Here is a 56,347-nt window from a genome sequence, read left to right as displayed (position 1 = left end):
GCACCGGCGTCGTCGCCTGGAACCTCGATGACGGCACGATCCACCGTTTCGCCGCCAAGATGGTGGTGCTGGCGACCGGCGGCTACGGTCGCGCCTATTTCTCGGCCACCTCGGCGCACACCTGCACGGGTGACGGCGGCGGCATGATCGCCCGCGCCGGCCTGCCGCTCCAGGACATGGAATTCGTCCAGTTCCACCCGACCGGCATCTATGGCGCCGGCTGCCTTATCACCGAGGGCGCGCGCGGCGAAGGCGGCTATCTCGTCAATTCGGAAGGCGAGCGCTTCATGGAGCGCTATGCGCCGTCGGCCAAGGACCTGGCGTCTCGCGACGTCGTCTCGCGCTGCATGACGATGGAGATCCGCGAAGGCCGCGGCGTCGGCAAGAACAAGGACCACATCTTCCTGCATCTCGACCATCTCGACCCCGCCGTGCTGCACGAGCGCCTGCCGGGCATTTCCGAGAGCGCGAAGATCTTTGCCGGCGTCGATGTGACGCGCGAGCCGATCCCGGTCCTGCCGACCGTGCACTACAACATGGGCGGCATTCCCACGAACTACTGGGGCGAAGTGCTGAACGCCGACAGCCAGAACCCGGAGCGCCTGGCGCCCGGCCTGATGGCGGTAGGCGAGGCCGGCTGCGCCTCGGTGCACGGCGCCAACCGCCTCGGCTCCAATTCGCTGATCGACCTCGTGGTCTTCGGCAGAGCCGCCGCGATCCGCGCCGGTCAGGTGATCGACCGCGCCGCTCCTGTTCCGGCACTCGACATCGCTGCCTGCGACAAGATCATGGACCGCTTCGATCGCCTCCGGAACGCCAATGGCGGCACGCCGACCGCAATCCTGCGCGACAAGATGCAGCGCACCATGCAGGACGACGCGGCCGTGTTCCGCACCCAGGAATCGCTCGAAAGCGGCTGCCGCCGCATGAGCGAGATCTGGAAGGAAATGCCCGACATCAAGGTCACCGACCGCTCGATGATCTGGAACTCCGATCTCGTCGAGACGCTGGAACTGGAAAACCTGATGGCCAACGCCATCACGACCGTCTACGGCGCCGAGGCCCGCAAGGAAAGCCGCGGCTCGCATGCCCGTGAAGACTATGTCGACGGCCCCTTTGCCGGCCGCGACGACGTCAACTGGCGCAAGCACACCCTGGCCTGGGTAAGCGAGGCGGGCGACGTCAAGCTCGACTATCGCCCTGTTCACACCGACCTTATCGCCGACGGCATCGATCCCCAGAAGATCGCGCCCAAGGCCCGCGTCTACTGATCCCGAGGAGAACAGGACATGGTTGAACTCGCTCTCCCGAAAAACTCGCAGATGACCGAAGGCAAGGTCTGGCCGAAGCCGGCCGGCGCCGCGAACACCCGCGAGTTCCGCATCTATCGCTGGAACCCCGACGACGGCAAGAACCCGTCGATCGACACGTTCTACATCGACGTCGACGATTGCGGCCCGATGGTGCTGGACGCGCTGCTCTACATCAAGAACAAGATCGACCCGACGCTGACGCTGCGCCGCTCCTGCCGCGAGGGTATCTGCGGTTCCTGCGCCATGAACATCGACGGCACCAACACGCTCGCCTGCACCAAGGGCATGGACGAGGTGAAGGGTGCGGTGAAGGTCTATCCGCTGCCGCATATGCCGGTCGTAAAAGATCTCGTTCCCGATCTCACCAACTTCTACGCCCAGCACCGTTCGATCGAGCCCTGGCTGAAAACCGTCTCGCCGACGCCGGCCAAGGAATGGAAGCAGAGCCATGAGGACCGTCTCAAGCTCGACGGCCTCTATGAGTGCATTCTCTGCGCCTGCTGCTCGACCTCCTGTCCGAGCTATTGGTGGAACGGCGACCGCTATCTCGGCCCGGCCGTCCTCCTCCAGGCCTATCGCTGGCTGATCGACAGCCGCGACGAAGCCACCGGCGAGCGCCTCGACAATCTGGAAGACCCCTTCCGTCTCTACCGCTGCCACACGATCATGAACTGCGCCCAGGCTTGCCCGAAGGGGTTGAACCCGGCGAAAGCGATCGGCGAAATCAAGAAGATGCTGGTCGAGCGCCGGCTCTGATTGATGCTCGACGGTTTTGCGCCTGACGTTGTGGCGGAGATCCGCCGGCGCCTGGAAAGTGTCCGGGCGCAGGTAATTCGGATTGGTTTTGCCATTGAAAGCGGTAGTCGCGCCTGGGGCTTTCCGTCTCCCGACAGCGACTACGACTGCCGCTTCGTGTATGTGCGGCCCGTTGGTGACCATGTTGGTTTGGGCGTTGTTCGAGATGTCATCGAATTTCCGATAGTCGGCCTTGTCGATACTGGTGGCTGGGACCTTCGCAAGGCGCTTCTTTTGGCGCTTTCCGGCAATGCTGTTGTCGTGGAGTGGCTGAAATCGCCACTCGTTTATGAGGAAGAGCCCGGTTTTCGATCGAGGCTGTCTGTTCTTCTTGACGAGATTGTTGAGCCGTCGAATGTTGCGAAGCACTATGTCGGTCTTTTACACAAGCACGCTGGGAACGATGAATTCGAAACAGCTAAGCTGAAGAAGTTTCTCTATGCGCTTCGCCCCGCAATTGCACTTGCCTGGATGTCAGGACGAGACTTCACATCCCTCCCGCCGATGAACATGTTGGAGTGTATGGCGGGTGCGACGATTTCGGACGCGGTCCGCGGGGAAACGTTGGCGCTTGTCGAGGCCAAGAAGCACACTCGTGAATTGGGCGAAGGGGTGCCACACCCGGTGTTGCGAGCCTTCGTCGCAGAAACGCATGCCCGTTTTTCCGGTGTCGGCGCGAGCATATTTAAAACGATGCCTGATTCAGGCTGGCGAAAAGAAAAGGCCGATACCTTCTATCGAAACGAAGTCCTTGGTGTTTCGTAACAGGTGTCCGGGTAGCTTACTGCACCTGTCGTGAACGTATGTCAGACTCCGTGAACTCGAAACCTGCTTGCCAAGACTTGATTTAGACGAACGATTCACGCTAATTCGCCATGGTTGTCGCGTATGCACGGCGTCGCACAAAGGCAGGAGTAACGACATGCGGATTCACCATGTGGCAGGCGGGCTGATGATGGCGCTTGCTCTGGCCGGTTGCCAGCGCACGTCGATGGACAGCGTCAACACGCAGCAGAATATTACGCCGCTGCAGGCCCAGCCGATCGGCAGCGTTTCCTCCAGCCAGCTGCCCGATCCGACGACGGACACGTCGCAGTTCCCGGAAAAGCCGACGACCGACACGGCCATGGCGACCGGAACGGGTGTTGCCGGCGGCGCGGCGGATACGGCAGCTGCGACGGCGCTCGACGTCACCAAGGAATCCATGGTCGGCAACTGGCGTGTGGCAAGCGGCCCGTCTTCCTGCGACATGTTCCTGACGCTCACCAATCTCGGCAGCGGCTCGCGCGGTGGTACGCGTGGTTGCGCCGGCGAGCTGACGACGATGGGCTCCTGGGAAGTTGCCGGCAAGCAGGTCGTGTTGAAGGACCGCAACGGCAATTCCATTGCCCGCCTCTACAAGTCTGCAGACGCTCGCTTTGACGGCACGACCAATTCCGGCCAACCCGTCAGCCTTTCGCGCTGATCCCGTCCTTCCGACACCGACACGGATAAAACCCGCCCATGGGCAAGGACTGGGACAGCGGATCGACACATCCGGACCATGGTGTTTCGGATAGGCTGCAGGCCCTTGTCCAGAGCGGCGAGCTGAAGCCGGACCCGGCGCAGAAGGCCATGGCCGCGCGCTTCGACCGGCTGCTTCTCGACCTGCACGCCCAGCGCCCGGCGCGCAAATCCAGTGCGCTCGGCTGGCTCTTCGCCTCCCGCAAACCCGAAACCGTCAGCGCCCCCAAGGGCCTTTACATCTATGGCGGCGTCGGGCGCGGCAAGACCATGCTGATGGACATGTTCTTCGAGCTGGCGCGGGTGAAGCGCAAGCGTCGGGCGCATTTCCATGAGTTTATGGCCGACGTGCACGATCGCATCCACAAGCACCGCCAGAAGCTGAAGGCCGGGGAGACCAAGCAGGCCGATCCCGTACCGCCGGTGGCCGCAAGCCTCGTCGAGGAGGCGCGGCTGCTCTGCTTCGACGAGTTTTCCGTGACGGATATCGCCGATGCGATGATCCTCTCGCGCCTGTTCGGCGAGCTCTTTCAGCGCGGCTGCATCTTGGTGACGACATCGAACGTCGAGCCCGACAATCTCTACAAGGATGGCCTCAATCGCGGCTTGTTCCTGCCCTTCGTCGATCTCCTGAAACAATATGTCGAGATCGTTCCGCTGGATTCGCTGACGGATTACCGGCTGGAAAAGGACAGCGGCCTGCCGGTCTTCCGCTATCCGCTGACGCCGGAAGCCGACATGGCGATGGATGCGGCCTGGCGGCGCGAGGTGGCGGGCAAGCCGGTGGGTGCCGAGACGATCGCCTTCCGTGGCCGCAGCATAACGGTGCCGCAGGCGTCAGCCCGGGCGGCGCGCTTTTCCTTCGCCGATCTCTGCCAGCGTCCGCTGGGGGCCGCCGACTATCTCGAAATCCTGTCGCGCTACGACACGCTGTTCGTCGACCACATCCCCTTGCTCGGCGCCGATAAGCGCAACGAGACCAAGCGCTTCATCAATCTCGTGGACACGGTCTACGACCATCGCGTCCGGCTGTTCGCCTCCGCGGCCGCCGCCCCGGAAGAGCTTCTGGTGACCCGCAAAGGCACCGAAGGTTTCGAATTCGATCGCACCGTCTCGCGCCTCATCGAGATCCGCAGTACGGAATATCTTGCAGATCATACGGCCCGATATGGCGATGACGTGACGAAAGCGTGACAGGAATTCTTACGTTTACGTAAGAATTTTTGCATCTAACCGATTGAAAAATTTCGATACAAAAGTATGTGTTGAATTTTTAACCCGAGGGGCGTAAGCCCTTGCGCCGAAAGGTCCCGCAATTGCGACATTGGGGGCCTGTTGATCGGAGCAAGAGGAAGCTTTTCATGGCCCGCAAGAAGATCGCACTTATTGGTTCTGGAATGATCGGTGGCACGCTGGCGCATCTCGCCGGCCTGAAGGAGCTGGGCGACATCGTCCTCTTCGACATCGCCGACGGCATTCCGCAGGGTAAGGGCCTCGACATTGCCCAGTCCTCGCCGGTCGAAGGCTTCAATGCCTCGCTGACGGGCGCCAGCGACTACGCCGCCATCGAAGGCGCTGATGTCTGCATCGTCACCGCCGGTGTTGCCCGTAAGCCCGGCATGAGCCGCGATGACCTGCTCGGCATCAACCTCAAGGTCATGGAACAGGTCGGCGCGGGCATCAAGAAGTACGCGCCGAACGCCTTCGTCATCTGCATCACCAACCCGCTCGACGCGATGGTCTGGGCGCTGCAGAAGTTTTCGGGCCTGCCGAAGAACATGGTCGTCGGCATGGCCGGCGTGCTGGACTCGGCGCGCTTCCGTCTTTTCCTCTCGGAAGAATTCAAGGTTTCCGTGCAGGACGTCACCGCCTTCGTTCTCGGTGGCCATGGCGACACGATGGTGCCGCTCGCCCGTTACTCCACCGTTGCCGGCATCCCTCTGACCGACCTCGTCAAGATGGGCTGGGTCACCAAGGAGCGCCTCGAAGAGATCATCCAGCGCACCCGTGACGGCGGCGCCGAAATCGTCGGCCTGCTCAAGACCGGCTCGGCCTACTATGCTCCGGCCGCTTCGGCGATCGAGATGGCCGAATCCTTCCTCAAGGACAAGAAGCGTGTCCTGCCCGTCGCCGCCCATCTCTCGGGCCAGTACGGCGTCAAGGACATGTATGTCGGCGTTCCCACGGTCATCGGTGCCGGCGGCGTCGAGCGCATCGTCGAAATCGACCTCAACAAGGCCGAACAGGAAGCCTTCGACAAGTCGGTCGCAGCCGTTGCCGGCCTGTGCGAAGCCTGCATCAACATCGCGCCCGCGCTGAAGTAATCCCGGCTCTTTTGTTTCACGCAATTCCAGCAGGTCCTGCTGGAATTGCTCAGACAGGATCTATCCCATGAACATTCATGAATATCAGGCCAAGGCTCTGCTCAAGAGCTTTGGCGCACCGGTCGCCGAAGGCGTCGCGATCTTCTCCGCCGACGAGGCGGAAGCGGCTGCCAAGTCGCTCCCCGGCCCGCTCTACGTGGTCAAGAGCCAGATCCATGCCGGCGGCCGTGGTAAGGGCAAGTTCAAGGAGCTTGGCCCGGACGCCAAGGGTGGCGTTCGCCTCGCTTTCTCGATCGACGAAGCCAAGGCCCACGCCAAGGACATGCTCGGCAACACGCTCGTCACCGCGCAGACCGGCGAAGCCGGCAAGCAGGTGAACCGCCTCTACATCGAGGACGGCGCCGACATCGACCGCGAACTCTATCTCTCGCTGCTCGTCGATCGCTCGGTCGGCCAGGTTGCCTTCGTCGTTTCGACGGAAGGCGGCATGGACATTGAAGCCGTCGCGCATGACACGCCGGAGAAGATCCTTACCGTCGCGATCAACCCGGAAGCCGGTGTCACCGCCGACGATCTGGCGAAGCTCACCTCGGCGCTGAAGCTCGAAGGCGAAGCCAAGGCGGATGCCGAAAAACTCTTCCCGATCCTCTACAAGGCCTTTGTCGAGAAGGACATGAGCCTGCTCGAGATCAACCCGTTAATCGTCATGAAGAACGGCCGCGTGCGCGTTCTCGACGCCAAGGTGTCCTTCGACGGCAACGCGCTGTTCCGCCACGACGACATCAAGGCGCTGCGCGACGAGACTGAAGAAGACGCCAAGGAAATCGAAGCCTCCAAGTGGGACCTCGCTTACGTGGCGCTCGACGGCAACATCGGCTGCATGGTCAACGGTGCGGGTCTTGCCATGGCGACGATGGACATCATCAAGCTCTACGGCAAGGAGCCGGCGAACTTCTGCGACGTCGGCGGCGGCGCCGGCAAGGAGAAGGTCGCGGCCGCCTTCAAGATCATCACGGCCGACCCGAAGGTCGAGGGCATCCTCGTCAACATCTTCGGTGGCATCATGAAGTGCGACGTCATCGCTGAAGGCGTGGTCGCAGCCGTGCAGGAAGTGGGCCTCAAGGTTCCGCTGGTCGTTCGTCTCGAAGGCACGAATGTCGAGCTTGGCAAGAAGATCCTGAACGAATCCGGCCTGGCGATCACCGCCGCCGACGATCTGGACGATGCTGCCAAGAAGATCGTCGCCGCGATCAACGGCTAACCTGAAGGACCAGACCTCATGTCGATTCTCGTCAACAAGAACACCAAGGTCCTCGTTCAGGGCCTGACCGGCAAGACCGGGACCTTCCACACCGAACAGGCGCTCGCCTATTACGGCACGCAGATGGTCGGCGGCATCCACCCGAAGAAGGGTGGCGAAACCTGGACCGGCTCGAAGGGCGAAAGCCTGCCGATCTTCGCTTCCGTCGCCGAAGGCCGCGAGAAGACCGGTGCCGACGCATCCGTGATCTACGTTCCGCCGGCAGGCGCCGCGGACGCGATCATCGAGGCGATCGAAGCGGAAATCCCGTTCATCACCTGCATCACCGAAGGTATCCCGGTTGCCGACATGGTGCGCGTCAAGGCTCGCCTCGAGCGCTCCTCCTCACGTCTGCTCGGCCCGAACTGCCCCGGCATCCTGACGCCGGAAGAATGCAAGATCGGCATCATGCCGGGCTCGATCTTCCGCAAGGGCTCCGTCGGTATCGTCTCGCGCTCCGGCACGCTGACCTATGAAGCGGTCTTCCAGACCTCCAACGAAGGCCTCGGCCAGACCACGGCCGTCGGCATCGGCGGCGACCCGGTCAAGGGCACGGAATTCATCGATGTGCTGGAGATGTTCCTGGCGGACGACGCCACGACCTCGATCATCATGATCGGCGAAATCGGCGGTTCGGCCGAAGAAGATGCGGCACAGTTCCTCATCGACGAAGCCAAGAAGGGCCGCAAGAAGCCGATGGCCGGCTTCATCGCGGGCCGTACCGCTCCGAAGGGCCGCACCATGGGTCATGCCGGCGCTGTCGTTTCCGGCGGCAAGGGTGACGCGGAATCCAAGATCGCGGCAATGGAAGCTGCAGGCATCCGCGTTTCGCCTTCGCCGGCGCGTCTCGGCAAGACGCTGGTCGAAGTCCTCAAGGGCTGAGAAACGAAACTGGGATTGGCCGGCTGAAAACGCCGGCCGATCCATCTCTTCCTGGCGCTGGATAGAGCGCTGGGCGGCAAGCCGGGAAAGCCCGGTCAACACGATCGTTCGGGAGGCGGGCGCGGCGCCCGCAAAACACCATGGCACGACTAGACGCCAACGAACAATTTCTGGCCACGTCCTTCCTCGATGGAGCGAACGCGGCCTATATCGAACAGCTCTACGCCAAGTATGAAGCGAACCCCGCCTCTGTCGGTGAGGAATGGCAGGCCTTTTTCAAGGCCCTCGAAGACCAGCCCTCCGACATCGTGAAGGCCGCCAGGGGCGCCTCGTGGCAGCGCGCCAACTGGCCGATCGCCGCCAATGGCGAACTGGTCTCGGCGCTTGATGGCAACTGGGGCGTCGTCGAGAAGGTTCTTGAAAAGAAGGTGCAGGCGAAGGCCGAGGCCGTTGCCGTGCAGACCGGCACGCCCGTCAACCAGGCGGACGTCAATCAGGCGACGCGCGATTCTGTTCGCGCCATCATGATGATCCGTGCCTACCGCGCCCGTGGTCACCTGCATGCCAAGCTCGACCCGCTCGGCCTTGCGGCGCCGGTTGAGGATTACAACGAGCTCTCGCCGTCGAACTACGGTTTCGAGGAGAAGGATCTCGACCGAAAGATCTTCATCGACAACGTGCTTGGCCTCGAATACGCGACCGTGCGCGAAATGGTCGAAATCCTCGAGCGCACCTATTGCTCGACGATCGGCGTCGAATTCATGCACATCTCCAACCCGGAAGAGAAGGGCTGGATCCAGGAGCGCATCGAAGGTCCGGACAAGGGCGTCGATTTCACGCCGGAAGGCAAGAAGGCGATCCTGCAGAAGCTGATCGAGGCTGAGGGCTTCGAGCAGTTCATCGACGTCAAGTACAAGGGCACCAAGCGCTTCGGCCTCGACGGCGGTGAAGCGCTGATCCCGGCGCTGGAGCAGATCATCAAGCGGGGCGGTCAGCTCGGCTTGAAGGAAATCGTTCTCGGCATGGCGCACCGCGGCCGCCTCAACGTTCTGACGAACGTGATGGCCAAACCCCACCGCGCCGTCTTCCACGAGTTCAAGGGCGGCTCCTACGCGCCCGACGAAGTGGAAGGCTCGGGCGACGTGAAGTACCACCTCGGTGCTTCTTCGGACCGCGAGTTCGACGGCAACAAGGTGCACCTGTCGCTGACCGCCAACCCCTCGCATCTCGAGATCGTCAACCCTGTCGTCATGGGCAAGGCCCGTGCCAAGCAGGACCAGATGGCGAAGGTCTTCGAGGGTGACATCATCCCGCTCTCCGAGCGCGTCCAGGTCATGCCGCTGCTGCTGCACGGCGATGCGGCCTTTGCGGGCCAGGGTGTGACGGCCGAAATCCTCGGCCTGTCGGGCCTGCGCGGCCACCGCGTTGCCGGCACGGTGCACGTCATCATCAACAACCAGATCGGCTTCACCACGAACCCGGCCTTCTCGCGCTCCTCGCCCTATCCGTCGGATGTGGCGAAGATGATCGAGGCGCCGATCTTCCATGTGAACGGCGACGATCCGGAAGCGGTGACCTATGCTGCCAAGATCGCGACCGAATTCCGCATGAAGTTCCACAAGCCGGTCGTGCTGGACATGTTCTGCTACCGTCGCTTCGGCCACAATGAAGGCGACGAGCCGGCGTTCACGCAGCCGAAGATGTACAAGGCGATCCGCGCCCACAAGACCGTGGTCAACCTCTATGGTTCGCGTCTCATTGGCGAAGGCGTGATCAGCGAGGGCGAATTCGAGAAGATGAAGGCGGATTGGCGCGCCAATCTCGAGCAGGAATTCGAGGCTGGCCAGTCCTACAAGCCGAACAAGGCCGACTGGCTGGACGGCGCCTGGTCGGGCCTGCGCTCGGCCGACAACCAGGACGAACAGCGTCGCGGCAAGACCTCCGTGCCGATGAAGCAGCTCAAGGAGATCGGTCGCAAGATCGCGACGATCCCGGAAGGCTTCAAGGCCCACAAGACCATTCAGCGGTTCATGGACAACCGCATGCAGATGGTCGAGACGGGCGAGGGTATCGACTGGGCGATGGCGGAAGCGCTTGCCTATGGCACGCTCTGCGTCGAGGGCACGAAGATCCGTCTCTCCGGCCAGGATTGCGAACGCGGCACGTTCTCGCAGCGCCATTCGGTTATCTACGATCAGGAGACCGAAGACCGCTACATCCCGCTTGCCAACCTTTCGCCCACGCAGGCGCGCTACGAGGTCATCAACTCGATGCTCTCGGAAGAGGCCGTGCTCGGCTTCGAATACGGCTATTCGCTGGCCCGTCCCAACGCGCTGACGCTCTGGGAGGCCCAGTTCGGTGACTTCGCCAACGGTGCGCAGGTCGTCTTCGACCAGTTCATCTCGTCGGGTGAGCGCAAGTGGCTGCGCATGTCGGGCCTCGTCTGCCTGCTGCCGCACGGCTATGAGGGCCAGGGTCCGGAGCACTCCTCCGCCCGCCTCGAACGCTGGCTGCAGATGTGCGCCGAAGACAACATGCAGGTCGCCAACGTCACGACGCCGGCGAACTACTTCCACATCCTGCGCCGCCAGGTGAAGCGCGACTTCCGCAAGCCGCTGATCATGATGACGCCGAAATCCCTGCTGCGCCACAAGCGTGCCGTTTCCTCGCTGTCGGAAATGGCGGGCGAGAGCTCGTTCCACCGTCTGCTGTGGGACGACGCCGAGGTGATCAAGGACGGCCCGATCAAGCTGCAGAAGGACGCCAAGATCCGCCGCGTCGTGATGTGCTCGGGCAAGGTCTACTACGACCTTCTGGAAGAGCGCGAAAAGCGCGGCATCGACGACGTTTATCTCCTGCGCCTGGAACAGCTCTATCCGTTCCCGGCCAAGGCGCTGATCAACGAGCTGTCGCGCTTCCGCAATGCCGAGATGGTCTGGTGCCAGGAAGAGCCCAAGAACATGGGGGGCTGGGCCTTCATCGATCCCTATCTCGAATGGGTGCTCGCCCATATCGACGCCAAGTACCAGCGCGTGCGCTACACTGGTCGTCCGGCCGCAGCCTCGCCGGCGACGGGCCTGATGTCGAAGCACATGGCGCAGCTCGCTGCTTTCCTCGAGGACGCGCTGGGCGGTTGATCCGCCCGGCTTCCCAGTAACCACGATAAGAATCACGAACGGAACACACTCATGGCTACCGAAATCCGCGTCCCGACTCTGGGCGAATCCGTCAGCGAAGCGACCGTCGGCACCTGGTTCAAGAAGGTCGGCGACGTCATCAAGGCCGACGAGCCGCTCTGTGAGCTCGAAACCGACAAGGTGACGATCGAAGTGCCGGCGCCGGCCGCCGGCGTCCTGTCGGAAATCACGGCCGCCGCCGGCGAGACCGTCGCCCCGGGTGGTCTGCTTGGCCAGATTTCTGCCAGCGGTTCCGCCGGTGCGAGCGCGCCTGCTGCTGCCGAAAAGGTCGAGAAGGTTGCGGCGGCTCCCGCTGCCGAAACCAAGCCCGCCGCGGCTGCGTCTTCCATGCCGGCTGCACCCTCGGCCGCCAAGCTGCTTGTGGAAAACAACATTTCTGCCGACCAGGTCGATGGTTCCGGCAAGCGTGGCCAGGTGCTGAAGGGCGACGTCATCGCAGCCGTTGCCAAGGGCATTACGGCGTCTACCGCTGCTGCCGCCGAACCGGTCAAGATTGCAGCCCGCGTTCCGTCCTCCGAGGCAGATGCGCCGCGCGAAGAACGCGTGAAGATGACGCGTCTGCGCCAGACGATCGCCAAGCGCCTCAAGGATGCGCAGAACACCGCCGCCATGCTGACCACCTACAATGAGGTGGACATGAAGGCCGTGATGGACCTGCGTAATCGCTACAAGGACATTTTCGAGAAGAAGCATGGTGTGAAGCTCGGCTTCATGGGCTTCTTCACGAAGGCCGTCACGCATGCGCTGAAGGAACTGCCGGCCGTCAACGCCGAGATCGACGGCACCGACATCATCTACAAGAACTACTGCCATGTCGGCGTCGCCGTCGGCACGGACAAGGGTCTTGTCGTACCGGTCGTGCGTGATGCCGACCAGATGTCGATCGCCGAGATCGAGAAGGAAATCGGTCGCCTCGGCAAGGCCGCCCGTGACGGTGCGCTTTCCATGGCCGACATGCAGGGTGGTACCTTCACCATCTCGAACGGCGGCGTCTACGGCTCGCTGATGTCCTCGCCGATCCTCAACGCCCCTCAGTCCGGCATTCTCGGCATGCACAAGATCCAGGATCGCCCGGTCGTCGTCGGTGGCCAGATCGTCATCCGTCCGATGATGTATCTCGCGCTCTCCTACGACCACCGCATCGTCGACGGCAAGGAAGCCGTGACCTTCCTGGTGCGCGTCAAGGAAAGCCTGGAAGATCCGGAACGCCTCGTTCTCGATCTGTAATGAGACTGGCGGCGGGTGCTCTCTTCGGGCACCCGCTCCGTGCTCGTCGCCGACCGGCGGCGGGCTTCCCGTGATCGAGCCTGCGCCGGGATGTGCGAGGGGTGATGGAAGCAGCAGCAGCGTCGACGGAAATCTGGGTGCTCGGCTGGAGTGTCGTGCTTCTTATCGTGCACATCCTTGTTCAGGCATTGTCGCTCGATCTCGCCGGTGATCTCAGCGTCAAGTACCTGCTCGGCCCGCGCGACGAACAGCGCACGACGAAGAGCATCATGGCAGGGCGCCTGCTGCGCTCGCTGAACAACATGCTGGAGACCTATCCGGCCTTCATCGCGCTGGCGCTTGCGCTGGCCGTGACGGGCAAGACCGGAGGGCTCGGTGCGGCGGGAGCCGTGACCTGGATCCTGGCGCGCCTGGTCTTCACCTTCTTCTATGTCGCGGGCATTCCGATCCTGCGCACGGCTGCCTGGTTCGTCTCGATCATCGGGCTCGTCCTGATGGTCCTGCGCCTGATGCTGTGACAAGCGCGGCCCGATGGCTTTCTCTCCTTCCACTATTCGGATGTCCGGCCGCATGCGTGACGGCGTGCCTGGTTCCTTGCCGCAGGGTGGAAGATCGACAGCGGCCGAACCGCAGGATACCCTCCGGCCAGCGCCCCTGATGCGCATGCAGCAACCCGCGGGTGCCGATAGGGCCCTCAACGCACCGGTGACGATCGTATGAGCCAATATCTCCTGGAACTTGCCTCGCTGATGGCGATCTTCGCCTTCGCCATCGTCTCGCCGGGTGCGGATCTCGCCATGGTCATGCGCCAGTCGATCGTGCATGGCCGGCGTGCGGCTGTCGTCACGTCCTTCGGCATCGGCACGTCGCTGATGTTCCACGTCACCTATACGATCCTCGGCCTCGGCCTTATCATTTCCCAGTCGATCTACCTCTTCTACATCGTGAAGTGGTGCGGCGTCGCTTACCTTGTCTATATCGGCATCAAGGCGTTGAGGGCCGGCAAGGCCGACCTTTCCGTGGAAGCGGTGAAGGGTCATGAAGAGGGCAGGGGCGGGCAATCGGCCGTCCGCGCCTTCGGCCTCGGTTTCCTTGCCAATGCGCTGAACCCCAAGCCGGTCTTCTTCTTCCTGTCGATCTTCTCGACGGTCGTCAGCGCCCATACGCCGATCGTGGTAAAATTCGGCTATGGCGTCGTCATGGCCGCCTGCCTCATTGCCTGGTTCGTCGGCGTCTCGCTGTTCATGACGACGCCAAGGATGCGCGCCGCCTTCGCGCGCATGAGCCAATGGATCGACCGGGCGAGCGGCCTCGTCTTCATCGCGCTCGGCATCAAGCTCGCCACGGAAAAGGCTCACTGAGCCATGCGCGCCGTCCTCGTTGTTGCCGGATTGCTTGCCGCGACCGCCGCTTCTGCGGCGGAGTGCCGGCAGGACCGCGCGCTCTATGCGGATCGCGACGGGGGCTATGAGCTGGCATTCGAACCTGTCGGCTCGAATGCGGCGGCGACGAGCCATCATTTCAAGCTGAAGGTTCTGGCAAGCGGCGTGGTGCTTGACGGTGTCGTCATGCCGGGCGAACCCGCCCGCTCGAACGGCATGGCCATGTACAACTGCCCGGAAGGGGACGTCACCGGCGAGGAGATCGCCGCCTGCACCGTGTGGGAAGGCGTGATCTACGCGCTTGACGGCGCGGGCGATGCCGGCCTCCTGCCGGAGGAGGGGACTGTGGCAGCCGAAACCCTGCTTCTTTCCGGCTTCGGGCCGTCGGTCCGCTATTCGAAGCTGTGGGATGACGGCAAGGCGAGCGTTGCGCCCTGGGACGTCTTCATACGGAAGGGGTGCGCGGCATGACGGAGGCCCCTGTTCTTCTCGTTACCGGCGGCAGCCGCGGCATCGGTGCCAGTGTCTGCCGCATGGCGGGCGCCGCGGGCTGGCAAGTGGCGGTGAACTATGCCGCCAATCTCGAGGCAGCCGAGGCCGTGGTCGCCGATATCCGGGCGCTTGGCGGCTCGGCGATCCCGGTACAGGGGGATGTCGGCACGGAACTTGGCCTTGCCTCCATCTTCTCCACCATCGACGGCACCTTCGGTCGGCTCGATGGGCTGGTCAACAATGCGGGTATCGTTGCGCTGCCGCAGCGCGTCGACGAGATGTCCTCCGAGCGGCTGGAGCGTATGTTCGCCGTCAATGTGATGGGCTCGATCCGTTGCGCGCAGGAGGCTGTGCGCCGCATGTCGACCCGTCACGGCGGCAAGGGCGGCTCGATCGTCAACATCTCCTCCGTCGCCGCGCTGCTCGGCGCGGCCGGGCAATATGTCGATTATGCCGCCAGCAAGGGCGCCATCGAGAGTTTCACCGTCGGCCTCGCGCGCGAGGTCGCGGCGGAGGGCGTACGCGTCAATCTCGTGCGACCCGGCATCATCGACACCGACATCCACGCCTCCGGCGGCCTGCCGGACCGGGCGCGTGACATGGCATCGCTGATCCCGATGCAGCGGCCGGGCACGGCCGATGAAGTCGCTCATTCCATTCTCTATCTTCTCTCCGATGCGGCATCCTATGTGACGGGTGCCGCCCTCAACGTCAGCGGCGGGCGCTAGGCCCCCGCGCAGGAAGGACTTGTCATGGCATATGATCTCATCGTTATCGGTTCCGGCCCCGGCGGCTACGTGTGCGCCATCAAGGCGGCCCAGCTCGGCCTGAAGGTCGCCGTCGTCGAAAAGCGCGCCACCTATGGCGGCACCTGCCTCAATGTCGGCTGCATCCCCTCCAAGGCGATGCTGCATGCGTCCGAAACCTACAGCCATGCCGCCCACGGCATGGACGCGCTCGGCATCGAGGGCGTCACGCCCACGCTGAACCTCGGCAAGATGATGGCGCACAAGGATGCGACGGTGAAGTCGAATGTCGATGGCGTCGCCTTCCTGTTCAAGAAGAACAAGATCGACGGCATCCAGGGCACCGGCAAGGTGCTGGGTGCGGGCAAGGTCTCCGTCACCAGCGACAAGGGCGAGGAGCAGGTCCTGGAGACGAAGAACATCGTCATCGCCACGGGCTCCGATGTCGCCGGTATTCCGGGCGTTCCGGTCGAGATCGACGAGAAGGTCATCGTCTCCTCCACCGGCGGTATCGCCCTCGACAAGGTGCCGGGTCACCTGATCGTCGTCGGCGGCGGTGTCATCGGCCTCGAGCTCGGCTCCGTCTGGGCTCGCCTCGGCGCCAAGGTCACCGTGGTCGAGTATCTCGACACCATCCTCGGTGGCATGGACGGCGACGTCTCCAAGCAGTTTCAGCGGATGCTGGTCAAGCAGGGCATGGAGTTCAAGCTGGGCGCCAAGGTGACGGGTGTCGAGAAGGCGGCTTCCGGTGCCAAGGTAACCTTCGAACCTGTCAAGGGCGGCGACGCGACCACGATCGAAGCCGATGTCGTGCTGATCGCTACCGGCCGCAAGCCCTATACCGAGGGCCTCGGCCTCAAGGAAGCCGGCGTCGTGCTGGACAACCGCGGCCGTGTCGAGATCGACAACCACTTCCAGACCAACGTTGCCGGCATCTATGCCATCGGTGATGTGGTGCGTGGCCCCATGCTTGCCCACAAGGCGGAAGACGAGGGCGTCGCCGTTGCCGAAATCCTCGCGGGCCAGGCCGGCCATGTGAACTATGACGTCATCCCGGGCGTCGTCTATACCCAGCCGGAAGTCGCCTCCGTCGGCAAGACGGAAGAGGAGCTGAAGGCCGCGGGCATCGCCTACAAGGCCGGCAAGTTCCCCTTCACCGCGAACGGTCGCGCCCGCGCCATGCTGGCGACGGACGGTTTCGTCAAGGTGCTGGCGGACAAGGAGACGGACCGTGTGCTCGGTGTGCACATCGTTGGCTTCGGCGCTGGCGAGATGATCCACGAGGCAGCCGTGCTGATGGAATTCGGCGGCTCCTCGGAAGACCTCGGCCGCACCTGCCACGCGCACCCGACCATGTCGGAAGCCGTCAAGGAAGCAGCGCTCGCAACCTTCTTCAAGCCGATCCACATGTGATCCGGTCAGGCGGCTGCGACAACCGGCCGCCTGTCTTCATCCGGTGAAGCGGGGCACCATGGAAGCCTTAAAGGATGGCCTTCATGTCCCCCGTTTCGAGACCGGTCTCGCTTCCACATCCGCTTTTGCCTGCCGCCGACTGGGCGGATCGCTTTACGTTGGGCCTGCCGGTCGAGCACCTCACGGCGCGGGAGGTGGCGCGGCTGGCGCTCGAACATCCTCCCGGCTGGGTGCGCCGCCTCATGGTGCTGCGCAATGCGCTCGTCAGGCCCTTTGGTCTGAAAGGGGCGGCGGAGAGGGTCGCGACGTCGGAGACGGAGATCGGCGGCTTTCCCGTGGTCAGCGCAAGCGACGACCGGGTGGTGCTCGGCTTCGACGACCGGCACCTCGATTTTCGCATCGTCATCGATGTCCGGCAGGATCGGCCGAGCGGCCAGACGCTCAGCGTCATGACGCTCGTCCATCGCAACAATCTCCTCGGCCGGCTCTATCTTGCGGCCGTGATGCCCTTTCACAAACTGATCGTGCGCACGATGCTGGCAGGCATCGGCCGAAGGGTCTCGTCCGTCCGGAAGCCCTGAGGCTCAGGGCACCGCCGTGACGGTGAAGCCTTGCTGGCGCAGCAGTTCGACGACCCCTTCCGGGCCGGCGAGGTGCAGCGCACCGACGGCGATGAAGACATTGCCGCCGGCCAGGATCGGCGCGGCGCGCTCTGCCATCGTGTGGTTGCGGTCGATGATGATGCGCTGTTCAAAATCGGCATAGGCCTTGGCATCCGTATCCGTCTCGGGCGCGGCGGCGCGCATCATCGGCATGATCATGCCGGTATCACCGGAAAGGTAGAGCTGGCTCATCGTCTCGATGACGTCTGTCAGCGTATCGCCGAGTTCCAGCGTCTGGACGAGGCCCTGGACCTGCGGCTCGAGCGGCAGGGAATCGAGGGCGGAAATCTGCTCGACGAGCGTTTCGAGCCCCTTCAGCGTCTTGCCTTCGGTGAGCGCATCCTTGGCGAGGCGCTGGTCGAGGAAGGCCGCGCCTGCTGTCTTGCGGGCGATCTCGCAAGCGGGCAGCGCCACGAAGCTTGCGATCATCCACGGTTTCATGCGGCCAACGGCAGCGAGCGAAAGCCCACGGTTCTTCAGGCCCTCGGCCAGTTTCTCGGCGCCCTCCTTGTCGAGGAAATCGGTGATGGACTTGCCGTCGGTGAACATGGTGAGGTCGGGGCGCGTGAGTATCGCCGCGCCGGCCTTCTTCTCGTCGGCGATCTCGTCCGACTCGACCACGACAGTGGTCGCTGCAGCAAAGGCGGCGCGCGCTGCCTCCGGCATGGCCAGCACCCGCGGATCCGTCACATGCATGGTGCCGAGCAGCCAGGAGCTGGGCTGGCCGTCCTTCTCGATCTTCCAGAAGATGCCCCTGCCGTTTTGCACACCATCGGCTTCGGCGCGCAGTTTGGCGTAGCCTGCCGGATCGTCCTTCTCGAACTTCTCGAGCAGGTTGATGCCACCGCAGGCCGGCGGTTCTTCCGCACGAGCCGGTGACAGGGCGGCGAGCACGAAGAGAAAGGAGAGCGCGACCAGCACATGGACGACCGCCACGCCCCAGAGGCCGGCATCGGCCAGCCGGTCGGCAAGCGCCGCGCGCTGTTTGCGAAGAAGGACTGTCATGGTCGAACTCCCTGTCTTTTCGGTGACCCTGAAGCGCGTTGCGATCCTTGAGAATCGCCCCTCGTGCTTTCGACACTGGTTTTACGCATGTCGTTCTCACAATCCCTTAACAGGCCAGTGCCCTTCGACATCGAGGGGGTCTTATGCCCGCGGGTGGGCGCGGTCGTAGATTTCGAGCAGTCGGGCGGAATCGACGCCGGTATAGACCTGCGTGGTGGAAAGGCTGGCATGGCCAAGCAATTCCTGGATGGTGCGCAGATCGCCGCCGCCGGCAAGCAGATGCGTGGCGAAGGAATGGCGCAGCGCGTGCGGCGTCGCGCTGTCCGGCAGGCCGAGCGCGCCGCGCAGCTTCTGCATCTCGCGCTGGAGGATCGCCGGCTGCAGGGGGCCGCCGCGGGCACCGCGGAAGAGCGGACTGCCCTCCGCCAACGAGAAGGGGCAGAGTTTTACATAATCCCTCACGCCGGCAAGGGCCGGTGCGATCAGCGGCACGATGCGGGTCTTGTCGCCCTTGCCGGTGATGCGCAGCGATGTCGGCGTGCCGGCAAAGTCGGCCGGCGTCAGCGACAGCGCCTCGGAGATACGCAGGCCGCAGCCGTAGAGGAGCGTCAGCACGGCGGCATTGCGCAGGCGGATCCATGGCTCCTCCGCCAGCTGCTCGCCGGCATCGACGACGGCGATCGCCTGCCGGTCGGAGAGCGGCTTCGGTAGGGATTTCGGTTGTTTCGGCGAGCGCACGGCCGCGGCGCCGGCGGCGTTGGCAAGCCCCTTGCTCTCCAGATGGCGCAGGAACGAGCGCAGCCCTGCAAGGCCACGGCCGAGCGTACGAGCGCCTGCGCCGTCGCGGCGGCGGGCGGCGAGAAAACCGCGCAGGTCCGCCGGCCGCAGCTCGCCGATGTCCTTCAGTCGCGCGGGGGCGGCAAGGTGCTGTGTCAGGAAGGCGAGGAATTGCCGGGTGTCACGTTCATAGGCATCCAGCGTGTTGCCGGAAAGCCGCCGCTCCTCCGCGAGCGTGGCAAGCCAGCCCTGGCGCTCGGCCATCAATGTCGGGTCGGCGATGATGAGAAGATCGGTCATGGGCGGCCCCTTGGCGTTTGTCGGAGCATCGGCGATTTCCGCTTAAGGTTTTGCTAACGTTCGCGTCGGGGCTGGGCAAAGCGGTCTGCCTTCCTCTAGACACGGTGGCTGGTATAGAGAGGGTCTTCCTTCATTCCGGGGCCATCATGCTTTTGCGTTCCATGTCCGCCGAAAACTATCGTTCGCTGCGCTCGATCCGCATGGATCTCGGCCGCGTGAACCTGTTCGTCGGTGAAAACGGAGCGGGCAAATCGAATCTCTATCGATCGCTCCAGCTGGTGCAGGCCGCGGTGCGCGGAAACTTCGCCCATGAGATCGCCGCGGAAGGCGGCATGGCCTCGGCGCTCTGGACGGGCCGGCGGCGGGCGAACGAGCCGGTGCGTATCCGCCTCGAAACCGAGCTCCTCGACGAAGAACGGGCGATCACCTTCCGCTACCGTGTCGAGGCCGGCTTGCGCCCTCCGAAAGCCGCGGCGGGTTTCGCCTTCGAGCCGCAGGTGAAGGCGGAGGAGCTGACCATCGAGACCGGCCGCCGGCCGGTGACGGTGATGAAGCGCACCGGGCCGGGCATACTGGTGCGCGACGAGACCGGCCGCATGGTCGAGCATCCCGAGCAGGCACTGGCTTCGGAAACGGCCATCGCGCTGCTGGGTGATGCCGGCCATTATCCCGAGATCGGCACCTTCCGCCGTGCCGTCTCGCAATGGCGCTTCTTCCACGGCTTCCGCTCCGATCGGGATTCGGCGCTGCGCCAGCCGTGCCTTGCCGTTACCGCACCATTGCTCGACCAGGACGGGGCGAACATGGCGGCGGTCTTCGCGACGCTCACCTGGACGCGGGAGGATACGCTCGATCTCGACCGAGCGGTGTCGGACGCCTTCGGCGGGGCGCGGCTTTCCGTACCGGAGCCGGAGGAGTTCGCGTCCTACGGTCTGGTGTTCCCGCAGTTTCCGCAGCGTGTCTTCCAGCCACGCGAGCTTTCGGACGGGCAGATCCGTTTCCTGGCGCTCGCCGCTGCCCTTCTTTCCTATCGTACGCCGCCCTTGATCGCGCTCAACGAGCCGGAGGCAAGTCTCCATCCGGACATGCTGCCGCCGCTTGCCGAGATGATCGCCAGGGCGGCGCAATCGAGCCAAATCTGGATCGTCACCCATTCCGAACGATTGGCGCAGGAGGTGGAGACGCGCTGCGGCGTCCGGGCGAAGCGTGTCATCCGCAATGACGGGGCGACCTGGATCGACGGCATGCGGCTGACCGGCGAAATGGCGGAGGACGACGAATGAGCGGGACGGCGATCTTTGCGGTTTTCTTCGCACGGCGGTGGGGGCATCTTCGCGGGCGATGAGCAGCGATTCGATCGACCTTTTCGGGGAGAAACTCTTTCCGCGCACGGTGCCTGTGATGGTGCCGGTGCCGACGCCCGCGCCCTATTCCTATTCCGTGCCCGAGGGTATGGCGGTGGAACCGGGTTCGATCGTGCAGGTGCCGCTGGGGCCCCGGCTGGTGCCCGGTGTCGTCTGGGACGGTAGCGATGATGGAAGGGTCGATCCGAAGAAACTGCGGCCGATCGAAAAGGTGTTCGATTGCCCGCCGCTTTCGAAGGAGATGCGCGATTTCCTCGATTGGGTTTCCGCCTATACGGTGACGCCGCCCGGCCTCGTCGCCCGCATGGCGCTGCGCGCGCCGACCGCCTTCGATCCCGAACCCATGATCGAGGGGCTGCGTTTCACGGGCCATCGGCCGGAGCGGCTGACGAGTGCGCGCGAGCGCGTGCTCGAGTTGATCGAGGACGGCATACCCTGGACGCGCTCCGGCCTTGCGCATGCCTCCGGCACGTCGACGAGCGTCATCGACGGACTGGTGAAGCAGGGCACCTTCGAGACGGTCTTCCTGCCGCCGCCGCCGGTGGTGGCTCTGCCGGACCCGGACTACGTCGCACCGCGGCTGGAAGGGCCGCAGACGGAGAGCGCTGCGGAACTGGTCGAGAGCGTGCAAAAGGGGGAATTCTCCGTCTCGCTGATCGACGGCATCACCGGCTCGGGCAAGACCGAGGTCTATTTCGAGGCGATCGCCGAGACGCTGCGACGGGGCAAGCAGGTGCTTATCCTGCTGCCGGAAATCGCGTTGACGGCAAGTTTTCTCGAGCGGTTTCATGATCGTTTCGGGGCAAAGCCCGCGGAGTGGCATTCCGATCTCGCCCCGCGCACCCGCGAACGCGTCTGGCGGCAGGTGACGACGGGCGATGTGCGGGTCGTGGCCGGTGCGCGGTCGGCACTGTTCCTGCCCTTTGAAAATCTCGGCCTCGTCATCGTCGACGAGGAGCATGACCCGGCCTACAAGCAGGAGGACCGCGTCTTCTATAATGCCCGCGACATGGCGGTGGTCAGGGCGCGCATCGGTGATTTTCCGGTCGTGCTCGTCTCGGCGACGCCTTCGGTCGAAAGTCGCGTCAACAGCGATGTCGGGCGCTACCGCAAACTACATCTGCCGACGCGCTACGGCGATGCGGCGCTGCCGGATCTGCATCTCGTCGACATGCGGCGCCATCCACCGGCACGCGGCGGCTTTCTCTCGCCGGTCATGCTGCGCGGCATCCAGCGCACCATCGAGAAGGAACAGCAGGCGCTGCTCTTTCTCAATCGACGGGGCTATGCGCCGCTGACGCTCTGCCGGGTCTGCGGCCATCGGTTCCAGTGCCCGCAATGTTCGAGCTGGCTGGTCGAGCACCGGTTCCGCGGGCAGATCCAGTGCCACCATTGCGGCCATGCCGAGCGTACGCCGGAGGCCTGCCCGGAATGCGGCACCTTCGACCACCTGGCCGCCTGCGGGCCGGGGGTGGAGCGTATCGCCGAGGAGGTGGAACGGCACTTTCCGGAGGCGCGCACCATCGTGCTTTCTTCCGATCTGATGGGTGTAAAGCGGCTCAGGCTGGAGCTGGAGGCGATCGCGCGCGGTGAGGCGGACATCGTCATCGGCACGCAGCTTGTCGCCAAGGGGCACAATTTCCCGCTGATGTCGCTGGTCGGTGTGGTGGATGCGGATCTGGGACTCTCGAACGGCGATCCACGCGCGGCGGAGCGGACCTTCCAGCTCCTCTCGCAGGTGACGGGGCGTGCGGGCCGCTCGGGCCTGAAGAGCCATGGTCTTATCCAGACCTACCAGCCGGCCCATCCCGTCATGCAGGCCATCGTCTCGGGTGACGCGCAGGCCTTTTACGATCGCGAGATCGGCGAACGGGAAAAGGCGCTGCTGCCGCCGTTTGGCCGGCTCGCCTCGGTCATTGTCTCCGCTGACACGCGCGGCGAGGCGGAGGCCCATGCTCGCGGGCTGCGGCAGGCGGCACCGCAGGTCACCGGCATCTCGATCCTCGGCCCGGCGGAGGCGCCGCTGGCGTTGGTCCGCGGCCGCCATCGTTTCCGTCTGCTGGTGCATGGGCGGCGCAACAGCGACATGCAGACTTTCCTGCGGACCATGCTCGCCAACGGGCCGAAGGAGCGGGCCTCGCTTCAGGTGCAGCTTGATATCGATCCGCAGAGTTTCCTCTAAGGCCGAGGGTTAACAAAGAGTTGTGCGAATGTTTCAGACGCGCTTCTGCCTGTCGGTTGCCTGTGCGATAGAGGGCGACGGGCACTGACGGGAGAAACGCTGCGATGGAATTCTACATCCCCACCGAGACGGGCGAGTTCCTGGCCTTCTGTGCAGCCGCTGTGACCGTGTTCTTCGGCCTTTTCGCTCTGTTCGCGCCGGGCACTGCGTTGAAGCTTGGAGGGCTCCAGATGCGGGACGGAAGCCGCGAGGGATATGCCTTCGCCCGCTCGGCCGGCGGCTTCTACGCGGGGATCGCCATCGTCGCGCTGTTGATGGCGCAGAGCTGGATCTACATGGCGATCGGCGGTGGGTTCGCACTGGCCGCTTTCGGCCGGATTCTCTCGTTGATGTCGGACGGTTCCTTCACAGCCAAGAACCTCCTCGTTCTCGCGGTGCAGGCGGTACTCGCCGCGCTGCCGCTCGGATATGCCTTCGGCTTCTTCTGAGCGCAAAAAGCGGCTTCTTACGCTCAAAGGTGAGAGAACATAGTCCGCGCAGTCAACTTTTGCCCCGACTGTGGCCGACTTATGGCGCATTCCTGCGCCCGGCGTGTTGCGAGTCCCGGTTTCCTATGCTAGACGAACCGCGAAATTCAGAAAAAGCGGGCGCCAAAGCCTGTAGGAACTGAAGATTACCGCAACGATTTCAGGTGGTTAGGACCGTAGCTCAGCTACTGCCCTGCCTCTTGAATGAAAAGAAGAGAAGCTTGTGCCCGTGGCAGACACATCCCAGCTTGTTTCCGGTGTTGCAGAAAGATACGCGTCTTCGCTTTTCGACCTCGCTCAGGAAGCCGGTTCGGCTGACAGTGTCGGTGCCGATCTTGCCCGTTTCCAGGCGATGATCGACGAAAGCGACGACCTGAAGCGGCTGATCGCCAGCCCCGTCTTCTCCGCCGAAGATCAGACCAAGGCCATTGCTGCCGTTGCCGCCAAGGCCGGCATTACGGGCCTCGTGGCAAACTTCCTCAAGGTGGTTGCGTCAAATCGCCGCCTCTTCGCCGTTCCGGGCATGATTAAGGCATACCGCGTCATCGCGGCCCGCGCCCGCGGTGAAATCACGGCCGAGGTCACCTCGGCCCATGCGCTGACCGCAGCGCAGGAAACAGAATTGAAGGCGGCGCTGAAAGGCGTCACCGGCAAAGACGTGGCGATTGCCGTCACCGTCGATCCGTCCATTCTCGGTGGTCTGGTCGTCAAGGTGGGATCCCGCCAGATCGACACGTCCCTTCGCACCAAACTCTCTACTCTTAAGCTTGCACTGAAAGAGGTCGGCTGATGGATATCCGCGCCGCGGAAATTTCCGCAATTCTCAAAGATCAGATCAAAAACTTCGGCAAAGAGGCGGAAGTCTCGGAAGTCGGCCAGGTGCTCTCCGTCGGTGACGGTATCGCCCGCGTTTACGGCCTCGACAATGTCCAGGCCGGCGAAATGGTCGAGTTCCCCGGTGGCATCCGCGGCATGGCGCTGAACCTGGAAAGCGACAACGTCGGTGTCGTTATCTTCGGTTCCGACCGTGACATCAAGGAAGGCGACACCGTCAAGCGGACCGGCGCCATCGTGGACGTGCCGGTTGGTCCGGAGCTGCTCGGCCGCGTCGTCGACGCGCTCGGCAATCCGATCGACGGCAAGGGCCCGATCAATGCCAAGCAGCGCTCGCGCGTCGACGTCAAGGCTCCGGGCATCATCCCGCGCAAGTCGGTGCATGAGCCGATGTCGACCGGCCTCAAGGCTATCGACGCCCTCATCCCGGTCGGCCGCGGCCAGCGCGAGCTGGTCATCGGCGACCGCCAGACCGGCAAGACCGCGATTATCCTGGACGCGATCCTGAACCAGAAGGCGATCCACGACAACGGCCCGGACGGCGAGAAGCTGTACTGCGTCTACGTCGCCATCGGCCAGAAGCGTTCGACCGTTGCCCAGTTCGTGAAGGTTCTCGAAGAGCGCGGCGCTCTCCAGTACTCGATCATCGTTGCTGCTACCGCCTCCGACCCGGCGCCGATGCAGTACCTCGCACCGTTCGCCGGCTGCGCGATGGGCGAATACTTCCGCGACAACGGCAAGCACGCCCTCATCGGCTACGACGACCTTTCCAAGCAGGCCGTTTCCTATCGCCAGATGTCGCTCCTGCTGCGCCGCCCGCCGGGCCGCGAAGCCTATCCGGGCGACGTCTTCTATCTGCACTCGCGTCTCCTCGAGCGCGCTGCAAAGCTCAACGACGAGATGGGCGCTGGCTCGCTGACGGCTCTGCCGGTCATCGAAACTCAGGGTAACGACGTTTCGGCGTTCATCCCGACCAACGTGATCTCGATCACCGACGGCCAGATCTTCCTTGAAACGGACCTGTTCTACCAGGGTATCCGCCCGGCCGTGAACGTCGGCCTGTCGGTTTCCCGCGTCGGCTCGTCCGCTCAGATCAAGGCGATGAAGCAGGTCGCCGGCTCGATCAAGGGTGAGCTCGCCCAGTACCGTGAAATGGCAGCCTTCGCACAGTTCGGCTCGGACCTCGACGCCGCAACGCAGCGCCTGCTCAACCGCGGTGCCCGCCTGACCGAACTCCTGAAGCAGCCGCAGTTCTCGCCGCTGAAGACGGAAGAGCAGGTCGTCGTGATCTTCGCAGGCGTCAATGGCTACCTCGACAAGCTGCCGGTCGCCCAGGTCGGCAAGTTCGAGCAGGGCCTGCTCGGCTACATGCGTTCCGAGGGCAAGGCGATCCTCGACACGATCCGCACCGACAAGGCGATCAGCGACGACACCAAGGGCAAGCTCAAGGCTGCTCTCGATGCCTTCGCCAAGAGCTTCGGCTGAGACCTAACGGTTCGAGCCCTGCGCGCTTCCGGCGCGCAGGCAGCCCGGGAACTTTGATTGACGCATGATCCGCTGAGGGAACCTTCTCCCGGATCGTGTTACAGGACGGAAAACGGATGCCTTCACTTAAGGATCTGAAAAACCGGATCGCCTCCGTCAAGGCGACGCAGAAGATCACCAAGGCGATGAAGATGGTCGCCGCGGCAAAGCTTCGGCGTGCCCAGGAAGCGGCCGAGGCCGCCCGGCCCTATTCGCAGCGCATGAGCGCCGTTCTCGCCAACATCGCCCAGGCTGTCGGCCAGGACGATTCGGCGCCGCGCTTGATGACCGGTACGGGCAAGGACCAGGTTCATCTCCTCGTCGTCTGCACGGCCGAACGTGGCCTTTGCGGCGGCTTCAACTCGCAGATCGCGCGTCTGGCGCGTGACCATACCCGCAAGCTTCTGGCGAGCGGCAAGACGGTCAAGATCATCTGCGTCGGCAAGAAGGGTTTCGATATCCTGCGGCGCGAATTCGCCTCGCTGATCATCGACCGTGTGGACTTGCGTGAAGTCAAGAAGATCGGCTTCGCCAATGCAGACCAGATCGGCCACAAGGTCATCGGCCTGTTCGAGCAGGGCGAATTCGACGTCTGCACGCTCTTCTATTCCGAGTTCAAGTCGGTCATCGCGCAGATCCCAACAGCGCTCCAGCTCGTTCCGGCGTCCGCTCCTGCGGTTGCTGCCGAGACGACGGGCGCGACGGCGATCTACGACTACGAGCCGGATGCTGGCGCGATCCTCGGGGATCTCATCCCGCGCAACATTTCCGTCCAGATCTTCCGGGCCCTGCTCGAGAACGTCGCCGGCGAAATGGGTGCCAAGATGAGCGCCATGGACAACGCGACCCGCAATGCTGGTGAGATGATCAACAAGCTGACGCTCAACTACAACCGTCAGCGTCAGGCTCAGATCACCAAGGAACTCATCGAAATCATCTCGGGCGCTGAAGCGCTCTAAGGACCAGGACAAAGAGGGTAAGATACATGGCTAAGGCAGCTACCCCGAAGGAAACCGCCGCAGTAGAAAAGAAGCCGGCAGCTCGCAAGCCGGCAGCAAAGACGGCTGCTGCAACCAAGGCGGCGGCTCCGGTCGCAGCCGGTGCAACCGGTCGCGTTACCCAGGTTATCGGCGCCGTTGTCGACGTCGCTTTTGACGGCGACCTGCCGCTCATCCTGAACGCGCTGGAAACCGACAACAACGGCAACCGCCTCGTTCTCGAAGTCGCCCAGCACCTCGGCGAGAACACGGTTCGCACGATCGCCATGGACTCGACCGAAGGTCTCGTTCGCGGCCAGCCGGTCACCGATACCGGCGCTCCGATCACAGTTCCGGTCGGCGACGAGACGCTCGGCCGCATCATGAACGTCATCGGCGAGCCCGTCGACGAAGCCGGCCCGCTGGTCACCTCCGGCCGCCGCGCCATTCACCAGGACGCACCGGCCTATGTCGAGCAGTCCACGGAAGCCCAGATTCTCGTCACCGGCATCAAGGTCGTCGATCTGCTCGCGCCTTACGCAAAGGGCGGCAAGATCGGCCTCTTCGGCGGCGCAGGCGTCGGCAAGACCGTTCTCATCATGGAACTGATCAACAACGTCGCCAAGGCGCACGGTGGTTACTCGGTGTTTGCAGGCGTGGGTGAACGCACCCGCGAAGGCAACGACCTCTACCACGAAATGATCGAATCCGGCGTGAACAAGCACGGCGGTGGCGAAGGCTCCAAGGCTGCCCTCGTTTACGGCCAGATGAACGAACCGCCGGGCGCCCGCGCTCGCGTCGCTCTGACGGGCCTGACGATCGCCGAAGACTTCCGCGACAAGGGCCAGGACGTTCTGTTCTTCGTTGACAACATCTTCCGCTTCACCCAGGCAGGCTCCGAAGTGTCGGCTCTGCTCGGCCGTATCCCGTCGGCCGTGGGCTACCAGCCGACGCTCGCCACGGACATGGGCCAGATGCAGGAACGCATCACCACCACGACCAAGGGCTCGATCACCTCGGTTCAGGCCATCTACGTTCCCGCCGACGACTTGACCGACCCGGCGCCGGCAACCTCGTTCGCCCACCTGGACGCCACGACGGTTCTGTCCCGTTCGATCGCCGAAAAGGGCATCTACCCGGCCGTCGACCCGCTCGACTCGACCTCGCGCATGCTTGACCCGATCGTTGTCGGCGAAGAGCACTACGAAGTCGCCCGTAAGGTCCAGACGACCCTGCAGCGCTACAAGGCCCTCCAGGACATCATCGCCATCCTGGGCATGGACGAACTGTCGGAAGACGACAAGCTGGCCGTTGCCCGCGCCCGCAAGATCGAGCGCTTCCTGTCCCAGCCGTTCTTCGTCGCCGAAGTCTTCACCGGTTCGCCGGGCAAGCTCGTCGCTCTCGAAGACACGATCAAGGGTTTCAAGGGCCTCGTTAACGGCGAGTACGATCACCTGCCGGAAGCCGCCTTCTACATGGTCGGTTCCATGGAAGAGGCGATCGAGAAGGCCAAGAAGCTGGCTGCTGAAGCCGCTTGATGAACTTAGGGCGCCCGTCAAGGGCGCCCTCTCATATTCCCGCAATTCCGGATGGAAAGCCGTCTCGCGCTTTTCCTGGAATTGCTCTGCTGACCGGATTAGTCAAAAAGAAGTGAATGGTCATGGCCGACAGTTTCAACTTTGAACTCGTTTCTCCCGAGCGCCTGCTGGTTTCCGGCAGTGTGAGCGAAGTCGTCATCCCGGCGACCGAGGGCGAGATGACCGTCATGGCCAACCACGCGCCGACCATGACGACGATCAAGCCGGGTATCGTCACCGTGAAGTTCGCGGACGGCAAGAAGGACCGCTACGTGGTCTTCGGCGGTTTCGCCGACATCATCCCGACCGGGTGCACGCTGCTGGCCGAATCGGCCGTGCATGTCGACGACTTCAAGAGCGACGACATCGTTCGCCGCATCGAAGCTGCGCGTGCCGAGCTTGATCACGCCAAGTCCGACGACCAGAAGTTCGGTATCGAGACCTATCTCGCCGAACTCACCACCCTGCAGGGCATCGTCGTACCGGTCTGATTGCGGTTCGCAGTCCGGCCTATCAAACCCGCCGTTTTGGCGGGTTTTTTGTTGCCCGCGATTTACTGCTTCCGAAGAAGGTCCTCTTTACCTTATCCGCAACATTGCGTACCCGACCGGAACGTCAGGTTGTGGTAGTTTGCTGTTTCTTTACGACGCCGGGCGAGAGTGGCGCGCAAAGCGTGCGCCATGACGGCGGACCAACGCATCAGGACGAGCAGGATGAGCAGCAAGATCGTACCCGTCATCATGGCTGGCGGTAAGGGCACCCGCCTCTGGCCTCTGTCGCGCGCTTCCGCGCCGAAGCAGTTCCTCGAATTCCTGGGGGAAACCACGCTCTTCCAGAAGACGCTGGCGCGTGTCGCCGATGCAGGGCTCTATGCGGCGCCGATCGTCGTCACCAACAGCGATTTCCGCTTTCTCGTTGCCGAACAGGCCCGGGCCGCCGGTGTCGCGCTGACCTCGATCCTGCTTGAGCCCGTTGCCCGCAACACGGCGCCGGCGCTTGCGGCGGCCGCGACCTTCATCGCGCGCCGCCACGGCGATGACGCGATCATGCAGGTGCTTGCCTCCGACCACGAGATCGATGCCAGCGCCATCTATTTCGATTGCATCGCCAAGGCGGCCGCGGCCGCCCAGGCTGGTCGTCTCGTGACCTTTGGTATCACGCCAAGCGAGCCGGCGACCGGCTACGGCTATATCGAGATCGGCGAGGACCTTGGCAACGGCGCCAATGCTGTGCGCCGGTTCGTCGAGAAGCCCAATCATGAGAAGGCGACAGCCATGTTGGCCGCCGGCGGCTATCTCTGGAATTCAGGCATGTTCATGCTGCCGGTCGGGCTTTTCCTGCGCGAACTTCGTCAATATGCGCCCGAAGTGCTGGACGCTGCGGGTGAGGCCGTCGCCAGGGCACAGCACGACCTCGATTTTGAACGGCTCGACGAGGCGGCGTTTTCACGGGCCCCCGATATTTCCGTCGATTATGCGATCTTCGAGAAAACGCCGATCGCCGCGGTCGTGCCTTCGCCGATCACCTGGTCCGACCTCGGCAGTTGGGATTCGGTGTGGAAGACCGGCCGACAGGACGAGGCCGGCAACGTTGCCGATGGCAGCACGACGGTGCTCGATACCCGGAATTCGCTGGTCATCTCGCGGGATATCCATGTTGCCGTGCAGGGCCTCGACAATGTCGCGGTCATTGCCAGCGAGGACGCCGTCTATGTCGGCCGCATGGAGGACAGCCAGAATGTCGGCAAGCTGGTGAAACATCTGGCCAGTTTGCCGAAGACGGCCAAGCTGACCGAGACGCACCCGACATCCTACCGGCCCTGGGGCGGCTACACGTCGGTGCTGAACGGCGAGCGTTTCCAGGTCAAGCGCCTGTTCGTGACGCCGGGCAAGCGGCTGTCGCTGCAAAAGCACCATCATCGCTCCGAACACTGGATCGTGGTGCGGGGCACGGCCGAGGTGACGATCGGCGACAGGACGATCCCTTTGCGCGAGAACGAGTCCGTCTACATTCCGCAGGGCGAAGTGCATCGTCTCGCCAATCCGGGAAAAATCCTGCTCGAACTGATCGAAGTGCAGACCGGTTCCTATCTCGGCGAGGATGATATCATCCGCATCGAGGACGAATTCGGGCGGGGGTGATGATCCCTAAACCAGGTCCGCGCCCGCAAGGGTCACCCTGAGGGCGGTCAAGCGGCCGGTGGCGTAGCAGGTCGTATCGATGCAGATGCGGCCCTTGCCGAAGACCGGCTCGCGCCCCGCGGTATGGCCATGGATGACCGTCAGAGGCAGGCCGGGACCTTCGCTGAGGAAGGGTTCGCGGATCCAGATCAGATCGTGGTCTTCCTGGTGGGCGAGTGGGATGCCCGGCATGATCCCCGCATGCACGAAGAGCCGGTCGCCGCTGGCCAATGCGATCGGCAGGTTCTGCAGGAAATCGACATGGTGCTGCGGAACCGCCCGGCGCAGATCTTCGCCGAGTGTGTACATCGCCGCGTCGCGGTCCGGATAATCCGCAAGATCCAGCCCGTAGGAGCGCAGTGTGGCGTCGCCGCCGTAGTCCAGCCAGCGCAGGTGCTGGTGCGGATTGAAGATGAACTTCAGGAATGTGTCGTCATGGTTGCCGCACAACGCGATGCGCCCGATGCCGTCGCCATGATCGGGCGTTGCCAGATGCTCGATCACCGCCGCGGAAGCCGGGCCGCGGTCGACATAGTCGCCGAGATAGAGGATGAGCGGCTGTTCGGACATCCGGCCCGCGGCGTCGCTGCGAATCCGCTCTTCCAGCGCCAGCAGGGCGTCGAGGCAGCCATGCACGTCACCGATGGCGTAGATCAGCGGCCGTTCGGCGGAAAGGGTGAGGCGCTGACGAAGGATGGGCTGGGCAGGAAGGGTCATAGGCCCGTCATAGCGGGGATGGGTCGGGGAGGGAACCGACAAAGTGGCGCATCAACGTCAGCGCCGCCCGGCCGATGGGCATCGTCCGCGCGCGCGGCATTCCGCGTCCATCCAGATGCCGGCCTTCCGCTGCATGGCGTCTTCCTGGACGCGAACAAGCCGCGGCGTGGCGGCCGAAGCCGCACCGCTTGCGACAAGCGTTTCGGCGAGATCCCTGCCGCCGGCCGAGCAGGTGACGAACGATACGCCGGCAAACCGGATATCTTCCTTGCAGCTCAGGCCCTTGCCGGCAACCAGCCGCTTGAGGGCGATGCGCGCCTTCTGGCCGCAGACGGCGACCGAGCCGTCCGTGTCGCGGCAGAAGCGTTTCGGATCGACGGGCACGGCGTCCGTCAGCACATAGAGCCGCCCGCGGTCCGCAAAGGAGGCGCTGTCGAAGGCTGTGGCGCGGGTGGTTGGATGAAGGCGCAGCGGCACCAGGACCGGCTCGACGGCCAGCCGTTCATAGACCTGTGTCTTCCGGTCGATGCGCACGGGCTTGTCGGTCCAGATCGGGTCGTCCGAAACCGGGCCGGGTTCGAGGCCGGTGGCATGGGCGGCGGCGACTGCAAGGAGGAGTGCAAAGATCGCGGTCCACCGTCCCGTACCCTTTCTGACCTTTATCGACCTCCTGCGCGTCATAATTTGTCGGGCAGCGGCAGCCAGCGGCCGCGGTCGAAATAATCCGGCAGGTAGGATCCGCGGTTTCGCGTGCGGTCCGGCGTGATGATGAAATTGTAACGTGGCGTCTCGCTGAATTCCTTCTTGAGCTGGATGCGGTTGCCGAAGCGGATGATGTCGAACTCCTTGAGGGCCCGGATATCGGCGACGATGTCGGGCGCGTCTTCCCAGCGCAACTCGTCGAGGAAGACCTCGATCGCCGCGATGACGGCGTCGGTCACGCGGTTCTGTGTCGCGGTGTTCTCGATGTTGAGCTTGATGCGGAAGGAGGAGACGCGGGTTTCCGCATTACCCTTGATCGACAGGAAGGCGGAGGAGGACGGATTCGTGCCGTCGCTTGCATCCACAAATTCGCGATAGGACTGGCATTCCCAGCTCTGCTGGTCGAACAGCCCGGCCTTCCAGCCGGCCGTCTCGAAGCCGCTGCGGCGCAATGCCTCGCAAAGCATTTCCGGTGCCTTGCGGATGGAGCGGACAAACTGGGTCTGCATCGGCGTGACGGGCGTCAGGAGTCGTTCGGAAATGAGGCCCTTGGGGCGCGGCACGCGGTTGCCCTTCAGCTCATAGGGGCGCAGCGCGCGTGTCTGCGGCGTTGCCGTGACGGGAGCGTAGCCGAAGCGGTCGAGCAGCCGGTTGAGATTGCGGTAGTCGTTGGCCAGGAGAACGGTCGCGCCGATCGCTCCGAGCAGCACGATGGCCAAAAGCCCGAAGACAACCAAGCCGGATCTGCCTTGCTTCCGCTCCGTCATGCTGAACCGCGCCGTTGCCCGTGTCGATGCGGTGATGCCGGACCCCTTCACGCCGGGCCGGATCCATCGATCTCCCGCTCCTGATAGGCTACTCCCCGGATGCCTGCAAGCGCACGGTCCTATGGTGCGGTGCGGCTGGCAAGCAGGCTTTCGTGCAGCCGGACCGCCTCTGGGGGCGAGGTGCGGAATTTCGGCAGGCCGAGATGATAACCGTAGCCTGTGACGAGGCGCGCGTCCCCAAGCTGCACCAGCGTACCCTCGGCAAGCGGGGCGGCGAGGAGGTCGAGGCTGCCGAGCGCCACGCCGTCGCCGCTGAGGGCTGCATCGATGGCGAGCGCATAGGTGGAAAAGGTGAGGTGCGGCCGCGGCGCCGCCTTGCGAAGCGCCTGTGGCGCGACCCGCTCCAGCCAGGGCCGGAAGGAGATCCAGTTGGCGTTGAAGCGCTCGTAGTCGATGAGATCGAGGGCGGCGAGATCAGTTGGCGCGATTGCGGTGGCATCAAGGCCTTTGCGGGCGATGTAGTCTGGCGCGGCGACAGGGGCGAGCGTTTCGGAGAGCAGTGGCGTCAGCGTCCAGCGGGGGTGCTCACCCGCGCTGTAGAGGATAACGAGATCGTTGTTTTCCGAGGCGAGGTCTGTCGGGCTGTCCGAGGTGACGAGGCGGAGCGCGACGTCGGGATTGTCGCGAGCGAAATCGCGCAGACGCCTGCCGAGCCAGAGGTGGGAGACAGATCCGCTGGCGGCGAGCGAGATACTCTGTGCCGCGCCGATGCGGAACGGCTCCAGGCTTTCCTCCAGATAGTCGAGCGAAGCGCGCACGCGCTGGAACAGCTTTTCGCCGCGCGGCGTCAGTGCCAGGTTTTTGCCGCTGCGGGTGAAGAGCTGCGTGCCGAGATGATCCTCCAGTCCCTTGATGCGTCGGCTGACGGCTGCCTGGGTGATGTTCAGTTCCCGCCCGGCGCGTGAAAAATTCATGTGCCGGCAGGCGGCATCGAGGACACGGAAGGCCTCAAGGGGAATATGGGCGAGCAGGGCGTCTTTCATGATCTCATGTTATCAAAAAGGCCAAATAATCCCAGTATTTGAAAATCTGAAATTGTGATGCACGGTTCGGCAAATCCATTCGGGAGGTTCCGTGCGGTTCACAACGTCTTTCGTGCCCGAGATCCGTTTCGGCGAAGGGGTTCATGAAACCATCGCCGCATCCGCGCGTGCACTTGGTGTCCGCGCCGTGCTTGTCGTCATGGACGGGTTTCTTGCTGCCGGCGGGCTCGGTGAGCGGTTGGCCGCCCAGTTTAATGCCGAAGAGGTAACGGTGGAGTTCTTCTGCGGATTTTCCGGCGAGCCGAAGCTGGCTGCCGTCGAGGCCGCCACGGCCGCAGCTCGCGGCAAGGACCTTGTCGTCGGTCTCGGCGGCGGCTCGGCGCTGGATATCGCCAAGATTGCCGCCTGCGTGGCGGCGGATGCGCATGGCCCGATGCACTATGCGCTTGCCGCCCATCCGCTGCCTGGCCGGCCGCTGCGCAAGATCCTGGTGCCGACGACGGCGGGCACCGGCTCTGAAACCTCGGCGACGACCATCTTCACCGGGCCGGAAGGCAAGAAACTGTGGATCTGGGGGCCGGAAACCAAGGCGGACCTCGTGCTTCTCGATCCGGCGTTGACCGTAACGCTTCCGCCAAACCTTACCGCCTGGTGCGGTCTCGATGCCTTCGTGCACGCCTTCGAGGCAACGACCAACCGCAACGCCCATGCCGGCGCCGCGCTCTATGCCCACGCCGCTCTCGGTCTCCTCGTGGAGGCGCTGGAAACGGCGGTGAAGAACCCGGCGGACAGGGAGGCACGGGGCAAGGTGCTGCTCGGTGCCTGTTATGCCGGTATCGCGATCGACAATAGCGGTACGGCGATCGCCCATACAATCAGTCACGCGCTCGCGGGGCTTGCGCCGGTGCATCATGGGCTCGCCACGGCGCTCGGCTTCGAGGCGACGCTCGCCTGGCTCGTCGAGGCCGACACGGCCGATCTCGCCGCGGCGGCACGGGCTTGTGGCTTGCAGGACGCGGCGATGCTACCCGGGTTCGTTGCCGGCCTGATGGATCGCTGCGGCATCGTCCGCGCCTTGCCGGCCGCCTTTGCGGCCTTCACCGCCGACGACCTTGCCCGTGAAATGCGCGCGCCGGAGAACCAGCCGATGCGTCGCGCGACGATCCGGCCGGTTTCCGATGCCGATATCGATGCCTTCGCCACCATCATGATGGCCCTGCCCCGGGCGCTCTGAGGACGACCATGACCAATCAGCACAGCCGCGCCTATTGGGAAGAACGCCTTGCGGGCCTCTTGCTTGCCCGCGGGCATTTTATCGATGGCAGGGGGCAGCCTGCTGTTTCCGGCCGGACCTTTACCCGAACGCGGCCCATGGACGGTCAGCCCGGCGCTGTGCTGGCGCGCGGCGATGCGGCCGATGTCGACCGTGCTGTTGCCGCTGCCCGCACGGCCTTTGCCAGCGGCGTATGGCGTGGCAAGGAGCCGCTCGAGAAGAAGCGGATCATGCTGCGCTGGGCGGAGCTGATCCGGGTCCACGGCGAAGAGCTGGCGCTTCTCGAAACGCTCGATGTCGGAAAGCCGGTGCAGGCCTCGCTCGGCGTCGATGTGCGCCTCTGCGCCGAGGGCATCCAGTACTACGGCGAGATGATCGACAAGATGTACGATGAGATCGCGCCGACCGGGCCGAAGGCGCGGGCTCTCGTCCGCAAGGTGCCGCTCGGTGTCGTCGCGGCGATTACGCCATGGAACTATCCGATGATCATCGACGCGTGGAAGCTGGGGCCGGCGATCGCCGCCGGCAACTCCGTGGTGCTGAAGCCGGCGGAGCAATCCTCGCTCTCGGCGCTGCGGCTCGCCGAACTTGCCATCGAGGCGGGCTTGCCTGCGGGCGTCTTCAACGTCGTCACGGGCTTCGGCGAGGAGGTCGGCAAGCCGCTTGCGCTGCACATGGACGTGGACATGGTCGCCTTCACCGGCTCGACCGAGGTGGGCAAGCTGGTCATGGGCTATGCTGCCCAGTCGAACCTCAAGCGCGTGGCGCTGGAGCTCGGCGGCAAGTCGCCGCTCGTCGTCTTCGCCGATGCGGACCTCGACGCGGCGGCGAGTGCGGCCGCCTGGGGGTGCTTCTACAATTCCGGCGAAACCTGTCATGCCGCGACGCGCCTTCTCGTGCAGCGCCCGGTGCAGGACGCACTGATCGAAAAGATCGAGGCCGTGGTGAGGCGCGAGATCGTGCTGGCGCATCCCTTCGAGCCGTCTGCGCAGATCGGAGCCTTGATCGAGGCGGAGCACATGGACAAGGTCCTCGGCCTCGTCGCGGCAGGCGAGAAGGACGGTGGACGCCGCGTCTTCGGTGCGGAGCGGGTGCTGTCCGAGACGGGTGGATACTATGTCTCGCCCGGTGTCATCACGGATGTGACGAACGACATGCGTATCGCCCGGCAGGAGATTTTCGGGCCTGTGCTTGCGGCCATCGCCTTCGACACGGAGGAGGAAGCGCTCGCCATCGCCAACGACACGATCTACGGGCTTGCCGGCGCCGTCTTCACACGCGACATGGACCGGGCGCACCGCTTTTCCGAGGGCATCCATGCCGGAACGGTCTGGATCAACACCTATGACATGTCGAATTTCGCGACGCCCTTCGGCGGCTTCAAACAATCGGGCTTCGGCCGGGACCGCTCGGTGCATGCGATCGATAAATATTGTGACTACAAGACGATCTGGCAGCAGTTCGGCTGAGGCTCTTGGTTTGGCAAACGCTCTGGAAGAAGGCTGTGCGCCGTTCCAGGAATTGCTCTCGGGGAGGGGCACATGAGCAAGATCGTTTCCATTGGCATCAGCCATCACCGGCTGCCGCTCGATCCGCCGTTCAAGGCAAGCTGGGACGGGCGCCCGCGCCGGTATTTCGATGTGACGATCGTGCGTGTGCGCGATGAAGACGGCCGCGAAGGGGTCGGCTCGGGTGATCTGATGAAGGGGTTCGAGGGGCATGAGGACCTGTTCATCGGCGAGGATCCGCGCCATCTCGAACGGCACTATGAAGTGCTCTCGCACATCAATTTCCACTATGGCCGCTGCTGGCCGCTCGATCTGGCGCTCTGGGACCTTGCGGGCAAGGTGACGGGCGAGCCGGTCTGGCGCATGCTGGGCGGCCGCGCCGACCGGGTACGGCTCTATGCCTCTTCCGGCGTGCTGCGTGCGCCTTCCGCCATGGCCGACCAGGCCGAGCGCTACCTCGCGGAGGGCTTTCCGGCGATGAAGGTGCGCTTCTCTTCCTCCGCCGGTGGTCGCGATGGCTGGCGGGCGGACGTGAAGGCACTGGAGGCGATCCGTACGCGGGTCGGCGACCGGCTGGAGCTGATGGTCGACTGCAACCAGGGTTGGCGCATGCCCTGGGACACGACGCTCCCCTGGAGCTTCAAGGACGCGCTCGTTGTTGCGCGGGAGCTGGAACGGCTCGGTGTCTACTGGATGGAGGAGCCGCTGCACCGCTCCGACCGCAAGGGCATGAAGGCCTTGAAGGAGGCGACGAGCGTGCGCATCGCGGGCGGGGAAATGACGCGTGAGCTCTATGAGTTCCGCGACATTATCGAGGAGCGGGCCTTCGATGTGATCCAGCCGGACGTGGCGCTGGTCGGCGGCATCACGGGATGCAGGCGGCTTGCCTTCCAGGCGCGCGAGGCGGGTGTCGCCTTCACCCCGCATTCCTGGACGAACGGCATCGGCGTGCTTGCCAATGCGCATCTGACGGCGGGCGCAGGCGATGCTCCCTTTCTCGAATATCCCTATGACGGGCCGGAATGGAGCGAGGCACGCCGCGATTATCCGCTGCGGGCGCCGCTGCGGCACGAGGGGGGATGGCTGGTGCTTGGCGATGCGCCCGGCCTCGGTGTCATCCTCGACGAGGATAGGCTCCGCGCGACGCGGCTCGGCTGAGCCGCTTCACTTCGTCTCCCTCGGCATTCAACCCTTGACATCCGTGCCGGGGAGGCCGACTTCACGGGGGACACGGACGCGAAGGAGACGAGCCATGAGCGAGGCAGCCCGCACGACGATCGACCAGGCGGAAGTCGACCGCTTTTCGGCGATGGCGGCCGAGTGGTGGGATCCGGCCGGGAAGTTCCGGCCCCTGCACAAGTTCAATCCGGTCCGCCTCACCTATGTCCGCGATCTCGTTTCCGCACAGTTCGGCCGCGACCCCACGGCGCATCGCCCGCTCGAGGGCCTGCGTATCCTCGATATCGGCTGCGGCGGCGGCCTGCTCTCCGAGCCGATGGCGCGCATGGGAGCGGATGTGCTCGGTGCGGATGCCTCGGAAAAGAACATTGGCATCGCCAAGGCCCATGCGGCTGGCAGTGGCGTTCCGGTCGACTACCGCGCCGTGACCGCCGAGGCACTGGCGGAAGCCGGCGAGACTTTCGACGTCGTGCTCAACATGGAAGTGGTGGAACACGTTTCCGACGTCGATTTCTTCCTTACCACCTGCGCCTCCATGGTGCGCCCCGGGGGCATGATGTTCGTCGCCACGATCAACCGCACGCTGAAAGCGGCGGCGCTGGCGATCTTCGCCGCGGAGAACGTGCTGCGCTGGCTGCCGCGCGGCACCCATCAATACGAAAAGCTGGTGCGTCCGGAGGAAATCGAAAAGCCGCTGACGGCCTCGGGGCTGACGGTGACGGATCGCACCGGCGTGTTCTTCAATCCGCTGTCCAACCAGTGGAACCTGTCGAAGGACATGGATGTGAACTACATGCTGGTGGCACGCCGCGCCTCTGCCTGAAGCCGGCGCGGAGCAAAGTCTTCGGTTCAGGCCTTCAACGTTTTCGCGACGGCCAGCAGGTCCTCCTGCCCGGCCGCATTGCGTGCGGCAATCGCCTTCACGCCTTCCCGGTCGATGCCAATGGCCTTGCCGTCGGGGCAGAAGGGTGTCTTGAAAGTAAAGGCGCGGGGCGTGGGGCCGTGATCGGCAAGATGCTCCAGCCGTTCGGCGCCATCGGCCCAGACCGGCCGGTCGCCTTCCGCCACCCACCAGAGCACGAGGGCGGGCCAGGCCTGCCGCTGGTTCCAGTTGCGGGCGTGTTTCAGGGCATCGGCATGCACGCCATTGTAGCTGAAGGCCATCAGCGCCTCGAGGCTGACCCACAGTGAAAGTGAGGAAGGGGCATCCAAAAAGCCGCTGCCGGCGATAAACCGCGGATAGACCTTTTCGCCCCAGCTTTCCGGCCCCGGCTCGCCGTCATAGCCGGAACGGCCGGCAAATCCTTCCGCCCGGTTCGCGGCCTCGAAATTCAGCGGCTCGCGCAGACGGAAGCCTTCGACGCGCGGGCTTTCGTAGTCGTCGACATGCAGGCCGAAATTGTAGATTGCGAGATGATGGCCGCGCATCAGTTGGTTTCGTCGGGCAGGACGGGAAGGGGCGCGACCTCGACGCCTTCCTCCAGCAACTCGCGCACCTCTTCCGCGGAGGCCCGACCGATCAGGCCGCGCTGCTCGGCCTCGCCGTAGTGAATCTTGCGGGCTTCCTCGGGAAAGCGCTCACCGACATCCTCCGAATTGGCGCGGATGGTCGAGACGATTTCGCGAAGCTTGTTCATCATCTCCTTCTGGCCGGCCTGCACCACGAGCTCCTGGCGGCGCTCTTTCTTGCGGGCGGTCGAGACGGAGGGCGCCATCAGGCGCTTGGCGACATGGCTGGAGCCGCAGGTGGGACAGGAGACGAGCGCCTTCTTCTGCTGGCGGTCGAAATCGTCCGCCGAGCCGAACCATCCTTCGAAGGTGTGCCCGTTGTCACAGGAAAGCTCGTAGCGGATCAAGCGGCAACGCCTCCCTTCGCGGGGGCCTTCGCCGCTTCAAGCGTGAAGGTGCGCCCGTTGCGCAGGTTGGGGATCTTGTCATGCGCGGCCTTGACGGCGGCGCTGTCGATCTCGGCATGCACGATGGCCTCGCCGGTGCCGCCGGCGCAGGCCAGGACGCGCCCCCAGGGATCGATGATCATCGAATGGCCGAAGGTCTCGCGACCATCCTCGTGCATGCCGGCCTGTGCGGCGGCGATGATGTAGACGCCGTTTTCGATGGCGCGGGCGCGCAGCAGCGTTTCCCAATGGGCTTCGCCGGTCTGGCGCGTGAAGGCGGCGGGAACCGAGATGATCTCCGCACCGGCCTGGGCCTGCAGCTTGAAGAGCTCAGGGAAACGCACGTCGTAGCAGATGGCGAAGCCGAGCTTTGCGAAGGGAAGCTCGGCCATGCGCGCGACGGAACCCGGGGAATAGACCGCGCTTTCGCGCCAGCTCTCGCCGTTGTCGAGATCGACATCGAACATGTGGATCTTGTCGTAGCTGCAGACCTGCCCGCCATCAGGGCCGAACAGGAAGCCGCGATTGGCGACCTTGCCGTCGGCGAGCGCGATGGCGGTGGAGCCGACATGCAGGTGAATGCCGAGTTCAGCGGCAAGCTCGGCTGCAGCGGCGACCACGAGATCATCGGCCTCCGTGCGCAGAATGGCGCGCAGTCCCGCGCGGTCGCGCTGGAGTGCACCGGTCATTTCCGGCGTCTGGACGTAGACGGCGCCCTTGGCGGCCGCCTCGCGCACGAGGCGCCGCATTGCCTCCACGTTGCGGACGGGATCCGTCCCGGAACACATCTGGAGGGCGGCGATCGTGACGGTCATGGGATGCTCCTCAGGCGGCGAGCAGGGCGTCGAGTTCGCCGGCGCGCTCCAGGGCATGCAGGTCGTCACAGCCGCCGACATGGCGTTCGTCGATGAAGATCTGCGGGAAGGTGCTGCGGCCGTTGGCGCGCTTGATCATCTCCTGGCGGATCTCCGGCGCATAGGTCGCGTCGTGCTCCTCGTAGGTCACGCCCTTGGTTTCGAAAAGTTTCTTGGCGGCGCTGCAATAGCCGCAGAACTGACGCGTATAGATGACGACCGAAGCCATATTCTCCTGCTCCAAAGCTTGGAAAACCTTATCTTTCATATAGGTCCGGGAAGCGCCCTTGCAAAGGTTAAAACGGTGATGTCGGCAGCGCCCGCCCGTTTCAGCGCGCGCGTGACGGCCGAAACGGTGGCTCCAGTGGTATAGACGTCATCAACGAGCACCACGCGGCGGCCGAACAGCGCCTCGCGGCCTTCGGGCGTAACGGTGAAGGCCCCGCGCACGTTCTCCTCGCGGGCGCGGGGCCCGAGGCCGATCTGACGGCGGGTGCGTTTCGTCCGTCGCACGGCATCGATGAGGACGGGCGTGCCGGACAACTCGCCGAGTGCGCGGGCAAGCTCCGACGACTGGTTGAACTTGCGCCAGACGAGACGGAAGCGATGCAAGGGAACGGGAACGATGGCGTGTGCGGCCTCCACGGTGCCGTCGCCGGCGCGTAGCATCCACCTCGCCATCATCGGCGCGAGATCGGTGCGGTCGCGGTATTTCAGCGCGTGGACGAGTACACGGGCAAGGTCGTCGTAGAGGGCGACGGAGCGCAGCCGGTCGAAGGGCGGCGGGCTGGCGATGGCGTCGGCGCTGAGGATCCCCGGGCCGAGATCGTGGGAGAAGGGAGTGCCGAGCACCTCGCAATAGGGGCGTTCGATCGGGGCGAGCTTCGACCAGCAGTGCGGGCAGAGGCTTGCGCGGCTGCCGAGCAGCACGCCGCAGCCGGCGCAGGCCGGCGGATAGACGAGGTCGAGGGCGCCGTCCGCAAGATCGCGCAGCCGACGGACGAGGGCCAGCCGGAGCGGGACTGCCGGCGTTGTTTCGGCCTCGATTTCGCCCATGCGGTTGACAATAGTCGGTGCAAGCGGCCAAAGCGAATGGAATTGCGAACTGGACCTCTCCCATGGAAACGCTCTTCGACCAATCCCTGATCGACACGAACCGGCGGCGCGCGCTTGCCGGCCAGCCGGCGGATTTCCTGCTCGACGTGGTGGCGCGGGAGCTTGCCGAAAGGCTCAGTGTCATCGAGCGCCGGTTCGAGCGGGCGGTCGAGCTGCACGGCCACACGGGGGCTACGGCGCGGGCGATCGTCGCGACGGGTAAAGTGGACGCAATGGAGCGGGTGGAGAGCGATGCACGGTTTGCGGCGCCGGGTGAGGCGCTGACGGTCTCCCCGCTCGAAACGGTGCCGCTGGAGCCGCAATCGGCCAACCTCATCGTCTCGCCGCTGGCGCTGCACCTCACCAACGACACACCGGGCGTCTTCGTGCAGATCCGCCGCGCGTTGAAGCCGGACGGGCTGTTTCTCGCGGCCATCCCGGGCAGTGGCACCCTGCAGGAACTGCGCGAGGTTCTGCTTGCGGCGGAAAGCGAAATCATGGGTGGGGCGAGCCCGCGGGTCATTCCCTTCCCGGATGTGCGCGATATCGGCGCGCTTCTGCAGCGTGGTGGCTTCGCCCTGCCGGTAACGGACCGGGAGACCTATACGGTGCGCTACGACTCGATCTTTCCGCTGATGAAGGACCTGCGGGCCATGGGCATGGCCAATCCGCTCGCCGGCCGTAGCCGCCGGCCGCTGACGCGCGGCACGTTCCTGCGCGCGGCGGAGCTTTACGCGGAACGGTTCTCCGATCCGGACGGGCGTATCCGCGCGAGTTTTTCGATCATCTACGTATCGGGCTGGGCACCGCACGAAAGCCAGCAGAAGCCGTTGAAACCCGGTTCTGCGACGATGCGCCTCGCCGATGCTCTGAAGCAAGGCGGTTCTGACTGATCCGGCTAGCCCTTGCCGGCGGAATCCATACTGTTCGAGATCGTGGTGAGGGTGTTCGAGAGGCCGCCGCTGAAGGCTTCGAGACCTGCCAGCAGGCCAATCGAGATAAGCGTCAGCAGGAGCCCGTATTCGATAGCCGTGCCGCCGGCGCGGTCGGAGCAGAATGATCTCAGCAATTTCAGCACCATTCCACTCTCCCGCGCCCGTCGCGCATTTGTATTGCCCGTTCAGCAGCCGTTGCTGACACCGTTACCGTTCACGATGCACACGGCGCCGGGCATTTCCTGCAGGACGCTGCGGCGCACCGTATAGCGTTTTCCACCTTCCGACGGGATCGAGCCCGTCGAGATCATGTCGAATTCATCGGGCACATTCGCCATCATGCGCTTGTCGGTCTTGGCGGACAGGACCGGGGTCAGAACCAGAGCAAGCGCGATGACGGCGGTGCCGAAGAGCAGGGCGAGGTTGAGCGCGCCGGTCCGGCTATCGCCGGCCGGCGTGAAATCCTTCTCCTGAACGGTTTTCCAGAAGTCTTCGTCACGCATCTGAGGGTCTCGTAGGCATTCATTGCAACGTTAGGCCCAATCTTTGAACCATGGTGCTAAACGATTGCTTAACGGAGACTGAAAAATACGGGGTAAATCCCTGCCGTTCCGTTCAGAGAAGGTCCATCAGGAAGGGAATGAGCGGCTCGTCGGCCGGCGGCATGGGATAGTCGCGCAGCGCCTTCGGGCGCACCCATTTGATCGCCTGCCCCTCGCGGCCATGGGCAGTGCCCTCGAAACGGCGGCAGATGTAGAGCGGCATCAGGAGATGAAAGTCGTCATAGGTGTGGCTGGCGAAGGTCAGCGGGGCTAGGCAGGCAACCTTCGTGCGGATGCCGAGTTCCTCGTCCAGCTCGCGGATCAGCGTCTCCTCCGGCGTCTCGCCGGGTTCTACCTTGCCACCCGGAAATTCCCAGAGACCGGCGAGCGTCTTTCCCTCCGGGCGCTGGGCCAGAAGGATGCGGCCATCAGCGTCGACGAGCGCGCACGCGGCGACGAGCAGAATGCGGCGGGGTTTCGCTTCGGTTTCGCTCATGCCGCGGCAGGCCCCCTGTAGCAATACTGGTAGACGTCCTTGAAGCCGGCGCGGCGGTAGAGTGCGATGCCGGCCGCATTGTCGGCCTCGACCTGCACCCAGGCCTGCCGGGCGCCCTTGAGCTTTGCCCAGCGCAGGGCGGCGTGAAGGACGGCAGTGCCGAGGCCGCTGCCGCGCTTCTCCTTTGCGACGCCAAGCTGGAGGACACCGACAAGGTCGTTGTCATGCACGGCGATCGCCACCGCTGCAGGGCCGAAATCGGGCTCCTCGAAGATGAAGAGGCCGGTTTCCGGCTTGATGGCGTTGATAATCTCGGTGAGGCCGGGCTTCAACGCCGGGTCGTCGCCGGCAACGCGGATGCGCGCATCGACGAAGCGACCGACGTCGCGACTCGGCAGATGGTCGAGGCCTTCGTCGCGCGGAAGGGTCGCAAGGTCCGTCATCATGACGATGGTGCGGCCCGCCTCCGTCCAGCCGGCCTCGTCCATATGGGCGACGAGTTTCGGTGGGGTCAGCGGCGTCTGGCGCACCAGCAGCGGGCGCCCGTAGTCGGAAAACTTCTTTGCCGCCTTCTGGAGGCGGATGTCGAGATCGCGGGTGTCGGACGGGTCGAGCGGGTTCACCGAGTTCAGCCGGCGCGAGGGGTGGCCGGCGGTCAGCCGGAACAGCCAGCTTCCATCATAGTGCACAGAGGCGGCCGGCCACGCGCGGAAGCCGACGGCTTCGAGCCGGCGGACTTTTGGCAGATCGCTGGTGTTTTCTTCTGATGGCGTCACGCAAGAAGGCCTTTAGCTGCGGTAGTCGCCGTTGATTTCGACATATTCCTTGGTGAGGTCGCAGGTCCAGACCGTCGCCTTGCCGGTGCCGAGACCGATCTCGACGCGGACGGGGATATCCTGCCGCTCCATGACCGCGGTGGTTGCCTCTTCGGAGTAGGCGGGGTCGCGTTCGCCATCGACGGCGACGCGCACGTCGCCGAACCAGATGGCGAGGCGGTCACGGTCGGCCATCTCGCCGGACTTGCCGACGGCCATGACGATACGGCCCCAGTTGGCATCCTCGCCGGCAACCGCGGTCTTGACCAGCGGCGAATTGGCGATGGAAAGCGCGATGCGCTTGGCTGCCGCGTCGCTTTCAGCGCCCTCGACGGTGACTTCCACCATCTTGCGCGCGCCCTCGCCGTCGCGCACGACCTGGAGCGCCAGGTCGCGCAGGAGGTCGTTCAGCGCCGCACGGAAATCGTCGAGCGCGGCATCGTCAGCGGTGACAGGGGCCTGGCCCTCGGCTGCACCGGTCGCAAACAGCATCAGCGTGTCAGAGGTCGAGGTGTCGCTGTCGACGGTGACCGAATTGAAAGTCGGGCCGACACCGGCGGAGAGCAGCGATTGCAGAACCGGTGCCGGGATGTCGGCATCGGTCACGACGAAGGAGAGCATGGTTGCCATGTCGGGCGCGATCATGCCCGCGCCCTTGGCGATGCCGTTGATCCGCACGGTGACGCCACCGAGTTTTGCGGTGCGGGTCGCGACCTTCGGATAGGTGTCCGTCGTCATGATCGCCTTGGCGGCTTCAAACCAGAAATCTTCCGTGCCGGATGCGGCAAGGGTGTCGAGCACACCGGAAAATTTGGTGGCGTCGAGCGGTTCGCCGATCACGCCGGTCGAGGCGAGGAAAACCTCGCCCTCTTGGCAGCCGATCGCCCTTGCGGCGGCTTCCGCCGTCATCCTGGTCGATTCGCGGCCCTTGCGGCCGGTGAAGGCATTCGCATTGCCGGAATTGACCACCACGGCACGAGCGATGCCGCCAGGCAGGTTGGCACGGCAGAAATCGACCGGCGCCGAGGGGCACTTCGAGCGGGTGAAGACGCCCGCGACGGCCGCGGGGCGGTCGAACACCATCATCAGCACGTCTGTCCGGTTCTTGTACTTGATCCCGGCGGCAGCGGTCGCCATACGCACGCCGCGTACTGGCGGCATTTCGGCATAGGTTTTGGGAGCGAGCGGGGAGACGGAACCGGACATCGTACTTTCCTGTTTCAAGAATGGCCCGACAGTTGCCGGGCCGTTGTCTGTTACTGCTGGCCTTCGGTTGCCGGTGCGGCTTCGCCTTCACCCGCGGCTTCCGGCTTGTTGACCGCGTCATAGGCGGTCTTCAGCGCGGCATCCTGGATGTCGACCGGGGCTGCAGCCTTGGCCTTTTCCAAAAGTTCCAGATACTTGTCGCGCATGACAAGCTGACGAACCTGGCTTTCGACCTGGTCGAGCGCCGGGGGCTGCTGCTTGCGCTTGTCCTCGATCTTGATGATGTGGAAGCCGAACTGGCTCTTCACCGGCTCCTTGGAATAGGCGCCCTTTTCCAGTGCGAAGGCGGCCGCTTCGAATTCCGGAACCATGCGGCCCTTGCCGAAGTAGCCGAGGTCACCGCCTTCGGATTTGTTCGGGTCGGTCGACTTTTCCTTGGCGATTTCGATGAAATCCTTGCCAGAATCGAGATCCTTGATGATGGCCTTGGCCTCTTCCTCGGTCTTGACGAGGATGTGGCGGGCGCGGATTTCATCTTCCGGCTCGATGGCAGCGACTTCCTTGTCGTAGCGGGCCTTCACTTCTTCCGGGGTCACCGCATCGACGACATGCTTCTTGAAATAGGCATTGTGCAGTTCGCGATCGGTGAGGAAGGCGAGGCGCTGCTTGAAGTCGGGCGTATCCTGCAGGCCTTCCTTGCCGGCATCGGCGGCGAGCAGCTTCACGTCGATAATCGAGGAGAGGGCGGCAACGCGCTTCTGCTCGTCCGGCAGGTTGGCAAGCTGCGGGTCTAGGCCGGCAATGGCGAGCTTCAGTTCCGATTCGTGGATATCGAGCGTGCCGACCTTGGCGATGACTGGATCGGCGGCGGCATCCTGGGCGCGGACGCTGGTGCTTGCGGCGGCAATCGCAATAAGGGCGACTGCTGCGAGCTTGCTGTACTTGAACATATTGAAAAAGACCTTTCAAATCCTCGCCGGAATCGGGCCGATATCCGGTGCCAGACGGCTCAACACCACCAGAATGTGGCAGTTGTGCAACCGCCTGAGCCGTTGACATCATTCGACCCCCCTCTTATCTGTCACGCAATCCCGCGTCCAGAACAGTTTCCGGGCGTCTCAAGGCTTTGCGCGCAAATATCGTGCGACCTGTCACGCGCCGGGCGCCCATGAAGAAAGGACCATCCTGATGGTCAGCCTCGGCGGCATAGCCCGCAAGTTGTTCGGTTCCTCGAACGATCGTCGCATCCGCTCTTACAAGCCGCGCGTCGATGCCATCAATGCGCTTGAACCGCAGATGAAGGCGCTCTCAGACGACGCGTTGCGGGCGAAGACCGTGGAATTCCGCGAGCAACTTGCTAGCGGCAAGACGCTCGACGACATTCTGGTGCCGGCCTTTGCGGTTGCCCGCGAGGCGGCCCTTCGTGTTCTGGGTCTGCGTCCCTTCGACGTCCAGCTGATCGGTGGCATGATCCTGCACGAAAAGTCGATCGCCGAGATGAAGACCGGTGAAGGCAAGACGCTGGTGGCGACACTTCCCGTCTACCTCAATGCGCTTGCCGGCAAAGGCGTGCATGTCGTGACGGTCAACGACTACCTCGCGACACGCGACAGTGCGCTGATGGGCAAGATCTACAGCTTTCTGGGGCTTTCCACCGGCGTCATCATGCACGGTCTCGATGATGACCAGCGCCGCGCCGCCTATGGCTGCGACATCACCTACGCGACGAACAACGAACTCGGCTTCGACTATCTGCGCGACAACATGAAGTACGAGCGCGGCCAGATGGTGCAGCGCGGCCACTTCTTCGCCATCGTCGATGAAGTGGACTCGATCCTGGTCGACGAAGCACGCACGCCGCTGATCATTTCCGGCCCGCTCGACGACCGGTCCGACCTCTATACGACGATCGATGCCTTCATCCCGATGCTGGACGAGGCGGACTACGAGATCGACGAGAAGCAGCGCTCGGCCAATTTCTCCGAAGTCGGCACGGAAAAGCTGGAAAACCTCCTGCGTCAGGCGGGCCTGCTCAAGGGCGAATCGCTCTACGATGTCGAGAACGTCGCGATCGTCCACCACATTAACAACGCGCTGAAGGCCCACAAGCTCTTCACCCGCGACAAGGACTACATCGTCCGCAACGACGAGATCGTCATCATCGACGAGTTCACCGGCCGCATGATGCCGGGCCGCCGCTATTCGGAAGGCCAGCACCAGGCGCTGGAAGCCAAGGAAAAGGTGACGATCCAGCCGGAAAACCAGACGCTGGCTTCGATCACCTTCCAGAATTATTTCCGCATGTATTCCAAGCTCGGCGGCATGACGGGTACGGCTTCGACGGAAGCAGAAGAGTTTGGCAACATCTACGGCCTCGAGGTCCTGGAAGTGCCGACCAATCTGCCGATCCAGCGCCTCGATGAGGACGACGAGGTCTACCGGACGGTCGAGGAGAAGTACAAGGCGATCATTCAGGAGATCAAGGATGCGCGCGAGAAGGGTCAGCCGGTCCTCGTCGGCACGACCTCGATCGAGAAGTCGGAATATCTTGCCGAACGCCTCAAGATGGCAGGTTTCCAGGATTTCCAGGTGCTGAACGCCCGCTACCACGAGCAGGAAGCCTATATCGTTTCGCAGGCCGGCGTGCCGGGCGCTGTCACGATTGCCACCAACATGGCTGGCCGCGGCACGGACATCCAGCTCGGCGGCAACCTTGAAATGCGCCTCGAGCGTGACCTTGCCGAGATGGAGCCGGGTCCCGAGCGGGATGCCAAGCGTGAGGCGATCATCGCCGAGGTGAAGAAGCTGAAGGAGCAGGCGCTTGCCGGCGGTGGCCTCTATGTTCTCGCCACCGAGCGCCATGAAAGCCGCCGCATCGACAACCAGCTGCGCGGCCGTTCCGGCCGTCAGGGCGACCCGGGCCGTTCGAAATTCTTCCTGTCGCTGCAGGACGACCTGATGCGCATCTTCGGCTCCGAGCGCATGGATTCCATGCTGCAGAAGCTCGGCCTCAAGGAAGGCGAGGCGATCGTCCATCCCTGGATCAACAAGGCTCTGGAGCGTGCGCAGAAGAAGGTCGAGGCGCGCAACTTCGATATCCGCAAGAACCTCCTGAAGTATGACGACGTGCTGAACGACCAGCGCAAGGTCATCTTCGAGCAGCGCATCGAGCTGATGGATGGCGAGAACCTCTCGGAAATCGTTGGCGACATGCGTCACGAAGTGGTCGAAACCCTCGTCCGCCTGCACATTCCGGAAAACGCCTATGCCGAACAGTGGGATGTCGCGGGCCTCAAGAAGGGTGTTCTCGAACAGCTCAACCTCGATCTGCCGATCGACGCCTGGGCAGCCGAGGAAGGCATCGACGAGAAGGACATCCTGGAGCGCCTGCACAAGGCGACCGACCAGGCTGCTGCCGACCGTGCGGAGCGCTTCGGCCCCGAGATCATGACCTATGTCGAGCGCTCCGTGTTGCTCCAGACGCTGGACCATCTCTGGCGCGAACACATCGTCAACCTCGACCATCTGCGCTCTGTCATCGGCTTCCGCGGCTATGCCCAGCGCGACCCACTGCAGGAATACAAGGCCGAGGCTTTCGAACTCTTCCAGGCTCTGCTCGCGAACCTTCGCCAGACCGTGACCGCGCAGCTCATGCGCGTCGAGCTGGTGCGCCAGGCTGCCGATGCCCCGGCGCCGGTGCCGCCGGAGATGGAGGGCCATCATATCGACGGCACGACCGGCGAGGACGACTTCGGCGAAGGCAATGGCGGCGGTTTCATGGCCGTCGGCGTGTCGCCGGAAGATCGTGATCCGGCCGACCCGGCGACCTGGGGCCGCGTGTCGCGCAACGAGGCCTGCCCATGCGGCTCGGGCAAGAAATACAAGCATTGCCACGGCGCTTTCGAGCAGGCTTGACCGGCCGCAGGAGTAAATGGCGCATCGTTCACATGAACCGTTGCCCCACCGCCAAACGTCATCTCCGGGCTCGATCTGAGGATAACGGAAGAGAGATATGCGGATATTGATCCGCTCCCATTGAATGCCGCCCCCGGGCGGCATTTTCTTTGGTGGGCGCTGCACCGTTCACGGCCGACCCAACCGTTTGTTAACCCTGATCTGACAAGACTGATCCTGGTTCAGTTCTGCGTTGCGTACGGGTTCCTGTGTTGATGGCGGTCATTCAGTCGGCGGAGAAATTGCTGCCATCGGCCCTGCGCGGCAAGGCGGAACCGCTGGTGCGCGCGCTCGGAACGATCCTCGTCAGCGACGACCCTCGCAACCTTGCGCAACGCATGGCGCTCATCACCTTCGCCATTCGCGTGATCAATGCGGCAATCGCCTTCCTTTCGCAGATCATCCTCGCCCGCGTGATGGGCGAGTTCGAATACGGCATCTTTGTCTTTGTCTGGGCACTCGTCGTCATCTTCGGCGACATGTCCTGTCTCGGCATCCACACCACCGTGGTACGCTTCCTGCCCGACTATGCAGGACGCAGCGCGCACGCAGAAATCCGTGGCCTCACCTCGACGGCGCGCGTCTTCGCCATGCTGTCCTCGACGGTGCTGGCGACCATCGGCCTGCTCGTGCTGTGGTTCTTCCATGACAGTTTTGCCGACTACTACGTCGTGCCGCTCTTCGTTGGTCTCTTCTGCATGCCGATGATTGCGCTCGGCGATGTGCTCGACAGCACGGCGCGGGCTCATAGCTGGGCGGTGGTGGCTCTCAGCCCGACCTACATCATCCGCCCGCTGCTGATCCTCGTCTTCATGGTTCTGGCGGTTTTGCTGGACGCGCCCCACACGGCGCTGACCGCCATGGTCGCGGCGCTCGCCGCCACCTATCTTACGACCGTCGTGCAGTTCTTCAACATCCTGCGGCGGCTCAGCAAGCGCTACGTCAAGGGGCCGCGCAAGCTGGAATTCTCCCTCTGGATCAAGGCGGCCTTGCCGATCTTCCTCATCGAGGGGTTCGGCTTCCTTCTGACCAATTCCGACGTCATCGTGGTCGGCCTCTACCTCGATCCGGAAAGTGTCGCCATCTACTTCGCTGCGGCGAAGACCATGGCGCTCGTGCACTTCGTGTTCTTCTCGGTGAAGGCCGCTGCGGCGCCCCGCTTTTCTGCGCTCTTTTCGGCCGGCGACCGGCTGGCATTGGCGCGCTTTGCCGGCGAGACGGTGCGCTGGAGCTTCTGGCCGTCGCTGGCCGTCGGGCTCGGCGTGCTGGCGCTGGGCCATTTCCTCCTGTCCCTGTTCGGTACCGCCTTCACGGCGGGCTATAGTCTGATGTTCATCCTCTTCGTCGGCATTCTCGCCAAGGCGCTGATCGGGCCGGGCGAGGTGCTGCTCACCATGGCAGGCCAGCAGAAACTCTGCGTTCTCGTCTATGCGGTGGCCTTGGCCGCCAACATCAGCTTCAACGTCACCCTCATTCCGCTCTTCGGTCTGACGGGTGCGGCGACGGCCACCGCCGGCGCCATGATCCTCGAGGCGCTGCTGCTGCACCTCGTCGTGCGTAGAAAACTCTCCATCATTCTCTTCGCCTTCGCCAATCCGGTGACGGCAAGCCTTGCCAACGGGGTGGACCGCCATGACCGATAGCCACGGCTTAGACCACACGATCGTGACCGGCCGTGCCCAGGCCGCCATTCCGCCTGCCTTGCCGCATGCGCCGCCGGCGGACCAGCGCTTCCTTGTCGGCCGGCCCGGCCGCTCGCTGGCGCTCTATCCGGCGACAGCCGGCTACGAACTGCAGCAGGAACTCGATTTCCTGTCGAACCGCGTCATGGAGCCGAACGTCTTCTTCACGGGGCGCTTTCTCGCTCCTGCCATGCCGCGCCTTGAGGATCGCACCGTGCGCCTTTCTGTGTTGCGCGACGAGGGCGCCGGGCGCAGCCGCATGCGCTTCCTCATGCCCTTCTCCGTCGAGAAGCCGGGCTTTTCCATCGGCTCGAGCATCCTGCGCGCCTGGGCAAATCCGTTCGGGCCGCTCGGGACGCCCCTCGTCGATGCTGAGGATGCCGCCGAAACGCTGGACAACGTGCTGGAAGCCCTTGGCGGTGCCGGCAGCGGCCTGCCAGGCATCCTCGTCCTGCCGGACCTGCGCCTCAACGGTGCCTTCGCGCAGCTGATGCGTGCCGTCGCCATCGGCCGGAACCTTCCCGTCACCGTCACCGATACCTATCGCCGCCCGATGCTGGAGAGCCTGCTCGACGGTCAGACCTATCTGCAGCACGCCATCTCGCCGGAGCACTTCCGTGAGTTGCGCCGGCAATGGCGCAAGCTCGATGCGATGGGCGCACTTTTCTACAACGTCGCCCGCCAACCCGCCGACATCCGGTTGCGCATGGAGGAATTCCTGCTGCTCGAAGCCTCGGGCTGGAAGGGGCGCGGCCGCACGGCGATGATCAACGATCGTTACCGTGCCGCCTTTGCCCGCGAGGCGATCAGCAACCTTGCCGAGACCGACGGCGTGCGCATCCACACGCTCGACCTCGACGGCCGGGCCATCGCCTCGATGATCGTCTTCATGATGGGGGGCGAGGCCTATACGTGGAAGACCGCCTATGACGAGGAGTTCGCCAAGTTCTCGCCCGGCAAGCTGCTGGTGGCGGAACTGACGGAGTGGCATCTCGACGACGCCAATATCGCCCGGTCGGATTCCTGCGCGGTGCCGGATCATCCGGTCATGAGCCGCTTCTGGGAAGAGCGAGAGGACATGGGCACGCTCGTCGTCGGCCTGCAGCAGAATCGCGACCGTGACGTGCGCCAGGTGGCGACGCAGCTTCACCTCTATCGCAACACGCGCAATGTCGCGCGGCTGCTCCGCGAGAAGATCCGCGCGCTCGCGCGCCGCTGAGGCCTTTCCGGTCCAGTCGGCGGCTTGACGTTCCGAGCCTCTGAAAAACTAGGCGGCGAAGGGTGTTTCTTCCGCTGCGCGCTTGCGCAGGATATGGCGGATGACCTTGCCCGAGGTCGTCAGCGGCAGGGCATCGACGAAGTCCACCTCGCGCGGGTATTCGTGCATGGAAAGACGCGATTTCACCCAGTCGCGGATATCGTTTGCAAGGGCGTCCGACGGCGCGTTTCCGGGGCGCAGCATCACATAGGCCTTGACGATTTCCGTGCGCACCGGATCAGGCTTGCCCACGGCAGCGGCGAGCTGCACGGCCGGATGTCCGGCAAGGCAATCCTCGATCTCGCTCGGCCCGATGCGGTAGCCGGAGGAGGTGATGACGTCATCGTCGCGGCCGAAGAAGGTGACGTAACCCTCTTCGTCCATGCGGCCGAGGTCGCCGGTCGTCATCCAGTCGCCAATGAATTTTTCCGTCGTTGCCTTCTCGTTCTTCCAGTAGCCGAGGAACATGACGGGATCGGGTCGCCTTACCGCGACCTGGCCGACGGTGCCGCGCGGCGCTTCCCGGCCGTTCGCATCGATGATGGCAACGACATGGCCGGGCACCGGCTTGCCGATCGGCCCGGGTCGCGACACGTCGAGCTTGCCGATCGAGCCGAGCACGATGTTGCACTCCGTCTGGCCGTAGAACTCGTTGACGGTGATGCCGAGCGTGTCGCGGACCCATTCCCAGGTCTCGCGGCCGAGCGATTCACCGGCCGAGCCGATGGTGCGCAGGTTCAGCCGGTACTTTTCGCGCGGATTGGCGACTGTTTTCATCAGCCGCAGCGCCGTCGGTGGGATGAACGCATTGCGTACATTCATGTCCTGCATGATGCGGTAGGCCATGTCGGGGTCGAATTTCTGGCCCGGCGAGGAGACGACGGGCACGCCGAGCAGCAGCGCCGGCAGGAGCACGTTGAGAAGTCCGCCTGCCCAGGCCCAGTCCGATGGCGTCCAGATGCGGTCGCCCGGCTGCGGCAGGAACTCGTGATGCATCTGAAAACCCGGCACATGACCGAGCAGCACGCGATGGCCGTGCAGCGCCCCCTTCGGTGGCCCCGTCGTGCCAGACGTGTAGATCATCATCGCCGGGTCGTCCGGGCCGCTGTCGACGGCTGCGAAAGGGCCGGCATGGCGGGCGATGAGCTCTTCGAACGATTTTGCCGAGGCGTCCTTGCCCGGCTCGGTGGTGATCACCAGATCCAGCGTCGGCAGCTCGGCCCGGATCGGCTTCAGGCGTTCCAGGCCGAAGCGATTGGTGACGATTGCCTTTGCCTCGGCATTCTTCAGACGGAAGGACAGCGCATCGGCGCCGAAGAGAAGGGCGAGCGGCAGGGCGATGGCGCCGAGCTTGTAGATTGCCAGATGCGCTATGACCGTCTCGAAACCCTGCGGCAGCAGGATGGCGACACGATCCCCGACCGTTACCCCTTCTGCCGCTAGGGCGACGGCAAAGGCGTCAGACCGCGCGGCCAGTTCACCGTAGGTTAGAGAGAGTGGTGGGGCGTCGGGCAGGAAGTGCTCAAGGCAGACCCGGTCGGGGGCATGCGCCGCCCACGCATTGGAAACCGCGGTGCCTATATTGAAGCGCCCGGGGATCTGCCAGCGGAAATCCCGGTAAAGCGCATCATAGGTCGGTCTCTCGGCGAGCATCCGGCGTCACTCCAGTTTGCTGCATTGCACCTAGCATTCCGGAGGGGCCGCCGGCAATGGCGGCTTTTCGCGTATGTCAGAGCCAGGAGAGGCGGTTGTCCACTTCACTGACCTCCTTGACGGCGGCGGCAATCGCGACGGCCCGGTCCGCCTCTTCCGCGGAGCCGATGCTGCCGGAAAGAATGATGCGCGTGCCCTTGCAGGTCACGGTGACGTCGGAGGCATCCACGTCGCCCGCGATGGACAGTGCGTCCGCTACCGCCGTCTCCAGCCAGGCCGGGTGGGGACCGTCGAAATGTTCGGGCGGTTCGCCCTTGAAGGTACCTTCCTTGAAGACCATGTCGCACTCCTCTTGCTCGGCGTCTGCAGGAAAACGCGGGATGAACCTGTTTGTTCTTTGCGGCTGAAGGAAAGATGGGCCTTGCTCGCTATCGGCGGCCTTGCCCCCAAAATGGTTGAGACCCAAGAGCGTGCACATCGCTCTCGGGTCCCCCTCCGCAACCACATCCGGGGGTGTCTGTCGTTGCACGGGGTAAATGCGGTTCTGCAAAATTTGTTCCCGCTAAAAAGCAAATTTTTTGAAGGACTAGATGAAAACCTGATTCTATCGATTGCGCACAACTGACTGTTGAGGGCGGTGGATATCTCGCGCTCCTCGCCGATGCAGGGCGGCAGAACGCCTTCTGCCGGCATTCGTCGGCCGCCTCTTGGTCGAGCCGCCAGGCCAGCACATCCAGCAGCTCGGGGGGCGCAGCCGGATCGTGGCTATCGGGCTTTGGCGTAGATCATGAGCGCGAAGCCCGCACCCATGCCGATGTAGCAGATCCAGGTCAGGATTTCCTGCCAGCGCTTCGGGCGCAGGCGATCGATCTCCTCCTCGCCCGGCCCGCCATGGCGTGTCTGAAGCCCGAACAGGCCGAGCGTACGATGCGTCGCCTCATGGTCGATCCGGGTGTTTCGTATTGTGCCACCCAGGATGCGCCCCAGGAGGTAGCGCTTCATGCCCGCGACGAATGAGCCGAGGAAGAACGTGTTCAGGGTGAAGGAGAACGCCAGGACGATGGCAAGCCCTATGATGAACAAGGTCCAGTCGCCCATATGCCCTCCATTCCGCGCGGTTGTCGGGCCTGAACGTGCGAAAATCCTCGCGCGTTCCTTCCCGGTTGTCTAAGGAACACGGCTGATCCAGTCGGCCTATTCACTGGCACCAGGTACTTTCTTCCCGGAATAGGAGGCGACCTTGAGCCATGGTGTGTACCCGTATGCGTTGAGGTAATTAGACTTTATCAACGAGACGAAGCAACGTTGCTTGTCGGGGCGTGCCCCGTGTGATTTCCTTCTCCAATCTGAACGGGGAGGGGACGATGCCGGTACCGGACGATCTTGACAACGATCATCACAAGCTCATTTCCACGATTCGCCAGGACATCGCCGTCAATCAGGGGCAGGCAAACCGGCGGCAGGCGGTCAGCAAAAATTTTCACGTCTACCTGGAACTCTATTTTCAAGGGAAACACGATCAGGCCGTGCGCGCCTATTGCGCTTCTAAGCGCATCGAGACCCGCCGGTCTGACGGGTCGCAGGTCGATCCGAGAAATGGCAATTCCGACGATCCCTGCATCTATTACCAGGATCATGCAGCCACCATGGTGAATGAAGTCTGCGGGCAGATGCGGCAGCGCTGGCAACGCAACAACAACAACAATACCGTCTTCATCGCTGGGCATCAGAATATGGCGAACATCCAGGGAAGGCGCATCGACGGATATTCGTATGAGATGTCCTATTGGTACGACTATGGCGACATCTACATCGCCTTCCATTGTTATCCCAACTAGTTGGAGCGGGGGGCTGCATCCGCCAGGGCTCTGAAAGGTACCGGTGGCGGATATCGCCAGACCGACATTCGCAAGGACGGCACGGGCCTGTGGGGCGGTCTGTGATGTTTTCACGGGGATGACGGCGGAGATAAACGGGGACCCGCAAGACGGGCTGGGAATAGAGCGGGCCGATAGCCTGGTTCACCTGTTGAACGCCGAATATAGTGCTACGCACAAGGGGACGACACATTGAGGAACATCATTGCCGTTGCCTGCATCTTGATTGCCACCGCGTCACTTGCGAGCTGCACTGGGCGCCAATGCAGTGATTGGCCGGGGACGTGCATCATTCAGTGATGGTAGCCTTAAGGGCACGACATGCTGAGTGGCTAGCCGCCTTAATGCATAGCACCGGACGTTTTGGCGACGAGAGGCAGGCTTTTGCTGGCTGCGCGACACCGCAGGCAAGT

54 protein-coding genes (1 of these 54 cut by a window edge) are annotated in these 56,347 nt (G+C 63.9%); 34 read left to right on the top strand and 20 right to left on the bottom strand.

Annotation, left to right across the window (positions count from 1 at the left end):
* The 16 genes from sdhA to EXZ48_RS15985 form a co-directional block, all read left to right on the top strand.
* Positions 1 to 1,271: the 3' portion of a succinate dehydrogenase flavoprotein subunit gene (gene sdhA / locus EXZ48_RS16060; RefSeq protein WP_023514883.1), read on the top strand. It extends 571 nt beyond the left edge of the window; only the last 1,271 of its 1,842 coding nucleotides appear in the window; the start codon falls outside the window, past its left edge; it ends in the stop codon at positions 1,269 to 1,271.
* 18 nt (positions 1,272 to 1,289) lie between these two features.
* Positions 1,290 to 2,069, top strand: coding sequence for a succinate dehydrogenase iron-sulfur subunit (locus EXZ48_RS16055; protein WP_023514884.1), 780 nt, complete (start codon positions 1,290 to 1,292; stop codon positions 2,067 to 2,069).
* 3 nt (positions 2,070 to 2,072) lie between these two features.
* On the top strand, positions 2,073 to 2,873 hold the full coding sequence (locus tag EXZ48_RS16050; RefSeq protein ID WP_245462154.1) for a DNA polymerase beta superfamily protein: 801 nt from the start codon (positions 2,073 to 2,075) through the stop codon (positions 2,871 to 2,873).
* Positions 2,874 to 3,030: 157 nt separating this feature from the next.
* On the top strand, positions 3,031 to 3,573 hold the full coding sequence (locus tag EXZ48_RS16045) for an AprI/Inh family metalloprotease inhibitor (RefSeq protein WP_130517009.1): 543 nt from the start codon (positions 3,031 to 3,033) through the stop codon (positions 3,571 to 3,573).
* A gap of 38 nt (positions 3,574 to 3,611) precedes the next feature.
* Positions 3,612 to 4,805 (top strand): cell division protein ZapE, encoded by a 1,194-nt coding sequence (zapE, locus tag EXZ48_RS16040; protein ID WP_130517007.1) that lies wholly within the window; start codon positions 3,612 to 3,614, stop codon positions 4,803 to 4,805.
* 167 nt (positions 4,806 to 4,972) lie between these two features.
* A complete protein-coding gene (gene mdh, locus EXZ48_RS16035) occupies positions 4,973 to 5,935 on the top strand; it encodes a malate dehydrogenase (RefSeq protein WP_023514887.1) in 963 nt (320 codons plus the stop codon).
* A 67-nt stretch (positions 5,936 to 6,002) separates the two neighbouring features.
* Positions 6,003 to 7,196 (top strand): ADP-forming succinate--CoA ligase subunit beta, encoded by a 1,194-nt coding sequence (sucC, locus tag EXZ48_RS16030; protein WP_023514888.1) that lies wholly within the window; start codon positions 6,003 to 6,005, stop codon positions 7,194 to 7,196.
* Positions 7,197 to 7,214: 18 nt separating this feature from the next.
* Entirely contained in the window at positions 7,215 to 8,117 is a 903-nt protein-coding gene (gene sucD / locus EXZ48_RS16025; RefSeq protein WP_130517005.1) for a succinate--CoA ligase subunit alpha, read from the top strand.
* 140 nt (positions 8,118 to 8,257) lie between these two features.
* A complete protein-coding gene (locus EXZ48_RS16020) occupies positions 8,258 to 11,254 on the top strand; it encodes a 2-oxoglutarate dehydrogenase E1 component (RefSeq protein WP_050745539.1) in 2,997 nt (998 codons plus the stop codon).
* 51 nt (positions 11,255 to 11,305) lie between these two features.
* On the top strand, positions 11,306 to 12,541 hold the full coding sequence (gene odhB / locus EXZ48_RS16015; protein ID WP_130517003.1) for a 2-oxoglutarate dehydrogenase complex dihydrolipoyllysine-residue succinyltransferase: 1,236 nt from the start codon (positions 11,306 to 11,308) through the stop codon (positions 12,539 to 12,541).
* Between the two features lie 104 nt (positions 12,542 to 12,645).
* On the top strand, positions 12,646 to 13,059 hold the full coding sequence (locus EXZ48_RS16010; protein ID WP_023513143.1) for an MAPEG family protein: 414 nt from the start codon (positions 12,646 to 12,648) through the stop codon (positions 13,057 to 13,059).
* A 198-nt stretch (positions 13,060 to 13,257) separates the two neighbouring features.
* Positions 13,258 to 13,902: a LysE family translocator gene (locus EXZ48_RS16005; protein WP_130517001.1), complete on the top strand. Its 645-nt coding sequence runs from the start codon at positions 13,258 to 13,260 to the stop codon at positions 13,900 to 13,902.
* A 3-nt stretch (positions 13,903 to 13,905) separates the two neighbouring features.
* Positions 13,906 to 14,394 carry a hypothetical protein gene (locus EXZ48_RS16000; protein ID WP_130516999.1) on the top strand — a complete coding sequence of 163 codons (489 nt, stop codon included), beginning with the start codon at positions 13,906 to 13,908 and terminating at the stop codon, positions 14,392 to 14,394.
* A complete protein-coding gene (locus EXZ48_RS15995; RefSeq protein ID WP_130516997.1) occupies positions 14,391 to 15,143 on the top strand; it encodes an SDR family oxidoreductase in 753 nt (250 codons plus the stop codon). The genes EXZ48_RS16000 and EXZ48_RS15995 overlap by 4 nt, the downstream gene beginning before the upstream one ends.
* Before the next feature lie 24 nt (positions 15,144 to 15,167).
* The gene (gene lpdA, locus EXZ48_RS15990) at positions 15,168 to 16,574 is read left to right on the top strand and encodes a dihydrolipoyl dehydrogenase (RefSeq protein WP_130516995.1); all 1,407 of its coding nucleotides are present in this window, start codon (positions 15,168 to 15,170) and stop codon (positions 16,572 to 16,574) included.
* 83 nt (positions 16,575 to 16,657) lie between these two features.
* Entirely contained in the window at positions 16,658 to 17,155 is a 498-nt protein-coding gene (locus tag EXZ48_RS15985) for a DUF2867 domain-containing protein (protein ID WP_130516993.1), read from the top strand.
* Positions 17,156 to 17,158: 3 nt separating this feature from the next.
* On the opposite strand, the gene EXZ48_RS15980 is transcribed toward EXZ48_RS15985, so the two are convergent.
* Positions 17,159 to 18,241, bottom strand: a complete 1,083-nt coding sequence (locus EXZ48_RS15980) for a TraB/GumN family protein (RefSeq protein ID WP_130516991.1) — start codon at positions 18,239 to 18,241, stop codon at positions 17,159 to 17,161.
* 141 nt (positions 18,242 to 18,382) lie between these two features.
* Positions 18,383 to 19,318, bottom strand: a complete 936-nt coding sequence (locus tag EXZ48_RS15975) for a tyrosine recombinase XerC (protein WP_130516989.1) — start codon at positions 19,316 to 19,318, stop codon at positions 18,383 to 18,385.
* A gap of 146 nt (positions 19,319 to 19,464) precedes the next feature.
* Between EXZ48_RS15975 and EXZ48_RS15970 the strand changes: the two genes are divergently transcribed.
* The 9 genes from EXZ48_RS15970 to EXZ48_RS15930 all read left to right on the top strand — a co-directional run bounded on the left by EXZ48_RS15970 (position 19,465) and on the right by EXZ48_RS15930 (position 30,444).
* Entirely contained in the window at positions 19,465 to 20,601 is a 1,137-nt protein-coding gene (locus tag EXZ48_RS15970; protein ID WP_130516988.1) for an AAA family ATPase, read from the top strand.
* Positions 20,602 to 20,659: 58 nt separating this feature from the next.
* Complete coding sequence (locus EXZ48_RS15965) at positions 20,660 to 22,864, top strand: primosomal protein N' (RefSeq protein WP_130516986.1); 2,205 nt, start codon at positions 20,660 to 20,662, stop codon at positions 22,862 to 22,864.
* A 104-nt stretch (positions 22,865 to 22,968) separates the two neighbouring features.
* Positions 22,969 to 23,352 carry a DUF4345 domain-containing protein gene (locus tag EXZ48_RS15960; protein ID WP_130516984.1) on the top strand — a complete coding sequence of 128 codons (384 nt, stop codon included), beginning with the start codon at positions 22,969 to 22,971 and terminating at the stop codon, positions 23,350 to 23,352.
* A 262-nt stretch (positions 23,353 to 23,614) separates the two neighbouring features.
* Entirely contained in the window at positions 23,615 to 24,181 is a 567-nt protein-coding gene (locus tag EXZ48_RS15955; protein WP_024271131.1) for a F0F1 ATP synthase subunit delta, read from the top strand.
* Entirely contained in the window at positions 24,181 to 25,710 is a 1,530-nt protein-coding gene (gene atpA, locus EXZ48_RS15950) for a F0F1 ATP synthase subunit alpha (protein ID WP_130516982.1), read from the top strand. Before EXZ48_RS15955 ends, atpA begins: the two co-directional genes overlap by 1 nt.
* Positions 25,711 to 25,826: 116 nt before the next feature.
* Positions 25,827 to 26,708, top strand: a complete 882-nt coding sequence (locus EXZ48_RS15945; RefSeq protein ID WP_023516620.1) for a F0F1 ATP synthase subunit gamma — start codon at positions 25,827 to 25,829, stop codon at positions 26,706 to 26,708.
* Positions 26,709 to 26,734: 26 nt separating this feature from the next.
* Positions 26,735 to 28,264 carry a F0F1 ATP synthase subunit beta gene (atpD, locus tag EXZ48_RS15940; protein WP_023516621.1) on the top strand — a complete coding sequence of 510 codons (1,530 nt, stop codon included), beginning with the start codon at positions 26,735 to 26,737 and terminating at the stop codon, positions 28,262 to 28,264.
* 122 nt (positions 28,265 to 28,386) lie between these two features.
* Complete coding sequence (locus EXZ48_RS15935; RefSeq protein WP_050745594.1) at positions 28,387 to 28,794, top strand: F0F1 ATP synthase subunit epsilon; 408 nt, start codon at positions 28,387 to 28,389, stop codon at positions 28,792 to 28,794.
* Positions 28,795 to 29,016: 222 nt separating this feature from the next.
* On the top strand, positions 29,017 to 30,444 hold the full coding sequence (locus EXZ48_RS15930) for a mannose-1-phosphate guanylyltransferase/mannose-6-phosphate isomerase (RefSeq protein WP_130516980.1): 1,428 nt from the start codon (positions 29,017 to 29,019) through the stop codon (positions 30,442 to 30,444).
* A gap of 6 nt (positions 30,445 to 30,450) precedes the next feature.
* Here EXZ48_RS15930 and EXZ48_RS15925 read toward each other — a convergent pair whose 3' ends face one another.
* The 4 genes from EXZ48_RS15925 to EXZ48_RS15910 all read right to left on the bottom strand — a co-directional run bounded on the left by EXZ48_RS15925 (position 30,451) and on the right by EXZ48_RS15910 (position 33,712).
* Entirely contained in the window at positions 30,451 to 31,200 is a 750-nt protein-coding gene (locus EXZ48_RS15925) for a metallophosphoesterase family protein (protein WP_130516978.1), read from the bottom strand.
* 57 nt (positions 31,201 to 31,257) lie between these two features.
* A complete protein-coding gene (locus EXZ48_RS15920) occupies positions 31,258 to 31,881 on the bottom strand; it encodes a thermonuclease family protein (RefSeq protein ID WP_130516976.1) in 624 nt (207 codons plus the stop codon).
* Positions 31,878 to 32,639, bottom strand: a complete 762-nt coding sequence (locus EXZ48_RS15915) for a DUF6030 family protein (RefSeq protein ID WP_130516974.1) — start codon at positions 32,637 to 32,639, stop codon at positions 31,878 to 31,880. Before EXZ48_RS15915 ends, EXZ48_RS15920 begins: the two co-directional genes overlap by 4 nt.
* A 149-nt stretch (positions 32,640 to 32,788) precedes the next feature.
* Positions 32,789 to 33,712, bottom strand: coding sequence for a LysR substrate-binding domain-containing protein (locus EXZ48_RS15910; RefSeq protein ID WP_245462150.1), 924 nt, complete (start codon positions 33,710 to 33,712; stop codon positions 32,789 to 32,791).
* Between the two features lie 91 nt (positions 33,713 to 33,803).
* Between EXZ48_RS15910 and EXZ48_RS15905 the strand changes: the two genes are divergently transcribed.
* The 4 genes from EXZ48_RS15905 (at position 33,804) to ubiG (ending at position 38,495) form a co-directional block, all read left to right on the top strand.
* The gene (locus EXZ48_RS15905; RefSeq protein WP_130516972.1) at positions 33,804 to 34,946 is read left to right on the top strand and encodes an iron-containing alcohol dehydrogenase; all 1,143 of its coding nucleotides are present in this window, start codon (positions 33,804 to 33,806) and stop codon (positions 34,944 to 34,946) included.
* Between the two features lie 8 nt (positions 34,947 to 34,954).
* Positions 34,955 to 36,454 carry an aldehyde dehydrogenase family protein gene (locus EXZ48_RS15900; protein WP_130516970.1) on the top strand — a complete coding sequence of 500 codons (1,500 nt, stop codon included), beginning with the start codon at positions 34,955 to 34,957 and terminating at the stop codon, positions 36,452 to 36,454.
* A 72-nt stretch (positions 36,455 to 36,526) separates the two neighbouring features.
* The gene (locus EXZ48_RS15895) at positions 36,527 to 37,651 is read left to right on the top strand and encodes a mandelate racemase/muconate lactonizing enzyme family protein (protein WP_130516969.1); all 1,125 of its coding nucleotides are present in this window, start codon (positions 36,527 to 36,529) and stop codon (positions 37,649 to 37,651) included.
* Positions 37,652 to 37,745: 94 nt separating this feature from the next.
* Positions 37,746 to 38,495, top strand: coding sequence for a bifunctional 2-polyprenyl-6-hydroxyphenol methylase/3-demethylubiquinol 3-O-methyltransferase UbiG (gene ubiG, locus EXZ48_RS15890; protein WP_023514898.1), 750 nt, complete (start codon positions 37,746 to 37,748; stop codon positions 38,493 to 38,495).
* A gap of 26 nt (positions 38,496 to 38,521) precedes the next feature.
* Here ubiG and EXZ48_RS15885 read toward each other — a convergent pair whose 3' ends face one another.
* The 5 genes from EXZ48_RS15885 to EXZ48_RS15865 are packed head-to-tail and all read right to left on the bottom strand — an operon-like array spanning position 38,522 to position 41,477.
* The gene (locus EXZ48_RS15885) at positions 38,522 to 39,100 is read right to left on the bottom strand and encodes a DUF3291 domain-containing protein (protein ID WP_023514897.1); all 579 of its coding nucleotides are present in this window, start codon (positions 39,098 to 39,100) and stop codon (positions 38,522 to 38,524) included.
* Complete coding sequence (locus EXZ48_RS15880) at positions 39,100 to 39,528, bottom strand: DUF1178 family protein (RefSeq protein ID WP_023514896.1); 429 nt, start codon at positions 39,526 to 39,528, stop codon at positions 39,100 to 39,102. Before EXZ48_RS15880 ends, EXZ48_RS15885 begins: the two co-directional genes overlap by 1 nt.
* Entirely contained in the window at positions 39,525 to 40,382 is an 858-nt protein-coding gene (locus tag EXZ48_RS15875; RefSeq protein ID WP_130516967.1) for a carbon-nitrogen hydrolase family protein, read from the bottom strand. Before EXZ48_RS15875 ends, EXZ48_RS15880 begins: the two co-directional genes overlap by 4 nt.
* Positions 40,383 to 40,392: 10 nt before the next feature.
* Complete coding sequence (gene grxC, locus EXZ48_RS15870; protein WP_023514894.1) at positions 40,393 to 40,650, bottom strand: glutaredoxin 3; 258 nt, start codon at positions 40,648 to 40,650, stop codon at positions 40,393 to 40,395.
* Between the two features lie 35 nt (positions 40,651 to 40,685).
* Positions 40,686 to 41,477, bottom strand: coding sequence for a ComF family protein (locus EXZ48_RS15865; RefSeq protein ID WP_130516965.1), 792 nt, complete (start codon positions 41,475 to 41,477; stop codon positions 40,686 to 40,688).
* Between the two features lie 62 nt (positions 41,478 to 41,539).
* Between EXZ48_RS15865 and EXZ48_RS15860 the strand changes: the two genes are divergently transcribed.
* The gene (locus EXZ48_RS15860; protein ID WP_130516963.1) at positions 41,540 to 42,409 is read left to right on the top strand and encodes a methyltransferase domain-containing protein; all 870 of its coding nucleotides are present in this window, start codon (positions 41,540 to 41,542) and stop codon (positions 42,407 to 42,409) included.
* Positions 42,410 to 42,414: 5 nt separating this feature from the next.
* Here the strand turns inward: EXZ48_RS15860 and EXZ48_RS15855 are convergent, their stop codons facing one another.
* From EXZ48_RS15855 to EXZ48_RS15830, 6 genes are all read right to left on the bottom strand, one after another.
* Positions 42,415 to 42,597 (bottom strand): Flp family type IVb pilin, encoded by a 183-nt coding sequence (locus EXZ48_RS15855; protein WP_023514891.1) that lies wholly within the window; start codon positions 42,595 to 42,597, stop codon positions 42,415 to 42,417.
* 39 nt (positions 42,598 to 42,636) lie between these two features.
* Positions 42,637 to 42,954, bottom strand: coding sequence for a hypothetical protein (locus EXZ48_RS15850; RefSeq protein WP_023514890.1), 318 nt, complete (start codon positions 42,952 to 42,954; stop codon positions 42,637 to 42,639).
* Positions 42,955 to 43,066: 112 nt separating this feature from the next.
* Positions 43,067 to 43,489, bottom strand: coding sequence for an 8-oxo-dGTP diphosphatase MutT (gene mutT / locus EXZ48_RS15845; RefSeq protein ID WP_050745517.1), 423 nt, complete (start codon positions 43,487 to 43,489; stop codon positions 43,067 to 43,069).
* Positions 43,486 to 44,265: an N-acetyltransferase gene (locus EXZ48_RS15840; protein WP_130516961.1), complete on the bottom strand. Its 780-nt coding sequence runs from the start codon at positions 44,263 to 44,265 to the stop codon at positions 43,486 to 43,488. The genes mutT and EXZ48_RS15840 overlap by 4 nt, the downstream gene beginning before the upstream one ends.
* Positions 44,266 to 44,277: 12 nt before the next feature.
* A complete protein-coding gene (argJ, locus tag EXZ48_RS15835; protein ID WP_130516959.1) occupies positions 44,278 to 45,510 on the bottom strand; it encodes a bifunctional glutamate N-acetyltransferase/amino-acid acetyltransferase ArgJ in 1,233 nt (410 codons plus the stop codon).
* A 50-nt stretch (positions 45,511 to 45,560) separates the two neighbouring features.
* On the bottom strand, positions 45,561 to 46,460 hold the full coding sequence (locus EXZ48_RS15830; protein WP_130516957.1) for a peptidylprolyl isomerase: 900 nt from the start codon (positions 46,458 to 46,460) through the stop codon (positions 45,561 to 45,563).
* A gap of 238 nt (positions 46,461 to 46,698) precedes the next feature.
* Here EXZ48_RS15830 and secA point away from each other — a divergent pair, with 238 nt between their 5' ends.
* The 3 genes from secA to EXZ48_RS15815 all read left to right on the top strand — a co-directional run bounded on the left by secA (position 46,699) and on the right by EXZ48_RS15815 (position 52,365).
* Positions 46,699 to 49,425 (top strand): preprotein translocase subunit SecA, encoded by a 2,727-nt coding sequence (gene secA, locus EXZ48_RS15825; protein ID WP_024271134.1) that lies wholly within the window; start codon positions 46,699 to 46,701, stop codon positions 49,423 to 49,425.
* A 254-nt stretch (positions 49,426 to 49,679) separates the two neighbouring features.
* Entirely contained in the window at positions 49,680 to 51,107 is a 1,428-nt protein-coding gene (locus EXZ48_RS15820; protein ID WP_023511884.1) for a lipopolysaccharide biosynthesis protein, read from the top strand.
* Positions 51,097 to 52,365, top strand: coding sequence for a GNAT family N-acetyltransferase (locus EXZ48_RS15815; RefSeq protein ID WP_082342596.1), 1,269 nt, complete (start codon positions 51,097 to 51,099; stop codon positions 52,363 to 52,365). Before EXZ48_RS15820 ends, EXZ48_RS15815 begins: the two co-directional genes overlap by 11 nt.
* 48 nt (positions 52,366 to 52,413) lie before the next feature.
* Here EXZ48_RS15815 and EXZ48_RS15810 read toward each other — a convergent pair whose 3' ends face one another.
* The 3 genes from EXZ48_RS15810 to EXZ48_RS15800 all read right to left on the bottom strand — a co-directional run bounded on the left by EXZ48_RS15810 (position 52,414) and on the right by EXZ48_RS15800 (position 55,155).
* Complete coding sequence (locus tag EXZ48_RS15810) at positions 52,414 to 54,057, bottom strand: AMP-binding protein (protein WP_130516956.1); 1,644 nt, start codon at positions 54,055 to 54,057, stop codon at positions 52,414 to 52,416.
* 76 nt (positions 54,058 to 54,133) lie between these two features.
* Complete coding sequence (locus EXZ48_RS15805) at positions 54,134 to 54,397, bottom strand: BON domain-containing protein (RefSeq protein WP_130516954.1); 264 nt, start codon at positions 54,395 to 54,397, stop codon at positions 54,134 to 54,136.
* 425 nt (positions 54,398 to 54,822) lie between these two features.
* On the bottom strand, positions 54,823 to 55,155 hold the full coding sequence (locus tag EXZ48_RS15800; protein WP_024271135.1) for a hypothetical protein: 333 nt from the start codon (positions 55,153 to 55,155) through the stop codon (positions 54,823 to 54,825).
* A gap of 266 nt (positions 55,156 to 55,421) precedes the next feature.
* On the opposite strand from EXZ48_RS15800, the gene EXZ48_RS15795 reads away from it, so the two are divergent.
* On the top strand, positions 55,422 to 55,895 hold the full coding sequence (locus EXZ48_RS15795; protein WP_130516952.1) for a hypothetical protein: 474 nt from the start codon (positions 55,422 to 55,424) through the stop codon (positions 55,893 to 55,895).
* Positions 55,896 to 56,347 lie beyond the last annotated feature (452 nt).

Origin of the sequence: Shinella sp. JR1-6 (assembly GCF_004284735.1) — a bacterium.
Classification (GTDB): Bacteria; Pseudomonadota; Alphaproteobacteria; order Rhizobiales; family Rhizobiaceae; genus Shinella.
The sequence above is the reverse complement of the archived record's forward strand: the minus strand, read 5'-3'. Positions and strand labels throughout refer to the sequence as shown.

Coding starts and splice junctions, on each gene's coding strand:
- EXZ48_RS15980 (WP_130516991.1), bottom strand. CDS start 18,241: ATGACAGTCCTTCTTCGCAAACAGCGCGCGGCGCTTGCCGACCGGCTG.
- mdh (WP_023514887.1), top strand. CDS start 4,973: ATGGCCCGCAAGAAGATCGCACTTATTGGTTCTGGAATGATCGGTGGC.
- EXZ48_RS16020 (WP_050745539.1), top strand. CDS start 8,258: ATGGCACGACTAGACGCCAACGAACAATTTCTGGCCACGTCCTTCCTC.
- EXZ48_RS15935 (WP_050745594.1), top strand. CDS start 28,387: ATGGCCGACAGTTTCAACTTTGAACTCGTTTCTCCCGAGCGCCTGCTG.
- EXZ48_RS15900 (WP_130516970.1), top strand. CDS start 34,955: ATGACCAATCAGCACAGCCGCGCCTATTGGGAAGAACGCCTTGCGGGC.
- EXZ48_RS16005 (WP_130517001.1), top strand. CDS start 13,258: ATGAGCCAATATCTCCTGGAACTTGCCTCGCTGATGGCGATCTTCGCC.
- EXZ48_RS15805 (WP_130516954.1), bottom strand. CDS start 54,397: ATGGTCTTCAAGGAAGGTACCTTCAAGGGCGAACCGCCCGAACATTTC.
- EXZ48_RS15920 (WP_130516976.1), bottom strand. CDS start 31,881: ATGACGCGCAGGAGGTCGATAAAGGTCAGAAAGGGTACGGGACGGTGG.
- EXZ48_RS15800 (WP_024271135.1), bottom strand. CDS start 55,155: ATGGGCGACTGGACCTTGTTCATCATAGGGCTTGCCATCGTCCTGGCG.
- EXZ48_RS15975 (WP_130516989.1), bottom strand. CDS start 19,318: ATGACCGATCTTCTCATCATCGCCGACCCGACATTGATGGCCGAGCGC.
- EXZ48_RS16050 (WP_245462154.1), top strand. CDS start 2,073: ATGCTCGACGGTTTTGCGCCTGACGTTGTGGCGGAGATCCGCCGGCGC.
- ubiG (WP_023514898.1), top strand. CDS start 37,746: ATGAGCGAGGCAGCCCGCACGACGATCGACCAGGCGGAAGTCGACCGC.
- odhB (WP_130517003.1), top strand. CDS start 11,306: ATGGCTACCGAAATCCGCGTCCCGACTCTGGGCGAATCCGTCAGCGAA.
- EXZ48_RS15945 (WP_023516620.1), top strand. CDS start 25,827: ATGCCTTCACTTAAGGATCTGAAAAACCGGATCGCCTCCGTCAAGGCG.
- sucD (WP_130517005.1), top strand. CDS start 7,215: ATGTCGATTCTCGTCAACAAGAACACCAAGGTCCTCGTTCAGGGCCTG.
- zapE (WP_130517007.1), top strand. CDS start 3,612: ATGGGCAAGGACTGGGACAGCGGATCGACACATCCGGACCATGGTGTT.
- EXZ48_RS16000 (WP_130516999.1), top strand. CDS start 13,906: ATGCGCGCCGTCCTCGTTGTTGCCGGATTGCTTGCCGCGACCGCCGCT.
- EXZ48_RS15860 (WP_130516963.1), top strand. CDS start 41,540: ATGGAAACGCTCTTCGACCAATCCCTGATCGACACGAACCGGCGGCGC.
- EXZ48_RS15810 (WP_130516956.1), bottom strand. CDS start 54,057: ATGCTCGCCGAGAGACCGACCTATGATGCGCTTTACCGGGATTTCCGC.
- mutT (WP_050745517.1), bottom strand. CDS start 43,489: ATGAGCGAAACCGAAGCGAAACCCCGCCGCATTCTGCTCGTCGCCGCG.
- EXZ48_RS15850 (WP_023514890.1), bottom strand. CDS start 42,954: ATGCGTGACGAAGACTTCTGGAAAACCGTTCAGGAGAAGGATTTCACG.
- EXZ48_RS15875 (WP_130516967.1), bottom strand. CDS start 40,382: ATGACCGTCACGATCGCCGCCCTCCAGATGTGTTCCGGGACGGATCCC.
- EXZ48_RS15910 (WP_245462150.1), bottom strand. CDS start 33,712: ATGAAAGACGCCCTGCTCGCCCATATTCCCCTTGAGGCCTTCCGTGTC.
- secA (WP_024271134.1), top strand. CDS start 46,699: ATGGTCAGCCTCGGCGGCATAGCCCGCAAGTTGTTCGGTTCCTCGAAC.
- EXZ48_RS16055 (WP_023514884.1), top strand. CDS start 1,290: ATGGTTGAACTCGCTCTCCCGAAAAACTCGCAGATGACCGAAGGCAAG.
- EXZ48_RS15970 (WP_130516988.1), top strand. CDS start 19,465: ATGCTTTTGCGTTCCATGTCCGCCGAAAACTATCGTTCGCTGCGCTCG.
- EXZ48_RS15830 (WP_130516957.1), bottom strand. CDS start 46,460: ATGTTCAAGTACAGCAAGCTCGCAGCAGTCGCCCTTATTGCGATTGCC.
- EXZ48_RS15885 (WP_023514897.1), bottom strand. CDS start 39,100: ATGCGCGGCCATCATCTCGCAATCTACAATTTCGGCCTGCATGTCGAC.
- EXZ48_RS16045 (WP_130517009.1), top strand. CDS start 3,031: ATGCGGATTCACCATGTGGCAGGCGGGCTGATGATGGCGCTTGCTCTG.
- EXZ48_RS15925 (WP_130516978.1), bottom strand. CDS start 31,200: ATGACCCTTCCTGCCCAGCCCATCCTTCGTCAGCGCCTCACCCTTTCC.
- grxC (WP_023514894.1), bottom strand. CDS start 40,650: ATGGCTTCGGTCGTCATCTATACGCGTCAGTTCTGCGGCTATTGCAGC.
- EXZ48_RS15815 (WP_082342596.1), top strand. CDS start 51,097: ATGACCGATAGCCACGGCTTAGACCACACGATCGTGACCGGCCGTGCC.
- EXZ48_RS15855 (WP_023514891.1), bottom strand. CDS start 42,597: ATGGTGCTGAAATTGCTGAGATCATTCTGCTCCGACCGCGCCGGCGGC.
- EXZ48_RS15895 (WP_130516969.1), top strand. CDS start 36,527: ATGAGCAAGATCGTTTCCATTGGCATCAGCCATCACCGGCTGCCGCTC.
- EXZ48_RS15995 (WP_130516997.1), top strand. CDS start 14,391: ATGACGGAGGCCCCTGTTCTTCTCGTTACCGGCGGCAGCCGCGGCATC.
- EXZ48_RS15965 (WP_130516986.1), top strand. CDS start 20,660: ATGAGCAGCGATTCGATCGACCTTTTCGGGGAGAAACTCTTTCCGCGC.
- EXZ48_RS15930 (WP_130516980.1), top strand. CDS start 29,017: ATGAGCAGCAAGATCGTACCCGTCATCATGGCTGGCGGTAAGGGCACC.
- EXZ48_RS15820 (WP_023511884.1), top strand. CDS start 49,680: ATGGCGGTCATTCAGTCGGCGGAGAAATTGCTGCCATCGGCCCTGCGC.
- sucC (WP_023514888.1), top strand. CDS start 6,003: ATGAACATTCATGAATATCAGGCCAAGGCTCTGCTCAAGAGCTTTGGC.
- EXZ48_RS15960 (WP_130516984.1), top strand. CDS start 22,969: ATGGAATTCTACATCCCCACCGAGACGGGCGAGTTCCTGGCCTTCTGT.
- argJ (WP_130516959.1), bottom strand. CDS start 45,510: ATGTCCGGTTCCGTCTCCCCGCTCGCTCCCAAAACCTATGCCGAAATG.
- EXZ48_RS15985 (WP_130516993.1), top strand. CDS start 16,658: ATGTCCCCCGTTTCGAGACCGGTCTCGCTTCCACATCCGCTTTTGCCT.
- EXZ48_RS15795 (WP_130516952.1), top strand. CDS start 55,422: ATGCCGGTACCGGACGATCTTGACAACGATCATCACAAGCTCATTTCC.
- EXZ48_RS16010 (WP_023513143.1), top strand. CDS start 12,646: ATGGAAGCAGCAGCAGCGTCGACGGAAATCTGGGTGCTCGGCTGGAGT.
- atpA (WP_130516982.1), top strand. CDS start 24,181: ATGGATATCCGCGCCGCGGAAATTTCCGCAATTCTCAAAGATCAGATC.
- EXZ48_RS15865 (WP_130516965.1), bottom strand. CDS start 41,477: ATGGGCGAAATCGAGGCCGAAACAACGCCGGCAGTCCCGCTCCGGCTG.
- lpdA (WP_130516995.1), top strand. CDS start 15,168: ATGGCATATGATCTCATCGTTATCGGTTCCGGCCCCGGCGGCTACGTG.
- atpD (WP_023516621.1), top strand. CDS start 26,735: ATGGCTAAGGCAGCTACCCCGAAGGAAACCGCCGCAGTAGAAAAGAAG.